This window comes from Caballeronia sp. LZ003 (genome assembly GCF_031451465.1).
Classification (GTDB): Bacteria; Pseudomonadota; Gammaproteobacteria; order Burkholderiales; family Burkholderiaceae; genus Caballeronia.
Genome location: NZ_JARUXJ010000003.1, coordinates 56,282 through 112,530, shown reverse-complemented (window position 1 = coordinate 112,530; position 56,249 = coordinate 56,282). Strand labels below are relative to the sequence as shown.

Sequence of the window (56,249 nt, the reverse complement as noted above, 5' to 3'; positions counted from 1 at the left end):
TCATCGTGTGGGTGCCCACGTTCCTGATGAAGCAAGGCATCGGCATGGCTTCGTCGCTCGGATACACCACGCTGATGTCGCTCGGCGGCCCGGCGGGCGCGCTCGTGGGCGTGCTGATCGCGGACAGGATCGGCCGCAAGAACGGTTTGATCGCGGTGGCCGCGCTCGCCGCGGTCATCGGCTGGTTGTACAGCCATTCGACCAGTGTCGAGATGGCGACGCTTCTCGGCTTCATCCTCTTCACGCTGACGTATCTCATGGTCGCGCTCGGCATTGCCACGTATATCCCAGAACTTTTCGCGACCGAAAATCGCATGCGCGCAAATGGCATAGCCGGATGCGCGGGCCGCATCACCGGCATTTTCGCGCCGCAGCTCGTCGTCGTGATGTACGCGACGGGCGGCATCAAGGACGTGTTGTCGATGATCATCGGCGCGTGCGTGGTGATGGCCGTCGTGCTCGCGGTCTTCGGCATCGAAACGAACAAGCGCTCGCTCGAAGAGATCGCGCCGACGCTCGATACGGACGCCGACGCCGCGCTGGCGTTATCGCGCGAATCGCATCATTGACTCTGCAACGTCGAACTTCACACAAGGACACGCTATGAACACCACCAGTCAGGCCAAACGGCAGGCATTGAAGGCACGTTTCGCGCAGAAGGAAATCGTGACGGCGCCCGGCATCTTCGACATGATCTCCGCGAAGATGGCCGATTCAATGGGCTTCGATTGTCTCTACATGACGGGCTTCGGCACGGTCGCGTCCTATCTGGGCTTGCCCGATGCGGGACTCGCGACCTACACGGACATGGTGAATCGCGTCGCGGCGTTTTGCGGCGGCACGAACACGCCGATGATCTGCGATGGCGACACCGGCTACGGCGGCTTGCTGAACGTCGCGCATACGGTGCGCGGTTACGAACAGGCGGGCGCGGCGGGCATTCAGCTCGAAGATCAGGAATTCCCAAAAAAGTGCGGCCATACGCCGGGACGCCGCGTGATTCCACTTGAAGACATGGTGCGCAAGATCAAGGTGGCCGTCGAGAGCCGTACCGATGACGGGTTTCAGATCGTCGCGCGCACGGATGCGCGTACGTCGCTCGGACTCGACGAAGCGTTGCGCCGTGGTGAAGCCTATGCGAAGGCAGGCGCCGATGTATTGTTCATCGAGTCGCCGGAAAGCGTGGAGGAGCTGGAAAAGATCGGCCGCGCCTTCGATATGCCCTTGCTCGTGAACGTAGTCGAAGGCGGACGCACGCCGCAACTCGCGCCCGATGAATTGCAGAAGCTCGGCTTCTCGCTGGCGATTTATCCGGCGTCCGGCTTCCTTACGGTCGCGAAGGCTCTCAAGGATGTGTACGGCCAGATCCTCGCAAAGAAGAGCACCGAAGGCGCGAAGGACGCGATGTATCCGTTCTCGGACATGTGCGAGTTGATGGGCTTCGCGCAAGTGTGGGCGTTCGATCGCGAGCACGCGGATTGATTCGTCCGCGCACTCGAACGCGTCATGCGCCTCATGCGCGCGGCTTGAAGATGCCGTTGAGCTTGTCGCCGGGCGCGGCATCCGCGAAGCCGTCGAAGCGCCCTTCCACGAGGCCTTCCGCGGCGCGCATGACGCCGCCCCAGGCCGCGCGTGCCAGCGCGCCGCCGACGCTCACGCGCCGTACGCCCAGCGCGGCGACATCGGCGAGCGTGAATTCGGATGCCGAGCCAATCAGCAGATTGACGGGCTTCGGCGCGACGGCCGCAACCACCGCCGCAATCTGCTCGCGCGTCTTGATGCCGGGCGCGTAGAGGCAATCGGCGCCGGCTTCGGCGTAGGCCTTCAGACGCGCGATGGCATCGTCGAGGTCCGGTTTGCCCGCGAAAAAATTCTCGGCGCGGCCAATCAGCAACGTGTCGCCGCCGTTCTCGTCGATGGCGCGGCGTGCGGCCTTCATGCGCTCCACCGCGACATCGATGGCGAACAAGGGCGCGGATTCATCGCCGGTGGAATCTTCGATCGATAGTCCCGCCACGCCGGTCGCTATCGCCAGCTTCACGCTCGCTGCAATCTCTTGCGGCGTCTTGCCAAAGCCGCTTTCGAAGTCCGCGTTGACGGGAAGGTCGGTGGCATCGACCAGTTCCTTCAGATGCGCGAGAACGGCGTCGCGCTCGACCGTGTTGTCGGCGTGACCCTTGGACCAGGCGAAGCCGGAACTCGTCGTTGCGATAGCCTTGAAGCCCAGTGTTTCGAGGTATCGCGCGCTGCCGATGTCCCATGGATTGGGCGAGACGAAGCAGCCGGAATCATGAAGTGCGCGGAAGGCCGAGCGTTTTTCGGCGACGGTGCGAGGCATGAGCGTGTCTCCCTGGGTTGGTCGCCCATGATCTTGCGGTTGGGGATGAAGCGCAAGGGCAAGGCCCAAGCAATGCGCTCGCTTCTTGCGCAACCGCTACGCGATCTGGCCTTCGGCCGAACCGCCCGCGGCTCTGACGGCGAGCGCGTCGCCGACATCTTCCATATCGGCCAGCGAATCGCTCGCATCCGCCAGGCCGAGATTGCGCCGCCAACTCGCCGGCGGCGTGCCGAACTCGCGCTTGAACGCGCGATTGAACGCCGCCTCGGATTCATAACCCACTTGCTCGGCGACGGCCGCAAGCGAGCTGGTCCCGTTGCGCAATTCCTGCGCGGCAATCTGCAGACGCCAGCGCGCAAGATATTGCATAGGCGGCTGGCCGAGCAGTTGCGTGAAGCGCTGCGCCAGCGCGGAACGCGAGAGGCCTGCCTTGCGCGCGAGTTCATCGACGGTCCAGCCGTGTGCCGGCTGCGCGTGCAGCAACGCGAGCGCGCGTCCCACGAAACGATCGCTCACGCCCGCGAGCCAGCCTTTGCGATCGTCCGGCAATGCGTCGATGCAGCGCCGCACCGCTTCCACGAAACGCAGTTCCGACAATCGCGCCAGCACGATCGCGCTGCCGACGCGACATTCGGCGGCCTCGACAGCCGCGAGTTTGAGCGATGTTTCGAGCCACGCCGATTGCGGGTCGTTGCGCATGTCGACTTTGAACAGGCGCGGCAGTGCCGCGAGCACGGGATTGGTCAGGGTATCGTCGCAAGCGAGAAAGCCGCAGATCAGGCGCGTGTGCGCGCCGCCTCCGCCATAACTCAGCTTCATCACTTCGCCCGGCGACGTTTCCAGATACTTCGAAAGCATGGCGCTTGCCGACGCGGGCGTGAGTTCGAGCGAACTGCCCATCAGATGCGCTTCGCCTTGAGGCACGACAAGCAATTCACCCGCGCTCACGTGAATGGCGGAAGCGGGGTCGCCTGTAAGCGAGGCCCAGCAACTGCCTTCCGTGATGAGGTGATACGAGACGATGCGCTCGGTGCGCGGCAAAAACGTCGCGCACAAGTCGGGCGTGGCGTGGCCGAAGACGCACCAGGGCGCTGTGAATTCGCCATTTAGATAAACCGCCCCGCCGAGACGCACGAGGCGAAGCACGTCGGAAAGCGCATCCATGTAGGCGCCCATCAGTTTCGGCGTCCTGCGCAAAATATCTGGACGCGTGGTCATTCCATAAGCCGGCTCGCGTGCTGATACTAGCACTCATGCGACCTTGCAACAACGAACGCGAAACGGTTCGTCGGACGAGACGCGCATCCACGAAACAGGAGGACGGCATGAGTCAGGCAGAGGAATATCGCGGTCAATGTTTTTGCGGTGCAGTGCAATTCACGGTACATGGAAAACCAGAAGGCATGGGCTACTGCCATTGCGCGTCGTGCCGAAGCTGGTCGGCAAGCCCGCTCAACGCCTTCACGCTCTGGCAGCCCGAGGCATTGGAAGTGACGCGCGGCGCGGATGATATCGGCACTTACAACAAGACCGAGAACAGCTATCGCAAATGGTGCAGGAACTGCGGCGGTCATCTCTTCACGGAACATCCGGGGCTCGGGCTCGTCGATGTCTTCGCCGCCAACCTGACGTACTTTCCCTACGAAGCCGGTGTGCACGTCAATTACGCCGAAACGGTGTTGCGCATGAAAGACGGCTTGCCCAAACTGAAGGACTTCCCAGCCGAATTGGGCGGCTCGGGCGTGAGCGTGGCCGAATGATCGCTAGATTGCCCGTTGCCGCGCGGGCAGTCTCGATTGCGATATCGCGGCGCCATCGGAACAGCAGCACATCATGCATGTCGCATCGCTGCCCTTGCCTTTTTAGGAGTTCGTCATGACCGCAGCCGATCCCGCTTTCTCGCCCGCCGCCGACCTCGCCGCCGTCAAGGTTCGTCAACAAGCCGCCTGGTCGACGGGCAACTACGCCGTCGTCGGCACCACGCTGCAGATCGTCGGCGAGAATCTTTGCGAAGCGCTCGACTTGCGCGCGGGCAGCCGCGTGCTCGACGTCGCCGCCGGCAACGGCAACGCGACCCTCGCCGCCGCGCGCCGCTGGTGCGATGTCACGTCGACCGATTACGTCGCCGCGTTGCTCGATGCAGGCCGCGCCCGCGCCACGGCTGAAGGGCTCGCCGTGCAGTTTCAGGAAGCGGACGCGGAAGCGCTACCCTACGCCGACGCATCGTTCGATATCGTGATGTCCACGTTCGGCGTAATGTTCACGCCCGATCAAGCCAAGGCGGCCCGCGAACTTGCGCGCGTGTGCAAACCAGGCGGCAAGATCGGGCTCGCGAACTGGACGCCGGAGAGTTTCATCGGACAAGTGTTCAAGACGATCGGCAAATACATTGCGCCGCCAGCCGGCGTGATGTCGCCTGCACTCTGGGGCACGAAGGCGCGGCTCGACGCGCTGTTCGACGGCAGCGCGCAGGAAATCGTCGCGACGAGTCGTGATTTCACGTTTAGGTATCGCTCGGCCGCGCATTTCATGGACGTGTTCCGCACGTATTACGGGCCGATGAACAAGGCTATCGGCGCACTCGAAGGCGAGCGTCAGGCGGCGTTTCTAGGTGAGATGATGGCGCTGATCGAGAGCCGCAATCGTTCGGGCGACGCGACGCTCGTGCTGCCAAGCGAGTATCTCGAAGTCGTGGTGACGCGGCTGTGAAAGGCTCGAAACGCCGCCGGCTTTTCGACTGCGGCTCGCGCCTGTGGTCGTCCGTCTGCCTGTTCGGCCTTCGATACGGCCCCGTGCTTCTGGCGCTGCCGCTCTGCTCGTCGGTATGTTTCTTCGGATGGCGGTTCGCGTTGTCGACTTTAGGGCTGGGTGTTTAGGCCGGTTTCGCCACGCTCGCGTGCGCGGCGAAACCGGTGCGGTCATCGTGTGTTATTCCGTCAGGTGCTACCCTGCGAGGCGCGAATGCCGCAAAGGGCCCGATATCCATGAGACAGGCGATCACCATCAGAACCGTTGCGAGCGCGCTCTTGCTGCTGCTCGCTTCGCTTCACGCGTTCGCTCAATCCTCGCGTCCGTCCGATGCGCAGATGCTCGGCATTCTGCTCGTTGCGAATCAGGCCGAGATTGCGACCGGTCAGCTTGCGTTGCGCCGGACGCAATCGCGCAGCGTGCAGAGCTTCGCGAGCCGGATGGTCTCGGAACACGGACAGGTCTATCAGGAAGGCTTGGCGCTGTTGCAAAGACTCGGCGCAGAGGCGCAGCCAAGCGGCGTAAGCGACGACCTGACACGACAAACGCGCGATGACCTGCAAACCCTCGACAACGCCGATGCCCGCGATTTCGACCTTACATATCTGAACCGCGAAGTCTTCTTCCTGCAACAGCTCGTGAAGTCCGTGGATGGCTTCATCCGTTCGACTGCAAGCGCCGATCTCAAGACGTTGCTCGTGCGCTCGCGTCCGTCCTTCATTCTGCAACTGGATCAGGCGCACAGGCTGCAACTGGCGCTCGATCGTCCGGGCTTTTCGCATTGACAAAAAAACGCGGCGGCCCGGAAAGGCCACCGCGTTCGTCGAACAACGCTTTGCAGCGATTACTTCAGGTCGAAGCGGTCTGCATTCATCACCTTCGTCCACGCCGCCACGAAGTCGCGCACGAACTTCTCCTTGCCGTCTTCGCTTGCATAGACTTCGGCGAGCGCGCGCAGTTGCGCATGCGAACCGAAGATCAGGTCGACGCGCGTTCCCGTCCACTTCACCGCGCCGGTCTTGCGATCGGCGCCTTCGAACGCGTCACGCGCTTCCGTGATCGGCGTCCACTCCGTTTCCATATCGAGCAAGTTGCGGAAGAAGTCGTTGGTCAGCGTCTCCGGCTTGTCCGTGAACACGCCGTGCGTCTCGGTCCCGGCGCGCACGTTCAAGACGCGCAAGCCACCGACGAGCGCGGTCATTTCAGGCGCGGTCAGGTTCAGCAACTGCGCCTTGTCGATCAGCAACGCTTCCGCCGGCACGCCGTACTTCTGCTTGAGATAATTGCGAAAGCCATCGGCGGCGGGTTCGAGCATGCCGACCGATTCCGGGTCCGTCTGATCCTGCGACGCATCCATGCGGCCCGGCTTGAACGGCACGCTCAGCTTGTGCCCCGCCTTGTCCGCGGCCTGCTCGATACCCACGCCGCCCGCAAGCACGATCAGATCGGCAATCGACACTTTCTTGCCGCCCGACTGCGCGCCGTTGAACTCGCCCTGAATGCCTTCGAGCGCCTTCAGCACCTTCGCCAGTTGCGCCGGCTGATTGACTGCCCAGTCTTTTTGCGGCGCGAGACGAATACGCGCACCGTTCGCGCCGCCGCGCTTGTCCGAGCCACGGAACGTCGAAGCCGATGCCCACGCGGTCGTCACCAGTTCCCCGACCGATAACCCTGCCGACGCGATTTTCTGCTTCAACGCGGCCACATCCTGCTCGTCGATCACGGGATGATCGAGCGCGGGAATCGGGTCCTGCCAGACGAACTCTTCCTGCGGCACTTCCGGCCCGAGATAGCGCGCACGCGGTCCCATGTCGCGGTGCGTGAGCTTGAACCACGCCTGCGCGAAGGCATCGGCGAACTCTTGCGGGTTGTCCTTGAAGCGGCGCGAGATCTTCTCGTAAGCCGGATCGAAGCGCAGCGACAAGTCCGTGGTCAGCATGGTCGGCCGCAGCTTCTTCGACGCATCGTGCGCGTGCGGAATGGTCTCCGCCGAATCTTTGGCGATCCACTGATTCGCGCCCGCCGGGCTCTTGGTAAGTTCCCATTCGTGGCCGAAAAGGTTCTCGAAGAAGCCGTTGCCCCATTGCGTCGGCGTCGAGGTCCAGGTGACTTCGAGACCGCTCGTGATGGTGTCCGCGCCACGGCCCGTGCCGAACGTGCTGTTCCAGCCGAGGCCCATGGTTTCAAGTTCCGCGCCTTCCGGCTCCGCGCCCACGTTATCCGACGGACCCGCGCCGTGCGTCTTGCCGAAGGTGTGGCCACCCGCGATCAGCGCGACGGTTTCTTCGTCGTTCATGGCCATGCGGCCGAAGGTATCGCGAATATCGTGCGCTGCCGCAAGTGGATCGGGGTTGCCATCCGGGCCTTCCGGGTTGACGTAGATCAGGCCCATCTGCACCGCGCCAAGCGGATTTTGCAGGTCGCGCCCGCCATCCGTGCGGCTTTGTTCGATGCCGTGCATTTGCGCATCGGCGGTGATCACGCCTTCATCGTCGTCCTTGCCGGCCGCGCCCTTGCCGTAGCGGACATCGCCGCCGAGCCAGGTTTTTTCATTGCCCCAGTAGACGTCCTGGTCCGGCTCCCACGTATCTTCGCGACCGCCCGCGAAACCGAGCGTCTTGAAGCCCATGGTTTCGAGCGCGACGTTGCCGGTGAGAATCAGCAGGTCAGCCCACGAGATTTTCTGACCGTATTTCTGCTTGATCGGCCAAAGAAGGCGTCGTGCCTTGTCGAGACTGACATTGTCCGGCCAGCTATTGAGCGGCGCGAAACGTTGCTGACCGCGCCCGCCGCCTCCGCGTCCATCGCCGGTGCGATACGTGCCCGCGCTATGCCATGCCATGCGGATGAAAAGCGGACCGTAGTGGCCGAAGTCGGCGGGCCACCACTCCTGCGAGTCGGTCATGAGCGCGGCGAGATCTTGCTTGACTGCCGCGAGATCGAGACTCTTGAAAGCTTCCGCGTAATTGAAGTTGCTGTCGAGCGGATTGGACTTGTTCGAATGCTGACTGAGCAGGTCCACGCGCAACTGTTTTGGCCACCAGTCACGGTTCGTCGTGCCACCGCCAGCGGTGTGATTGAACGGACACTTCGATTCGTTTGACATGCGTTACCTCCTTGGGGGACTTGCCTCTGCTTGCTTGTTTTACATGGCGCCGACGCGTGGTCCCGTGTGGACGAAGAAAGCGCCGGCTGTGTCGATGGGTCCGACCTTGGATTCAGGTTGCCGCCGATCATTCGTTGGCGTCGCGCGTCTGACATGGTGCGGCGCACAAGCATCGTGTCGATGACAGCCGGCGGCATCCAACAATATATGTGAGAGCCGTCGGCAGATGAAATGCATTTGTGGCAATGCCGCCGATAGAACGCCCCTATAAGAATAGCGAGGCTCGCGAGAATTTGCAGGTGGAGTGTGAGCGACGGTCCGACGCCCTGGCGTTACGTCAAGTCGTCCATTCGGGAAATAGGCAGCAAGTCGGCGATGTTGGACCATTTGACAACACACTGAGGCGTTGTCAAAATGTCCAACACCAAAGCGGTTTTGATTGAGGATGAGCGACTCGAATTCGCGGGATCGGGGTTCGCGGAAATCGTCTTGTGGCACGTTCCCGTGCGCGTGCAAGGGTGTACTCATCTCTATAAATATCGGTTCGCTTATGTGGCGGCAAGCACATGCGTTCTTCGCTATGACAACGAACGCGGCAAGGGCGATCATCGGCACTTTGCCGGCGTCGAGTCGCCCTACGAATTTTCTACGCCTCAGCAGTTGTACGCAGACTTCTGGGCCGATGTAGCAGTCTGGAACAGATGGAGGGCAAGATGAAGAAAACCGCAACTATCCGCATTTCTTCACTCGAAGAACTCACCGAGCGCTTCAATGCGGCAGTAGAGAATGGCAAACCCCTCCACGGCCGCAACTTCTCCTACGCCACGCCCGAGCTCCTCTTTCGCACCTTCACCACGCCGCGCTGGCGCATCATTCGCGTGATGACGGGCGCGGGGCCGATGTCCATCCGCGAGCTCGCCCGCCGGCTCGAGCGCGATGTGAAGGGCGTGCATCGCGATGTGCAAGCGCTTTTGCAAGCCGGCCTCATGGAAAACGATGCGAACGGCGCGATTATCTTTCCCTACGACACCGTGCACGTGAATTTCAAACTGAAGGCGGCCGACTTATCGCCGTTGGCGAGCGAGCGCGAGTCGGCAGCCGCGCCTGTTGTCGAAGATCGCGCGGCCTTGCCTCAACGTGCGCCGAGTACGCCACGCACATCACCCGCACCACGCGTATCACGCAAGCGCGCCGCAAGCGCACGACCGGCGGGTAATCGCTAGCCACCTAACTCCAGTCGTCCATGTCGTGCTTGATGCTGTGCCGATTTGCAATGAGCGTCTCAACGCTGGGCTCGTTATTCATCGCACGCTGAATGGCGAGCTTGGTCGCTTCGTAGTTCGTGCGATACATGTCTTTCTTGTCGAGGTTCGCGTCGGTGGCGCAGCGCGGGTCGATCCACACGAGGCTGATGATGCACAGATCGTTGGCCTGATCCTTCGGCAAGATGCCTTCGATCAAGCAATCGACCACTGCGTCCGCCGTCGCGGATTGCACCACGCCGCCGAACAGGTCGATATTCGCCATGTCCTTGAGCGTGACCTTCGGGACGATGATCGTCGCCGGACGCACCGACTGGTTGCACGCGCGGATGGCGAACATGGCGGTATGCCCTTTCGACTGCGCCATCATGTTGGCGAAGGCGTGACCGACCGGCCCATCCACGCGGCCGATCAGGATTTCGGGCATTGCATCGGTGGCTTGTCCGGGGGCGGCAAAAACGGTGGCCTCGCCGGCGCGAAACGTCAGGTCCAGACTCATGGTGTCTCCTTGCAGGGCTCGAAGTGGTCTAAGGAGAACAGCCAATGCAAGGACGATGCCAGAACAGATCCGGAGCCCGAGGCGCTTTATCGATCGACGATCACGCGCTGGCGGTACCAAAACAGTAACCGCTCAGCGTGACACTTTGTCCATCTCGCGACAAGCGCGACCTGCTCAGAACGTCGACAACGTCAACGTGTTCTGCACGGACTTCACGCCCGGCACGCCTTCCGCGATATGCGTCGCCAGGTCGACCTGCGACGTCTCCGGCACCCATCCTTCCAGCACTACGGCGCCGTTATTCGCTCGCACGGTGATGCCGCTCGCGCGCAAGCCTTTCGCTTTCTCGAGCGCGTTGAGCACTCGCCGCACGAGCGCGCGGTCCGCAGCTTTCGACGATGACGCCGCCGCGCCCGTTACCGCCGAAGCCACTGTCACGCTTGCGGGCGACGCAAATTTCGCGGCGCCGCCCTGCGCGAACGCACACACCGATGCCATGCCGACACATGCAAGCGCCGCTGCGGTCGCGCGCACTCCAATTCGAATCAGAACCATAACCACCTCTCATGTGAAAACCAGCGCTTACTCAGAACCGATGCGTCATGCCCGCCGCGACCAGCGTTTCCGTTGCATTGAGCCCGTTCGGCGAGATGCCCGGCCAGCCCGCCGTCGACGTGCCGTTGTTCTTGAGAAAGCCCGCGCGCCCATAGAACGCCGTGCGCTTGGAAATGCTGTGATCGAAGCCCGCTTGCACGAGCCACGCGTTGTCGTGCACGCCACGCGCGACGCGCTGCATGGCCGCGATCTCGATGGTGTCGGCGGGCGTTGCCTGGATCGTCGCGCCTGCTTCCATCGTGCTGAACGGATGCCCGGCGTTCAGACGCGCGGCAAGCGAACCCGCGGGCGTATCCTTCGGGCGGTGATAGGCGTAGTTGAACTGGAAGTTCACCGGCCCGACGCGATAGGCAAGCGCGCCCGTGAAGTGCTCCGTGCCGAGCGTCGGCAGCGTGGCGGGCAGGCCCGGCATGGTCTTCGAACCCGGATGCTGATTCTGATAAGCGACGCCCGCGTAGAGGCCGTGCCCCGTGTAACTCGCGGCGATGTCGAGCATGTTGCCGGTAGTCAGCGGGTACGGCTGCGCGACACTCGCCGCGAGCGCGTACATGCCCCGCAGCTCGACACCTCCCATGTTCTGGGTCTTGTAGACGATGGCGTTGCTCGAACGCCCGCCAGCCGTTTGCGTGGCGAGCGTATTGCGATCGACAGTCGTCGAGGCGGCGGCGAGCGGCGAGAGCGCTTCGTTGGCACGGAACGGGTCCGACGGATAGAGCAGCCAGAAGGTCGGCTGGTACTGACGCCCGACTTGCAGCGAACCGTACTTTTCGTGCGTCAGGGCAACCCAGGCCTGTCGATAAAACATGGCGGACGAGTCCACCTGCGACGTGCCGTTGTTGACGTTGAAGCCGCCTTCGAGCGTGAATACCGCCTTCAATCCGCCGCCCAGATCTTCGCTGCCTTTGAAGCCGAGCAGCGAGGCGCTATTGCCGCCGCTTCTGAGCGACCACGATTGCTGCCCGCCATTGGCGAGAAACTGGAAAAACGTGTCCGCCACGCCATACAACGTGACGCTGGACTGCGCGGCCGCGCTTCCTGCTGTCAGCCCAAGTATGGCGGCGCATAGCCCTTTGCTGCTGAAGCGCATGCATGTCTCCTGGTTATATCCTGCCGATTCGCGGCGAAACATCGCGATCGGGCGATGACCGCCATTGCAGCCACGTCATCGCCCTTCGCAGCCAGTGTTGCAGCGGCGCGCGGCAAGGCGACCCCCCTTGCAGGGTGGGGGATGGGATAACCCCGATTGTTCAGCATGTCTTATTATCGAGATGCATCGCGATTTGAGCGCAACGCGCGATTCCGCTATCCTGTTGCAACCGATACCAAAACGCCCCGCCGATGCTCACCCTCGACTCCCGCGACACCGCCATGCTGCAGGGCGCTTTCGGCGCTGGCCCCGCGCTTGCCATGCGCATCGTCGCTGCGACGGCGCGTGTCATGAACGCCAGCGCGCTCATCGACGTCACCTGCGCGCATATCGACGGCTGTCTGTATCACGGCGCGGCGAGTCTCGACTTCGTGGAACGTTTCGTCGCGAGCGGCGCGAAGATCGCGGTGCCGACCACGCTCAATGTCGGCTCGCTCGATCTGATTCACCCGGAGCTATATCGCGGAGATTCGGCAACGGCCAACGCGGCGAAGCGCCTGATGAACGCGCATCTCGAACTCGGCTGCGAGGCGAGCTTCACGTGCGCGCCGTATCAGTTGAAGCATCGGCCGCGGCTCGGCGATCAGATCGCGTGGGCGGAATCGAATGCCATCGTGTTCGCCAATTCCGTGCTCGGCGCGCGCACCAGCCGTTACGGCGACTTTCTGGATCTCGCGGCGGCCATTACCGGCCGCGTGCCGCATGCGGGCTTGCATGTCACGGAGAATCGCGCGGCGCGGGTGGTGATCGAAGCGCCGGACTTGAACGCGTCGTCACATCGCGACGCCGACTTCGCCGCGCTCGGTTTTCTGCTGGGCGGCGAAGCGGGCGCCACGGTCGCGGCCATCACCGGTTTGCCCGGCGACACCAGCGAAGACGAACTCAAGGCGCTCGGCGCGGCGGCGGCATCGAGCGGTTCGGTGGCGCTTTTCCATGCGGTCGGCATCACGCCCGAAGCGCCGACGCTCGATGCCGCGCTGCAAGGCCGCAGGCCCGAACGGACCATCCGCGTGAGCGCCGCCGATCTCGCCGCCATCCGCCGCCGCTGGAATCAGGCCCGACCCGGCGCTCCGCTCGCCGCCGTGAGCCTCGGCACGCCGCATTTTTCCGTCGATGAATTCCGCGCGCTCTCGTCGCTCTTCGACCGCTACAAAGGTGCCATGCGTTGCGGCTTCTACGTCAATACGAGCCGCTACGTGCTCTGGCAACTGGAAGACGACGGCACGGCGGAGCGGCTGGCCGCGCGTGGCGTGCAGATCGTCGTGGACACCTGCACGTACATCACGCCGGTAATGAAGCAGATCACCGGTCTCGTCATGACCAATTCGGGCAAGTGGGCGCATTACGCGCCCGCGAATATCGGCGTGACGGTGGCCTTTGGCAGCATGAACGAATGCGTACGCTCGGCGTTCGAAGGAAAGGTGTGTATCGATGAAGCCTACTGATTCCTTGAGCGCCACCGTGCTCGTTCCGGGCCGGGCGCGTGGCCTTTCCATAGCCCTTGCGCCGCTCAGTTTCTGGGGCGGCTACGACGCAGAGCGCGGCGTCATCGTCGACAAGACGCATGCGGGTTGCGGCCGAAGTCTCGCCGCGCGCGTGCTGGTCATGCCGCGTGCGCGCGGGTCGAGTTCGAGCAGCAGCGTGCTTGCCGAGGCCTTGCGCAATGGCATGGGGCCGTGCGGCATCGTGCTTGGCGAGCGCGATCTGATTCTGTCCATTGGTGCAATCACGGCCAACGAACTGTACGGGCTGAACGTGCCCGTCGTCATGGTCGGTGAAACCGTGCTCGCCACGCTAGGCAAAGGCGAATTCATGCTCGAAATCGACGCACCGGATCACGAAGACCCAACGCGCGAGGCATGCATTCGCGTCACCGCGCCATGATCGCCTCGACCACCGCGACAATCTGCTGCGCCGCGATCTTCACATGCTGTTCGAGCAGCTTCGCGCCGAGTTTCGCATCGCGCTTGCGGCATGCGGCAACCATTGCCATGTGCTCGTCGTGCGACTGCTGACGGATCGGCACCTGCTTCACCTGAAACCGGAAATAGCGGTCGCTGCGGTCGTGCAGCACGCGCAACATCTGCAGCGTGATATCGCGGTGCGCAGGCACGTAGAGCGTTTCGTGAAAGCGCCAGTTGAGTTGTCCCCACATGCCGGATTCCGCGCCGTCCATCTCCGTGACGAGATTTTCGGCCCGGGCAATTTCGCCTTCGGTGATATGCGGAATGGCTTGCGAAAACAGCCACGGCTCCAGACGCAAGCGAATCTCGAACGTCTCCTGCACTTCCTCGATCGACAACTCCGCCACGTACGCGCCTTTGTGCGGCACGTTCGTCAAAAGGCCCTCACCCGTCAGACGCGTGATCGCTTCGCGAATCGGCACGCGGCTCACGCCGAGCTCATCCGCGAGCGCTTCCTGCCGCAGCGCTTCTCCGGGCGCGAGATCGCCGCTCAGAATACGCTGCCGGATAGCGGTCGTGACGAGTTCGACCGTGGTCGTGCGCACGATCTTGCGGGTGGCGTCGCTCGCGGCGGCGGGTCTTGATTTCGGCGCGGCCAATGGCATGGCGTGGGTCTTCTTGGTTTCTGCTGCGGACATTCGGCGCGGGAATCGTAGCACGCGGCCTAGAGCAGCTTCTCGCGCACCCACGCGCCGTTTTTCATCACGCCGGAGATGCGCTCGCCTTGCCCCGTCAAGACGCGAATGTCCTTGAGCGGATCGCCGTCGACGACGAGCAAATCCGCATACGCGCCCGCCGCGATCACGCCGAGCTTGCCCTGCATGTTGAGGATGTCCGCGCCCACGGCAGTGGCCTGGCGAATGGCTTCGAACGAGCCGACGATATCCGCGCGTATCGACAGTTCGTCGCTCTGATACTCGTGCATCTCGCCCAACAGATCCGTGCCGAGGCCCATTTTCACGCCGCGCTCGTGCAGCAGTTCGAGCGCCTTCAACCCTTGCACGCGCACCGCTTCGTTCTTTTCGAGCGACAAGGCCGAAATGCCGATCTGCGCGCCGACGCGGTTCATCGCGTCATAGACGACGAGCGTCGGCACCGCGAACGCGCCGTGTTCGGCCATGACATCGGCGGCTTCTTCATCGATGAGATTGCCGTGCTCGATGGTCCGCACTCCGAGCTTCACCACGCGCGCGATGGCTTTCGGCGTGTACGCATGCGCCATCACGTAGGTCTGATGCGACGCGGCTTCCTCGACGGCGGCCTTCACTTCATCGACGGAGAATTGCAGATTGCCGATAGGGTCCGTCGGCGACGCCACGCCACCCGACGCCATGATCTTGATGTGATGCGCCCCGGCGCGCATCTCTTCGCGCACGGCCTTGCGCATGGCATCGACGCCATCGACCACGCGGCCGATCGCGCCCATGTTGCGGCTGCAGCCGCACGGGTCCGGGTCGGAGTTGTCGAAGCGCTCGCGGAAGTCTCCATGACCGCCGGTTTGCGACAGCGCCTTGCCCGCGACGAACAAGCGCGGTCCCGCGATCACGTCTTCCTCGATTGCACGCGACAACGCGTAATCCGCGCCGCCCGCGTCGCGCACGGAGGTGAAGCCGCGATTCAACATGCCCGCGAGAATGGGCACGGCGCGCAGCACGGCGAACGTGTTCGGCAAACGGCTGTTGTTGCCGAGATGCGCGACCGATGCAATGACATGCACATGGCAATCGATCAGGCCGGGCATCACCGTCTTGCCGCCGACATCGATCACTTGCGCGCCGCTCGCCTCTACCGGCTCGCGCGTGACTTCGCGGATGGTGTCGCCATCGATCACGACGGAATAGCGGCCGTCGTCGCGTTCGTGCTCGGCGTCCAGCACGCGTGCGTTCTTAAGAATCAGCATGACGTTATGCTCCTTTTCACTTCAGCAGGAATCCGTGGGCCAGGGGATCGCGGTCATCGACGAAGAGAGTGTTGTGGCCCGTGATGCGCGCCCAGCCTTCGATGGTCGGCACGATCGCGTCGTACTCGCCGACTCGCGCGGCCGATACCGGCACGCCTTCGAACAGCGTCCCGATGATGCTTTCATGCACGAAACGCTCGCCTATCTTCAAGCGCCCTTTCGCGACAAGTTGCGCCATGCGCGCCGAGGTTCCGGTGCCGCACGGCGAACGGTCGATGGCCTTGTCGCCATAGAACACCGCGTTGCGCGCGCTCGCGCCTTCGACTGTCGGCGCACCGGTCCACATGACGTGGCTGAGGCCGCGAATCTGCTCGCTTTCCGGGTGCACGAAGCTGTACTTCTCGTTGGCCTTCTGCCGCAGCAGCGGGCTCAGGCGCTGAATGTCCGATGGCTTGAGCGCGTGCAGACCTTCGAAGTTGCGCTGCGGCTCGACGATCGCATAAAAATTGCCGCCATAAGCGACATCGAAACGAATCTCGCCTAAGCCTTCCACTTCGACGGAAAGGTCCTGCGAATGCAGATACGAAGGCACGTTGACGAGTTGCACCGAATCCACGTGTTCGCCGTTGACGCGATAACGCGCGATGACTACGCCCGCTGGCGTATCGAGCCGCAAAACGCCCGGCTCGCGCGGCCGCACGAGACCGTTTTCGATCGCCGTCGTCACCGTGCCGATGGTGCCGTGTCCGCACATCGGCAGACAGCCGCTGACTTCGATGAAGAGAATCGCGAGATCGCAGTCGTCGCGCGTCGGCGGATAGAGAATGCTGCCGGACATGACTTCGTGGCCGCGCGGCTCGAACATGAGCGCGGTGCGAATCCAGTCGAACTCGCGCAGAAAATGCGCGCGCCGCTCGATCATGTTCGCGCCGGCAAGCGGCGGCGCGCCGCCCGCGACGACGCGCACGGGGTTGCCGCACGTATGACCGTCGATACAGAAGAACGTGGACTTCACATTAGTGCTCCGTTCATTGAGCGAGCGCACGCACGTTGGCGAGCGCCTTCTCGACGATCGCGATGGTGCGCTGCCGCTCCTCGCCTTCGAGCACGAGACGCGGCGCCTTCACGTATTCCGGATAACCCGCCGTGATGTTTTCGGCGAGCTTGATGTACTGCACGAGTTTCACGTGCGTGTCCAGATGGAACAGGTCGATCAATGCCCGATACAGCGCACGCGCCTTGTCGTATTCGCCATTCACGGCGAGCTTGAGCAGTTCGACGGATTCGCGCGGCACCGCGTTGGCCATGCCCGATACCCAGCCCTTGACGCCGAGCGCGACCGATTCCAGCACGAGATCGTCCACGCCGCAGAACACGGTGAAGCGGTCGCCGAAGCGCGCATAGAGATCGGTGACGCGAGTCGTATCGTAGGTTTCTTCCTTGATCGCGACGACGTTGGCTTCGTCCTTCAGTTGTTCGAGCAAGTCGGGCCGCATGTCCACGCCATAACCGCGCGGATTGTTGTAGATCATGAGGCCGAGCTTCGTCGAGCGCGCAATCGACCGATAGTATTCGACGGTTTCTCTATCGTCCGAGCGATAAGTGAGGCCCGGAAACACCATCAGCCCTTGCACGCCGATGGCTTCCGCATCCCTCGCGAACTGCATGGCGTTGGCCGTGTTCAGTTCGGCGAGACCGGAGATCACGGGCACGCGGCCGTTCACCGTTTCGACCGCGAGCTTGAGCACCGTGCGCTTTTCCTCGGGCGTGAGTTGCGCGTTCTCGCCGACCATGCCCATCATCACGACGCCGCCCACGCCGTTGTCGAGCAGACGATTCAGCCCGCTCACGATGGCGTCCTGATCGAGCGCGCCGGTAGCGGTGAGTTTGGTCGTGACCGCGGGGAAAACGCCTTGCCAGTTGACTTGCATCTCTTCTCTCCTGTCGTTTGGTCAGTGCTGAAAACGTGCGATGGAATAAGGTTCGAGGGGCACGCGCGGCATGCGCTCGCCGAGCACATCGGCGACGAGCGCGGCCGTGGTCGCCGATTGCGTCAGGCCGAGATGGCCGTGTCCGAACGCATAGACCACGGACGGCGCGCGTGGCGAGACGCCGATTACCGGCAGCGAATCCGGCGTGGACGGGCGATGCCCCATCCAGTTGACCGCGTCCGTTTCGTCGATGTCGGGCAGAAAGCGCCGGCCGAGCGCGAGCAACGCCTCGCTGCGCCGATAGTTCGGCGGCGCGGCGAGCCCCGCGAATTCCGCCGCCCCGCCGATGCGCAAACCGATATCCAGCGGCGTCGCGACGAACTTGCGTTCCGCGAAGATCACTTCGCGCGACAACGCAATGCCGTGCCTGGGCAGCGTCGCGTTATAGCCACGTTCGCTGTCGAGCAACACGCGGTCGCCGACAGACTTCGCAAGCGTCGCCGACCACGCGCCCGCCGCCACGACGATGCGGCGGCCGAAGACGCGGGAGCCGTCGTCGAGCAGAACGCCGTCGGCGGGTTCGAGCGCGCGCGCGACGCCGGTCACGAAGCGCGCCCCCAACGCCATCACGCGTTCGCGCAGCAAGGTCACGAGCCGGCGCGGATCGCCGATATGCGACCAGTCGTCGAGAAACACGCCATGCCGGAACACCGGCGCAAGCGCTGGCTCGGCGGCGCGTACTTCGTCCTGATTCAGCGTATGCCAGCGCACGCCAAGTTCGCGCTTGAGCGCCCATTCGGGCTGATCGGCGGCGAAGGCTGCATCGGTCTCATAGACGGTAAGCGCGCCGCGTCGATACAGCATCGCGGTGGCGCCGATATCGTCGAACATCGGCAAGATGTCTTCGTATACGCGATTGTTGAGCCGCGAAAGCGCACGCGAGATGGCGTCGAACCGCGCGGGTTCCGCCGCGCGCCGAAACGCCATGAACCACGGCAACGCGCTTGGCACGTGTTTCCAGTCGAGCGCGAGGGGCCCGAGCGGGTCCATCAGCCACTTGGCCGCTTGCGTGAACATGCCGTGCACGGCAATCGGCGTGTTCTCCGACACGGCGATACCGCCCGCGTTGCCGTGCGACGTGCGGTCGCCTTCGAAGTCGCGATCGATCAACGTCACGCTCGCGCCTTCGCAGAGCAGCGCCCACGCGCACGACAAACCAACGACGCCCGCGCCGACCACGATCACATCCGCTATTTCCTGCCGCGGCTGGCTCATGGCTTCGCGCGCGATTTGATGAGCTTGTCGTCGACGGCTTCGAGCCACGTGTCTGACAACGTGAAGCCCGTCTGATAGCGGTCGGTCGGATCCACGCCCACTTGCGAGATCGCGCTGATCCACGCCTGTCCCGCGACCACGGGCACGACTGCGGGCACATCGCCGAGTTGCGTCAGCGAATCGATACGGCTTTCGAAGCGCGAGCCGATGATCGATTCATGCACGAAGCGCTCGCCCGCTTCGATCAGCCCTTTCGCGTGCATCACCGCGAGCCGCGCCGATGTGCCGGTGCCACATGGCGAGCGGTCGCAGCGTCCGGGAGAGACGATCACGGTATTGCGCGAGGTCAGGACGCCGTTTTCGCGCCGCAAGGGCATGACGAATTCGGTCTGCGTGATGCCCTTGATGTTCGGGTTCAGCGGATGCGGCGACGGCAATTGCTCGGCCGCGGCGGCCTTGATCGTTTGCCCGAGCTCGCATAGTTGGCGCGCTTCGTCGGGCGTGATGGCAAAGCCGAGCTTTTGCGCATCGACGATGACATAGGTCATGCCGCCGTAGCCGACATCGACTGTCAGCGTGCCGACGCCTTCGACCTCGATCGTCTTGTCCAGATGGTTCGCGAAGGCCGGTTGATTGGTGAACTCGACTTGCGTCACCTTGCCGTTTTCGCAGCGGCAGCGCACGTGAATGAGACCGGCGGGCGCTTCGAGCACGAGTTCGGTGACGGGCTCGGTCATCGGCAGGATGCCGGTTTCGAGCAGCACGGTGGCCACGCAGATCGTGTTGGAACCGGACATCGCCGGATATTCGGTCGATTCCGCGATCACGTAGCCCATCTGCGCGCGCGGATCGGTCGGCGGCAATAGGAAGTTCACGCTCTGGTTGGCCGAACCGCGCGGCTCGAAAATGCAGATGCGGCGCAGGTCGTCGCGCACTTCTTCGAGATGCATCATCTTGTCGAACATGGTGGCGCCGGGCACGTCGAAGACGCCGCCCGTCACCACGTTGCCCACTTCGCCTTCGGCGTGGCAATTGACTACCGTGAGAGTTCTGCTCCAGCGCATGCGAAAGTCCTCATTGCAACGGTTGATGCGCCGTTTCCCGGATCGTCGCGACCGTGATCGTCGAGAGCATGACGAAGTACGCAGGCGAGACGGGCGAACCGGTGGCTTTGATGAGCGAGATCGAAATGACCGGCGCGAAGCCGCCGAACACCGCATTGGCGATGCCGTAGCCGATCGACATCCACGTCGTGCGGATCTTCGTCGGAAAGAGTTCGGAGAGCACGGCGGGGCCGACGCCCGAGAAGATGCCGATCAACACGCCGCCCAGCACCTGCACGAGACCGACGACCAGCGCGGACTTGTATTCGAGCATCAAGTGAAAAATCGGATAAGGCAGGATCAGGAACGCGACGCAGCCGATAGCGTAGATCGGTTTGCGTCCGACGCGGTCCGACAACGCGCCCCAAAACGGAATGGATGCCGTCATCGCGAAGAGCCCCGCCGTATTGAGCCAGAGCGCCGCCGACGAACTCATGCCCGCGTACTTCTGCGTGAACGACGGCAGATAGTTGAGCAACGTGTAGAGCGAGACCGTCCAAACGATCACGAGCCCGCAAGCTTGCAAGCCGAGCAGCGCGGGCGCGCGATGCGGCGGCGGCGCGACATCGCTTGCCTGCGCGAAAGCGGGCGTCTCTTCGCTGCGTTTGCGGATGATCCAGCCGATCGGCCCGATCACCACCGCGCCGATGATGAACGGCACGCGCCAGCCCCAGTCGAGCATGGCTTGCGAGGACAGCGTCGAGGTCATCAACGCGGCCGCGCCGGAGCCGAGCAGCGTGCCGCCTAGCGTGCTGCATTGCTGGAAGCTGCCGTAGAAGCCGCGGCGGTTTTGCGGCGCCCATTCGACCAGAAACGCGACCGCGTTACCAAGCTCGCCGCCGACCGAAAGGCCTTGCAGCATGCGCGCGGCGATGAGCAGGATCGGCGCGTAGATGCCGATCGACGCATACGAAGGGATCAGCGCCATGAAGAGCGTGGCGGCGGCCATGAGCGGCATGACGAAGGTGAGCGTCCACCTGCGGCCTTTTTTGTCGCCGAGCCATCCGAAGATGAGCGCGCCGAGCGGACGCGCCGCGAAGCCGAGACCAAACGCGCCGAAGGTGCCGAGCATGGCGGCGAACTCGTCGCCAGCCGGAAACATGACCTTGGCGATGACGGTGGCGAGAAACGCGTATGTCCCGAAGTCGAACCATTCGAGCACGTTGCCGACGACCGCGGCGGTGACGGCGCGACTGGTTTGCGTTCTGGATGGTGCTCGGGCGGTGTCGCTTGTGGCGTATGCGCCGGCGACGGTCTGCGCTTGGTCGGTCATGGTGGCTCCCGGGGCGGTCGGTTCGAAGGCGAAACGGGATGCGGCTGAGGGGCATTCTGAACCAGAAAGTTTTATGAATCAAGGATTTTGGATCCAATATAAAAGAACGATCAATCCTTTAACGCCAGCGCGCTCGCCCATTCCACAGGCATATCTGATTCAAAGTGTTGTTGCGGCTTGCGGAAGCTTTACTTCGCGCGTCCAATGCCCGGGGTTGCCGGGGGGTTCATCGACAAACCATAGCTTGGCATTACTTAGAATAACGAGATAGAGAAAAATGAAGCCCATTTTTGGGGATGGCAACGCGAAGCCTTTTCACCTCGCGACAGACGACACGCGCGGCGATGCATCGCCGTCATCGACGCCGGTCCTGCGTGACGCGGCCAAAACGGTTCGCGAAGCCTCGGCCGAACTACTCACGGACGATCAGATCGACCAGCTTGGCGCCACGGCTGGCGAGCGCGTCGCCAGCCTTTCGCAGCGTCTTCTGTCCGAGGCGCGTGCCTCCGACGCCGACCACTTTGGCGAGTTGCTCAACAACCTGATCGTGACCGCCAAGGGCCTCGACCCTGCTTCCATCCAAAAACGCGGCCTGGCCGGGAAACTAGTGTCGATGTTCAGATCGACCCGGGAACAGTTGCTCGCCCAGTTCGATTCAGTGGAGAAGCGCATCGGTACGCTCGTCGTCGAACTGGAGGCCACGGCGAGCCGGCAGAACCGAGATATCGCGGAACTGGATCAGATGTACGCGGACAACTACGAAACGTTCCGCCAGTTCGAAGCGGCCAAGGCGCATGGCGAGGCTTCGCTCGAGTCGTACCGCGTGGCGCTTGCGCAAGAGCCTCAAGCCGGCGACGCGTTCGCCGCGCAACGCATGATGGACACGCGTCGCCGCGCAAACGCACTGGCGCAAAAAATCGACGACTTGAGCCGCGCCATGCTGATGGCCGAACAACTCGCGCCGCAGATCCGCATGGAGCAGGATCACAAGCGAACGCTCATCTCCAAGTTCGGCACGGCGAAAACCGTGTTGATTCCCGCGTGGACCAACGCGTTCTCGCTCTACATCAAGCAACTGAGTTCGAAGAAGGCGGCCGACCTCGCGAACGCCACGTTCGATGCCGCCGACATGGCGCTACGCGCGCAGGCCGACCAACTGCACGCCAACGCCGGCGCGGTGACGAGACTGGCGGAGCGTCCCGTCATCGCGACCGAAACCTTCGAATACACGCAGCAGAAGTTGTTCGCCGCGCTCGACGAAATGGCAAAGATCATCGACGAAGGCCAACGCAAACGCAAAGCCGACGAACCGCGGCTGCGCAAGCTCGAGCAGGATCTCATCGCCCGGTTCAACGACCGTAACCACTAAAAGAAAAATCTCGCATGTCCATCATCAACCTCAATAAACCGGCCCTCGCTGCGCGCGCCGACAGCGTTGCGATCATCCTGAGCAAGCGTAGCCTGCCGCGTCCGCCCATCGTGCGAGTAGCGGCGGCGCTGGACATCTCGGGTTCAGCGAAGGGTCTGTACGAATCCGGGATCATCCAGGAAACGCATGACCGCATGCTTGGCATCGCCATGAAGTTCGATGACAACGGCGAAATCGATACCTGGACCTTCACTGACACCTTCGACCGCCTGCCCACGGCGACGCCCGAAAACTATGGCGCCTATATCACCGAAGAGGTGATGAAGAATGCGTCGGTGCGCAAGTGGGGCGCGACGGAATACGCGCCTGTGATGACGGATATCGTCAATTTCTTCTTCGCGGCGGCAGCGCCCGATGCGAACGACAAGCCTGGCTTTTTCCGCCGGCTTTTCGGCGCGCCGCAGAACGACGTCACCGTCGCCAATGCCGCACCCGCCAACAACATGCCCGTGTGGGTCCTGTTCGTGACGGATGGACAGAACCCTGCTTTCGACCGCGCGCGCGTCTGGAAGCTGCTGCGCGAGACGCAGAAGTTCCCGATCTACTGGTCGCTCATCGGCGTGGGTAATCCCGACGAATTCGCCTTCCTCGAAGAAGTCGCCGAGCAATTGCCGAATGCAGGCTTCCTGCATCTCGAATCGCTCGACATCTCCGATCAGGCGATCTACGAGCAACTCATTACCGAGGAATTCTGTGACTGGGTGCGCGGTAAGTAAGCGATTCATCCCGGCCATTTTTTCTCTCGAGCAATACATGATCAAGCAATTCAAAATCCCGTTCGCGTTGACGTTCATCGCGCTCGTGCTCGCATTCCTGATCGGCGGCGTGAAGGACATGATCCTCGTGGCCGTGCTGTGCGTGCTCGAAGTCTCCCTCTCACTCGATAACGCCGTGGCCAACGCGGCCGTCCTGCGCAACTGGTCGGACAAGTGGCGCGACCGTTTCATGACGTTCGGCCTGCCGGTCGCCGTGATCGGCATGCGGCTGCTGTTTCCGCTGCTGATCGTCGCGGTGGCGGGCGGCATTGGCTTGTGGCAGGCCGCCAGGCTCGCGCTCGAAGCGCCGGATCAGTACGCCGCCATTCTGACTTCGGCGCATCACGAAGTCTCGGCATTCGGCGGCGCGTTTCTCTTGATGGTGTTCTTCGGCTTCATGTTCAACGCCGACAAGGAAGAACATTGGATCGAGGTCATCGAGAAGCCCTTCGCGCGACTGGGCCGCCTCTCTGCGATTGAAGTGGCGCTGACGCTCGGCATCATCGCGCTCGTTTCCACCCAGTTGCCGGACGGCGAGCGCGCATCGTTTCTGCTGGCGGGCGGCGGCGGCGTCATCGCCTTCATCGTCGCGCATGGCGTCGGCGATCTGGTCGGCGGCGACGCGACCGGCGAACGGATCGTGCGCGAAGGCGTCGCGGGTTTCATGTACCTCGAAGTACTCGATTCGTCGTTCAGCTTCGACGGCGTGATCGGCGCATTCGCCCTGACCAACAACATTTTCCTGATTGCGCTCGGACTCGGCGTAGGCGCGGCTTATATCCGTCAGATGACGCTGATCCTGCTCAAGAAAGGAACGCTTGCGCAATATCGCTTTCTGGAACACGGCGCGTTCTGGGCGATCGGCGCGCTTGCGGCAATCATGCTGTGCGTCAACGTCGACGTTCCGGAAGTAGTCACGGGGCTAATCGGCGCATGCACGATCGGCGTTGCGGTCGTCAGTTCGATCATCGTGCAACGTCGCGAAGTCACGCGCGACGCGACTTCCGACAACCCTGCTTCCTGATCCAGACGCGCCGCCCAGAGTCGCGGCGCGATCCAAAACCTTCAAACGAGAGCAAGTAATCCATGTCAATGATCAATCTGTCCAAAGGCGGCCGGATCAATCTGTCGAAAGAAGCGCCGCACGCAAGCAAGTTCCGCATCGGCCTGGGGTGGGACGCCAATGCCACCGATACCGGCGACAACTTCGACCTCGACGTCTCCGTGTTCCTGTGCAAATACGACGAACAGAGCAATCCGAAGCTCTTGTCGCAGAAGCACTTCATCTTCTACAACACGGAAATTCGCACGCTCGACCGCGAAACCACGTTTTTCCAGCCCGGCGACGAATGGCCACGAAAGGGCATGTCGTCGTCCGAGTGTCTCGGCGTCGTGCACAGCGGCGACAATCAAACCGGTAGCGGCGGTGGCGACGACGAAGTCATCTTCATCGACAGCAAGAAACTCGAGGCTGCGGTGGACGAAATTTCGGTCGTCGTGACGATCGATCGCGCAGCAGAGCGCAAGCAGAACTTCGGACAGGTTCGCAACAGCTACATCGAAATCTCCGAGGAAGATACCGGCAAGGTGCTCGCCCGTTATCCGCTCGAAGAAGATTTCTCGCTGGAAACCGCCGTGCAGGTGGGAAGCTTCTATCGTCGCGACGGACAGTTCATGTTCAAGGCGGTCGGCATGGGCTACAACCGTGGGCTCGCGGATTTCGTCGCCGCTTATGGCGGCCGCGTCGACCGCGCCTGAAACGGAGATCTGTCATGGCGTGGCGTTACCGGCAAGAGTATGCGAATGTCCAGTGAACCCGGACCGCTGAGCTTCCCGGACACACCGGGCACGTTGCAAGTCGACGATTCCCGAGCCGACCGCAGTTCCAATGCGCGCAGCAACGTCGTCCGTGAGCCATCCGTGCGCCCGCTTTTTGTGTCGCGCGAGGAGCGCGCCGCGAGCGCACCGCAAAGCTTGGGCGAGCCGGGAAAGACGCTCTTCGGAGAAGCTGGCCATCCGTTGCTGAACCAGTGTTTCGAGTGCGCGCGCCAACAGTTTCCCGGCCTGTATCCTCGACAGCAGGCACGTATCGAACGCGCGATTCGCCGGCTCGTACCGCCACGGCTCGAACACATCGTCGTCATGGCCGAAGCGCCGTTGCATGCATGCGGCGAGGCTGTCGAAACGTTCACCCGCATGATGCGCGACTTCGCCGAACTGGATGGTGCCGGCCTGATGCGCGACCTGCTCGAGCGTGCTGCACATAAGCCCGGTCTGATCGACCGCCTGACAGGCCGATACCTGGGCACGGAAACGCCGGAACTGGATTTTCGCGGCCTCCTGACCACGCTCAAGACTTCGTTGCACTCGTTTCCGGCGCGCGTGAAGTCGTCGCGGCAACACATCGCGGAAGCGCACGACGGTCTGGCTATCGGTCTTGCCGCCTTGAGCGCCGTCGCCGATTTGCCGGAGCCCTGGGACACCGCGAGCGCCGCGCGCGCATTGCTCGATCGCCGCGCGATGGTGCGTCAGGCGTTTCAGCAACTCGAACTGTTGTCCCTGCAAGTCGATGCGTTCGAAACCGATATTGTCGATCTGCTTGCGCGCGCCGATCAACTGATGAACGTGACCCTCCCCGCCGCCCTGGCTGCGCGGTCGTAGCCCAAGCGCTGAGAAACGAGCGTTTTACATGGAGCCTTCGATGTCCAAGCAACACCGCACCGTCGCCGCATTCGATTTCGACGGCACCATTACCACCGGCGACAGCCTCAAGGCTTTCGTGCTGCACACCGTCGGGCCGATTCGTTTCGCCACATCGGCCATATGGGCGGCGCCGGCGCTGGCAGGCATGGCAATAGGCCGATGCGACCGCGGAACCGCGAAAGCCGAATATTTGAAGTACGCTCTGAAACACGTTTCGCGCGATGCGCTACAACTCGCTGCCCAAAGCTTTTGTGCCACGCGCCTGCCGGCCATGATCCGGCCGGAGATGATCGAACGCGTGCGGCAACATCAGGCGCTTGGGCACGAGGTGGTGATCGTGAGCGCGTCGCCTTCTCTGTATCTTCGTCTCTGGGCGCAGACCATCGGAATCGGCACGGTGCTGTCGACCGAACTGGAATTGACGGAATCGGGATACGCGGGCCGGTTCATCGGCGCCAATTGCTGGGGGCCGGAGAAAGTCGAGCGTCTGAAGGCATGGTGGGGCGCATATCGCCCAATGACCTTGTATGCCTATGGCGACAGCGCGGGCGACAAGGAGATGGCCGAAGCCGCCGACGTTCCATGGATTCGCGGATGCGGCGCCTTGCCGACCTTGCCAGCCCTGAGCGATACTCATTATTAAGACAGCGCGGGAATCGGCAGGCGATCTCCGACCGCTATACTTCGTCCCGCTTTTTCGTCCCGCTTTTTCGTCTCGCTTTTTCGTTCCGCTTATTCGTTCCGCTTTCCGCACCACCTGTTCGCATCGAAGGACCCCGCATGACCGCCCTGCCCCCGTGCCCCCAATGCCATTCCGAATTCACCTACGAAGACGGCAAGCTCTTCATTTGCCCCGAATGCGCGCATGAATGGTCGGCCGATGAATCTCCCGCCGCCGAAGCCGAAACGAAGGTTTATCGCGATTCGGCGGGCAACATTCTGCAAGACGGCGACACCGTCACCATCATCAAGGATCTCAAGCTGAAGGGCTCGTCCGGCGTACTCAAGATGGGTACGAAGGTCAAGAACATCCGCCTTGTCGATAGCGATCACGATATCGATTGCAAGATCGACGGCTTCGGCGCCATGAGTCTCAAGTCCGAATTCGTCAAGAAGATCTGAGCGCGCACGTCGTGGACGAGGTGCGCCTTACCTCGTCCGCATGCCGCTAGCCGGCACGCGGCGCGCCAACTCCGCCAGGCCGATACAAAACGCGAGCCACGCGCCGCCCGAGGCGAATCCGCCCGCGACATCCGTCAGAAAATGCACGCCGATCACCACGCGGCTCGTGCCGATCAGCAGCACTAGAAGACAGGTCGAAGCGACGATGAGGGCATCGCCGCCGCGCGAGGCGACGCGCATCAACACATAGGCGCACATGCCGTAGCAGACCATCGATCCGAACGAATGGCCGCTCGGAAACGAATAGCTCTCGGGCAGCGGCACGAGCGCGCCGATGGGCCGCTCGCGATGCATCGACAGCTTGAGCACGCGATTGAGCAGACCGCCCAGGCTCGTCGTCGCGATCAGAAAGAGCGCCAGTCCGAAGTGCCGCTTCCACGCCAGCGCCACGCAGACGAGCGCGCACAACAACGCCAGGAACAGCGGATCGCCAAGATGCGTCAAGCGCGCGAAGCTCTGCGCGGCCAGCGGCGGCACGCGTTTGCGGATGCTATCGAGCAGAAGCTGATCGGCGCTCGAAAACGCCTCGCCGCGCTCGATGCGCGTCGCGATTGCCGCGAACACCATTACGCCGCACGCAAGCGGAACCAGCGCCGCGAACACGACGAGCGTCCTCTGCGTGGGCGGTTCGCGCGTGTCGAGCACGCGCACGAACGCGCTCCAGGCGAGCGCCGCGCCAAGCGGCGCCGCCACGAGCACGAACGCGATGACCCACGACGCGTGAGCTTCTGCTAAGCCTGCATAGTCCATCGATCGACAACCTCCGTTTGATTCGACTTGGCTAGACGTTTCTACCATGCCTGCCGCCGATGGAAATTAGGACGGACTAAGTCGAGCTTCGGATTCGCCCTACGGGTACTCCCGGAGTTGATTGAATCTCACACCCACGCTGACAAATCGTCGATTCCTCATCGCGCGACGCCCGCCGCAAAATCGCTTCATCCTCAACGTAACGCAAAGGATTGGAGTCCATGCGAAAGAATTTGTATATCGGCGAAGGCTTCGAGGGACCGGGCGTGAATCTCGCCCATATCAACGTGCTGGTCGGTCCGCGCGACGGTCCCGCCGGTCAGGCCTTCGCCACCGCGCTCGCGACGCCATCGGCCGGGCACGCGCCCTTCGTCGTGATCGCACGGCCCGGCGTGCCGACCAAGCCGCTCACGCTCTACGTGAACAAGGCGCCGATCGACGGCGACTTCCACGGCAACGCGACCTGGGGCGCATCGCAGGCCGGCATAGCGAAAGCCGTGGCCGAAGCGCTCGAACAAGGCACGCTGCCGCCCGAGGCGGAGAACGAGTGGGTGGTCGTATCGGCGAACTGGGTGAATCCCAAGACCGACGATCTCGACGCCGTCTTCGAGAACAACTATCGCGCGTGCAGGAACGCAATCGTCGCGGCCATGGAAGGCTTGCCGTATCGACATTCCGTGTTCGAGGCGGCGCGCGATGTCTCGAATCCGTTCTACACGCCGAAGAAGCGCTGAGGAGACGACCATGGAATACGTACGTCTCGGCCAGTCCGGACTCAAGGTTTCGCGCTTGTGTCTCGGCACCATGAACATGGGCACGCCGCAATGGAAGCCCTGGATTTTCGATGAAGCGCAAAGCGAGCCGATCGTGCGCCATGCGCTCGATGCCGGCGTGAACTTCATCGATCTCGCCGATTTTTATTCGACCGGCGTCGGCGAGGAAGTGGTCGGCCGAATCCTGAAGCGGCTCGTGCGGCGCGAGGATATCGTCGTCACCACGAAGGTGGGCTACGACATGGCGAGCACGCCGAACGCGGGCGGCCATTCGCGCAAGCATGTGATGGACGGCATCGACGCGTCGCTCAAGCGTCTCGACATGGACTACGTCGACATTTACATGCTGCATTTTTTCGACGTGAACACGCCCGTCGAAGAAACCCTGGCCGCGCTCGACGATATCGTGCGCGCGGGCAAGGCGCGCTATATCGGCGTCTCGACGATGTACACCTGGCAGTTCGCCAAGATCGTGCAGGCGTGCGAACGCCACGGCTGGCACAAGCCGATCAACATGCAATTGCAGTTGAACGCCGCGTATCGCGAGGAAGAGCGCGAGATGATTCCGTATTGCATCGATCAGGGCGTCGGCGTGTCGGTGTTCAGTCCGCTCGCGCGCGGCCTGCTGACGAACGACGCCGGCTCGAATCGCAATCAGACCGACTTCTTCACCGCGCAAATGTATGGCGATGCCGCTTCGCGCAGCGTCGCGGCATCGGTGGCGCGAGTGGCGGCGCGACGCGGCGTGACGTCCGCGCAGATTGCCCAGGCATGGGTGCTGAACCGTCCGGGTGTGTCGAGCATGCTGGTTGGCGCGGATTCGGCCGCGCAGTTCGACAGCGCGCTCGCCGCGCTCGACACGCGTCTCAGCGACGACGAAATGCACGAACTCGACCGCAACTACACACCGTGCGATCTCATCAACGATTACACGGCGGGACGGCGTATCGCCCGCGAAGCGCGTGAGGCGCGCGGCGCATTCGACGAACTCATGGAGCGCGCGGCATGAGCGACCTTTTACGATCCGGCCATTACATCGACGGCGCGTGGCGCGAAAGCGCAAGCACGTATGCCGTGCGCAATCCAGCGACGGGCGAAGTCATCGCGAACGTGGCGCGCGGCGGCAGCGCGGAGACATCGCTTGCAATCGATGCCGCGAGCAACGCGCTGCCCGTGTGGCGCGCGCTCACGGCGAAGGAACGCGCCGCCCGCGTCAAGCGTTGGGGCGAACTCATGCTCGCCAACCGCGAGGCGCTCGCCGCCCTGCTCACGCGCGAGCAAGGCAAACCGCTTGCCGAAGCGCTCGGCGAAGTGGCCTACGCCGCGAGCTTCCTCGAATGGTTCGCGGAAGAAGCGAAGCGCAGCTACGGCGACGTGATCCCGAGCCCGAAGCCGCATTCGCGGATCATCGTCACGCGCGAGCCAGTCGGCGTGGTCGCGGCCATCACGCCGTGGAACTTCCCGCTCGCGATGATCACGCGCAAAGCCGGCCCCGCCATTGCGGTCGGTTGCACGATGGTGCTGAAGCCATCGGAGGAGACGCCGTTATCGGCCTTCGCGCTGGCGGTGCTGGCGGAAGAGGCGGGCATTCCGGCCGGCGTGTTCAACATCGTATCGGGCGATGCGGTGGCTATCGGCGAGACGCTCACGGCGTCGCCGCACGTGCGCAAGCTCTCGTTCACCGGCTCGACGCGCGTCGGCAAACTGCTCGCGAAGCAATCCGCGGATACGCTCAAGAAGCTTTCGCTGGAACTCGGCGGCAACGCGCCCTTCATCGTGTTCGACGACGCCGATATCGACGCCGCCGTGCAAGGCGCGATGGCATCGAAGTTCCGCAACACGGGACAGACGTGCGTGTGCGTGAATCGCTTCTACGTGCAGGACGGCGTCTACGATGCCTTCACGCAAGCCCTGACGCGCGCCGTGCACGCCTTGCGAGCGGGCAACGGTCTCGAAGGCGCGTTCGATCAAGGTCCGCTCATCAACGAGGCGGCGCTCGATAAAGTGAAGGCCCATGTCGCGGATGCCGTGCAAAAAGGCGCCAAGGTGCTGACAGGCGGCAAAGCGCATGCATTGGCCGGAACGTTCTACGAGCCGACCGTGCTCGCCGATGCCAGGCCTTCGATGCTGATCGCGGAGGAGGAAACCTTCGGCCCGGTCGCGGCGTGTTTCCGCTTCGCGACCGAGGAAGAAGTCGTCGCGCTTGCGAACGACACGCCCTACGGCCTGTCGGCCTATTTCTACACGCGCGATCTGGGCCGCGCGTGGCGTGTCGCTCAGGCGCTGGAAAGCGGCATGGTCGGCATCAACGAGGGAATCATCTCGACGGAAGTCGCGCCGTTCGGCGGCGTGAAGCAGTCGGGGCTCGGCCGTGAAGGTTCGAAGTACGGGCTCGATGAATACGTCGAACTCAAATACATGATGATGGCGGGGCTTGGCCGCTGAATCATCTTCTGTCGGCGCCGCGCGCACGCCATAACCACAAGCACGCACCAGCACGCGCGCGGCAATTCATGCAGTGGAGGAGACACCCTTGGATACTCGAATCGTCATTCCCGATGCGCTCGATGCGCATCTCGCCCCGTCGCCTGGCGCGGGCCGCGTCACGCTCGACGACGTTCCGCTCAACCGCTTTCATATCAAGATCGCGGGGCTGACTTTCGGCGCGCATTTCACGGAAGGTTATGCGCTTGGCACCATCGGTTACGCGCTGGCGTCGATGAACCGGCAGATTCCGCTCGATGCGTTCTGGATGGGCATGCTCGGCTCGTCCGCGCTGATCGGCATCTTCTTCGGCAGCCTCGTATTCGGCTGGCTGTCCGACCGGCTCGGGCGGCAGAAGATTTTTCTGCTGAGTTTCATCATCATCACGGCGGCGGCGTTCGCGCAGTTTTACGCGACCACGCCAGCGATGCTTGTTGCGTTGCGCGTGTTGATCGGCTTCGGCATGGGCGGCGACTTCGCGGTCGGTCACGCGATTCTCGCGGAGTTTTCGCCGCGCAAGCATCGCGGCACCCTGCTCGGCTCGTTCAGCGTGATCTGGACCATCGGCTACGTGATTGCGAACGTGCTCGGCATGCATTACGCCAATGCCTCGCCGGACGCCTGGCGCTGGCTGCTCGCCTCGGCCGGCATTCCGGCGTTTCTCGTACTCGTGTTGCGTATCGGCACGCCGGAGTCGCCGCGCTGGCTGCTCGGCCGCGGTCGTGGCGATGAAGCGCGGCGTATCGTGCGCAAGCACTTCGGCCCGAACGTGACGCTCGACGCCGACGCCGGCGAACACTTCGCTCCGCCCGGCGGCTTCGCGCGGCTCTTCAAGCCGGATCTGATCCGCCGCACCATCTTCAATTGCGCGTTCTTCGTGTGCCTCGTGATCCCGTATTTCGCGATCTACACATTCCTGCCGAGCATCCTCAAGGCGATCGATCTGAACGAGGGCTCGGGCGCGGATCTGCTGCTCAACGGCGTGCTCGTGATAGGCGCGTTGCTCGGCATCTGGCTGACGATCAAGCTCTCGCGGCGCGCGTTCCTGATCGGCTCGTTCGCGGTGACGTGCGTGTCGCTGCTGGCGCTTGCGGTGCTGCCATCGTCGGCGTCGCTCTGGATGATCGCGGCGTTCGCGCTTTTCACACTGACCATGTCCGCGTTTTCAAACCTGGTCGGCGTGTTTCCGCCCGAGTGCTTTCCGACCGAGGCGCGCGCGTGCGGCGTCGGACTGGCGATTGCATGCAGCCGCCTTGGCTCGGCTATCGGCACGTTTCTGTTGCCACTGGGCATTGCGGGCGTCGGCGTCAAGGTAACGATGCTCGCGCTCGCCGCGGTGCTGTTCATCGGGATGCTGGTTTCGATTGCATGGGCGCCGGAAACGAAGCATCTGACGTTGAACGAGGCGAGTGGCAACTGAACTGCTTCAAGGCTGCGCTGCGTTCGCGTTTGTCACCCCTTCGCCGCGCAGCCACTCCGCGAACGCCTGCACATGATCCTGCGCGGCAGCCGACGGCCCAATGTCCAGCCAGTATCCATAAGGCCCCGTGGATTCCACCGGCGACAGTTGCGCAAGCGTGCCGTCGTGCAACTCGTCGGCGATCATGTTGCGGTCCACCACCGCGAGGCCGGTTCCGGCTAGCGCGGCGCGAATCGCCTGATCGAGCGTCGAGAACTCGATGCCGTTTTCCGCGAAACCGCGCGACAGGCTCGCGGCATCGAGCCAGTTCGGCCAAAGCGTGAGGCGCGCGTCGTTGTGCAGAACGTGCAGCGCGGGCAGGCGTTCCAGCAGCGCCACGACGTCCTGGCCCGCATACTTCGACGCGCCGACGAGCACATGCCGCTCGATGAACAGCAACGCCGACCGATGATCCGCCCGCGCCTCGTGCCCGAAGCGGATCGTGCATTGAAACTCGCCCGTGGCGTCGGTGCGCACCGAGAGGTCGATGTCGGGCACCGCGTCCATCAGCGAACCGAGACGTGGCGACAGCCAGCGCGATGCGAACGTCGGCGGCGCGCTCACCGTGAGCCGCTTGCGTTCGCTCTTCGGAGAAATCGAGAGCTTGCGGGTCGTGCGTTCAATGGAATCGAACGCCTCGGAGACGCACGCGAGCAACTCCGTCCCTTGCGCGGTCAGGCGTATGCCTTTGTGATCGCGGTCGAAAAGCCGCGCGCCGAGCGCGTCTTCGAGCAGACGAATCTGGCGGCTGACCGCGCCTGGCGTCACGCACAACGCGGCGGCGGATTTGTTGAAGCTCATGTGGCGCGCGCTTTCTTCGAAGAAGCGTAGCGCGGTGAGTGAGGGCAGGCGGCGCATGGTGTCTCGCTAGATTGGTTTTTTTCCTATGGTAACGAGTCGACAGGCGGTTGCGTCCGGCCTTCGCGGCTCAAACCTAAAGGTCGCCGCAGCCTGAGCGCTACAAAAATCCGCATGAGCCTGTTTTGTAGCCTTCAGGCCGCGAGTCGTGCGCAACGCCGACCGCCACTCGAAGGGCATCGCGCTGTTCTGGTTCACATTCGGCGATGCGGCAATCACGCCCGCCTACGACATCTGACGATGCAGGCTTACAACCCGCCGGGGTTACCCGTGGACGGACGCAAGAGCTCGGCGCCCGGCAACTCGTGACTCATCTTGCCGCCCGCATCCGCGCAAAGCATCGCTGCTGCTCGTCGACCTGTCCGCGCAGCCACTCGCGAAACATCGCGACATGCGGCGCATCGTCCTGTCCCGCGCGCGTCACGAGCCAGTACGACTGATGCCCGTCCACTTCGACATCCAGTAGCGGCACGAGCGCGCCGCGCGCAAGCTCCGGCGCGATCATGTGACGATCCGCGATGGTGACGCCAATGCCATCCACCGCCGCATGGATCGAATGATCGAGCAGGTCGAATTCGTAGCCGTCGTGGGTATCGACATCGTCGATGCCCGCCGCGTTCAGCCAGTGTTGCCAGGTGAGATAGCGCTGATCGTTGCTTGCAAGCACATGCAGCAAGGTGAACGCATTCAGGTCCACCGAGGTCGTCGCGCGCTCGCCCAGCAATTCGGGCGAGCACACGGCGATATGCCGCTCGTTCATCAGCAATTGATTGTCGAGCCCGGCCCATTCGCCGTTGCCGAAGCGAATGGCGCAATCGAGCGCGCCGGATTCGACGAGCTCGTCGGTGCGGCGCGTGGTCAGGGTGACTTCGACTTCAGGCGCGGCGGCACGAAGGGATGGCAGGCGCGGCATGAGCCAGCGGCTCGCGAAGGTCGGCGGCACGTTGATGCGCAAGCGCTTGAGATGCGTCTTCTCCTGAATGCTGCGCACCGTCAGCTCGATGCGATCGAACGACATCTTGAGCGCCTGCAGCAGCAGGCGCCCCGTGGCCGACAACTCCAGATGATGATGACGGCGCAGCAGCAAGGCTTCGCCGAGTTGCGTTTCGAGTTGGCGAACCTGACGGCTCACCGCGCTTTGCGTGACGTGCAGCACTTCCGCCGCACGCGTGAAACTACCGGTGTGGCCAGCCACTTCGAAAGCCCTGAGCGCGTTCAGGGCGGGCATCTTCCGCTTCAAAACTGTCTCCTGTCTCGTCTGACGTGCGCGCATTTAACACGCGCTTCACGCCAGTCGTGCCGCTCTTTGGCAGCATTTTACGAATCGAGTCAAATTATGCCGGTTATCCGACCGGCGGCGGCGCGCAACCTAGACCCGCTTCGTTCATGCGGCGACGGGAAGTTCGAGCGGCTTCAACGCCTCGACCACCCCACGACGCGAATCTTCGAGAATCATGTCCGCGCCCTTCTCGGCGACCATCATCGTCGGCGCGTTGAGGTTGCCGGAGGTGATGTTCGGGAACACCGATGCATCGACGATGCGCAAACCATCGATGCCATGCACGCGCAGACGCTCGTCGACCACGGAGGTGCGCGCGTCCGGACCCATCGCGCAGGAACCGCACAGGTGATAGATCGAGCCGGACTGGTCGCGGAAATACGCGAGCATGTCTTCGTCGCTCTTCACGCCCGGTCCCGGCGAGATTTCCTCGGCCGTGACCTGGCGCAGCGCCTTCGTGCCCATGATGCGGCGAATGAGCTTGCTGCCCTGAATGACTTCGCGGATATCCTTCGCCGTCGTCAGCGCGTTGATGCGGATCTTCGCCGCATCCTCGACCTTCGCCGACGCAATTTCCACCGAACCGCGGCTCGTCGGGCGACACGGATTGAAGCACAGCAAAAAGCCCGAGTACGGTTCCGGTTCGAGTTGCGCCTTGCTGCTCTTCGGAATGCGGTACGACAGCGGGTTGAAGTAGAGCTGCAGGTTTGGCTCCAGCTCGTCGTCGGCGCCCTTGAAGAAGCCGCCCGCCTGGTTCACGCTCATGGCGAGCGGTCCCTTGCGCGTCATCAGATATTGCAGCGCCACCTTCGCCTTGCCGATGAGCGAACCCAACTGGTCGTTCAGCGTCTTTACCGTCGCGCGATAGTAAAAGCTCACGCACAGATGGTCCTGCAGATTCTTGCCGACCGCCGGCAGCTCATGCACGAGCGTCACGCCATGCTTTGCGAGTAACTCCGCTTCGCCGATACCGGAGAGTTGCATGAGCTTCGGTGTATCGACGGCACCCGCCGAGAGAATCACTTCGCGCTTCGCCCGGAACTGCAAGTCCTGGCCATTACGCGAGGCGAGCACGCCCATGGCGCGCGCGCCGTCGAACAACACGCGGCGCACCGTCACGTTGCGCTCGATCTTCAGATTGCCGCGCTCCATCACCGGATGCAGATACTCGAAGCTGCTCGACGAACGCTGACCGTCGCGCGTGTTGACATCGTAGATGCCCGCGCCTTCGTACTTCGGGCCGTTGAAGTCGTCGGTGCGCGGAAAGCCCGCTTCTTCGGCGGCTTGCAGAAAGTCCTGGCAGATCGGATGCGCGTCGTCCTTCATCGGCGAAACGCGGATCTTGCCGTTCGCGCCGTGATACTCCGTGTTGCCAAGCGGATGCGATTCCACGCGACGGAAATACGGCAGCACGTCCTTGAAGCTCCAGCCGCGATTGCCCGCTTTCGCCCAATCGTCGAAATCGTGCGGCTGGCCGCGCACGTAGATCATCGCGTTGATGGAGCCGGAGCCGCCCTGCACCTTGCCGCGCGGGCAATACAGCTTGCGGTCGTTCAGCTGCGCTTCCGGCTCGCTGTAGTACATCCAGTTGTATTCGGGGTTGTAGTAGGTCTTGGTGAAGCCGACCGGGACCTTGAACCAGAACGACGCGTCCTCGCCGCCCGCTTCGAGCAGCAGGACCGAATACTGTCCCGACTCCGTCAGACGGTTGGCGAGAATGCAGCCCGCCGAACCCGCGCCCACGATGATGTAATCGAATTCCATGCTTGAGTATTCCGGTGAGTGTCAGCCTTTGGCAGGCGCGAGGTCTTTCACGTCGAAAGGCCGGGGCGTCATCTGCAGATGCAGACGGTCGCCGGTATAAGGCGTATGCGCGCGCACCACGTCCATGTTCAGTTCGACGCCAAGACCCGGCTCGTTCGACGGAATGATGTAGCCGTCTTCCCAGCGAATCGGCGTCTTCAGCACTTCGGCGTGAAAGCCGTCCCACGTGCCGATGCTTTCCTGAATCAGGAAGTTCGGCGAGCACGCCGCGATCTGCACGCTGGCCGCCGCGCCGACAGGCCCGTTGTACAGATGCGGCGCGATCTGCGCGTAATGCACTTCGGCGAGACTCGCGATCTTCTTCGCTTCGAGTAGCCCGCCCACGCGTCCGACGTTGAATTGCAGAATCGATGCGGCGCGCGCTTCGAGCAGCTTGAAGAACTCGTACTTCGTCGTCAGACGCTCGCCCGCCGCAATCGGAATGCTCGTCTTCGCGGCGACTTGCGCCATCGCGTCTTCCTGTCCCGGCGGAACGGGCTCCTCGAACCACAGCGGATCGAACTTTTCGAGGCGTTGCGCGAGGCGGATCGCCGACGATGGCACCATCTGGCCGTGCGTGCCGAACAGCAGATCGGCCTTGCTGCCAACCGCTTCACGCACCTTGCGGCAGAAGGTTTCGCAGCGGTCCATGACTTCGAGCGAAATCTGGTGGCCGGAATACGCCGTGTACGGGCCTGCCGGATCGAACTTCACCGCCGTGAAACCGAGTTCGACGTTGTGCGCGGCACATTCCGCCGCGAGGTCCGGGTCGTCGTAGTCGTATTCGCCACGACTGTTCTTCGGATAAAGATACGTGTAGGAACGCAGACGCTCGTGCACGCGGCCGCCGAGCAGTTCGTACACGGGCTTGCCCGCCGCCTTGCCGATGATGTCCCAGCACGCCATTTCGAGGCCGCTTACGACGCCCATCATGGTGAGGTCGGGGCGTTGCGTAAAGCCGCTCGAAAAGGCTTCGCGATAGAAGCGCTCGACATGATGCGGATCGTGGCCGAGCAGATAGCGTTCGAATACATCTTCGATGATCGGCGTCATCGCCTTCGGATGAAACGTGGCCGAGTAAATCTCGCCGACGCCCTCTATGCCGCAATCCGTGCGCAGCTTCACGAAGATCCAGTACATGCCACCGACATGCGGCGGCGGCACGGCGACGATATGAGTTTCCAGTGCGGCGATTTTCATTGCTGCGATTCCTTGCGTTCCATGCGTTTGAGCCGATGCTTGAAGACGAGCGCGGCGACACCGCCGAGCGCGGCCATCACGGCGACATAGCCGAAGTACATTTGATAGCCGAGCACGCCGGGATAGTTCTGCGTCAGATGCCCGTTAACGAGCGGCAGGAATGCGTCCGGCGAGTAGCCAATCACCGAGATGAGGCCGATGGCGAGACCGCTCGTCTCGGCCGGCACCTTGCAGTCGTCGAGCAGGGACCAGTAGAGACCGCGAATGGCATAGGTCATCACGCCGATGAACAGCACGACCACGGCGATCAGCACGTGACTCGAAATGCCCGGCGCGACGATCAGCACGACGAGCGAGAGCGCGGCTGCGAAGAGCGCGAACACGAGCACGGAAGACTTCGAGAAGCGGTCGCCGAGAAAGCCGCCGCCGATGCCGCCGATAGGACGCATCCACAGCTTGAGCGTGGTGATGAAACCCGCCGCGACCACGGAAAGGCCGATCTCCTTCTCATGCAGATACGCCGAGAAGCTGTACGTCGCCCAGAACACCTGATAGCCGCAGAACACGATGGCCGCGAGCAGCCACAATTGCGGATTCTTCAGCAGCACGGCGAGATCGCGCAGCACGTTGCTCTTGCGCTTCGCCACGGCGGTGGCGCCCGCGTCGGGATCGCGAACCAGCCCGAGCACCACGCCAAGCAGGATGCACAGAAGCGCGTACATATAGACCACGAGCTTGAAACCCGCCGCGGTGGAGTCGCCGCGCGTGTGCGTCACGTAGGCGAAGACCGAAATCGCGATGGTTGCGAGCAGCGCTTCGATCAAGCCGCGACCGCCATCGAGAAAGCCGAAGAAGCGGCCTTGCTCGTCGGCGGCGGCGATCATCTGCACGCGCTTGATGATGGCGGCCCAGAACGTGAGGCCGGTCGTCAAACCCCAGCAGCCGAAGATCACGATCAGCGAGGCGAACGAAGGCGCCGTCGAATACCACAGCCCGAGCGCGCCGGTCGCGATCAACGAAAAACAGATGAGCACGCGCGGCGCGACGCGGTCCGCAAGCCAGCCGCTTGGCAAATAGCAGATCAGGAAGATCGTGCCGAGCGCGGAGTAGAGATAGCCGAGTTGCTCTTCGGTGATGCGGAAGACTTCGAGCATCGTCGGCTGATAAACCTGCCGCAGATACAGAATCGGATAGATCGCGCCGGCGGCGACCACGAGCAGCGCGAGTTGCAGATAGCGGTCGGCGCGCGCGCTTTTGAGCGGCAGCGCAGCCGCGCCCTGGCTGGTTTGAGCAGGATTCGATGACACGGGAGGCTCCTCGATGAACCGCGGGCGCAAAGCCCGCAGCCTTCGTATATTTTTGTGTGAGTTGGAAAAGGAAAACGGCGGCGTCCTCGCGAGAAGACACGGCCTGGGTCAGTACTTCATGACGACGAGACGCGTCTGCGTGAATTCCAGCATGCCGTGCTTGCCGTCGTCACCGCCGATGCCGGAGCGTTTCCAGCCCGCGTGGAAGCCTTGATACGGATCGGCCGGCGTGCGGTTGATATAAAGCTCGCCCGCTTCGATGGAGTTGGCGACCTTCATCGCCGTGCGATAGTTTTCGGTGTAAAGCACGGACGAAAGACCGAATTGATGATCGTTCGCCATCGCGATGGCTTCATCGAGCGTGCCGTAGCGCACGACGGCGAGCACCGGCCCGAAGGTTTCTTCCTGCACGATCTCCATGTCCTGACGGCAGTTGGACAAAAGCGTCGGCGGATAGAAAAAGCCCTTGCGCTTCGGCACTTCGCCGCCGGTTTCGAGCACAGCGCCTGCCTCGACCGCGCGCATCACCATGGCGTGAATGCCTTTGCGCGATGCCTCGTTGACGAGCGGCCCCATGAAGCTCGCGTCTTCGAAACGGTCGCCGATCTGCTTGGCCAGCATCTGCTCCTTGAGCAGGCGAACGAATTCATCATGGATGCTCGCGTGCGCATAAACGCGCTCGATGGCCGTGCAAAGCTGACCGCCATGCGTGAGCTTCGAGGCGACGAGTTCGCGCGCGGCCTTCTGCAAGTCGGCATCCGGCTCGATGATCGCGGGCGTCTTGCCGCCCAGTTCCAGCGAAGGCTTCGCAATATTCGCCTTGCAGTAATCGAGCACCTTGCGGCCCGCGGAAACGCTGCCCGTTAGCGTGATCATGCCGACTGCCGGATGCGTGCAGACGGCTTCGGCGGTGGCGTGATCCATCGCCAGGATATTGACGACGCCCGGCGGCAATGCAGCGCGTTCGACGGCGCGCGCCAATTCGAACGCGGACAGCGGCGTGTTGTTGCTCGGGCGCACGACCACCGTATTGCCCGCGATCAACGCCGGCGCAACCTTGCGCAGCAGCGTGTAGATGGGGAAATTGAAGGGAATCAGGCAGGCGACGACGCCTATCGGCTCGCGATGCAGCACGAGGTTTTCGTCGGGCGTATCGCTCGGAATGACTTCGCCTTCGATGCGCCGCGCCCATTCGCTGTGATAGCGCGTGATCTGCGCGGCGTAGATGGCTTCGCTGGTGGCGTCCGTCAGGCTCTTGCCCGACTCGGAGGCGAGCGCCGCGCCGATATCGGCGGAGGCTTCGACGATGGCGTCCGCGAGACGCTGCATGTGCACCGCGCGCTCGGCGGCGGGCATCACGCGCCAGCGCTTTTGCGCGGTAGCGGCAAATTCAACGGCTTGCAACGCCTCTTCGCGCGTTGCGTTGTGCACGTGGCCGAGCACTTCTTCGGTAGCCGGATTGACGACGGCGGTGCGTTGATCGCTTGCGGGCGCGATGAAACATCCGTTCACGAAATTGCGTTCTGACTTCATGTTTCTCGATGATTCCTGGTTCGATGACGGGCGACGGCGGCCGCAGCGGAAAAACCAGCGCCGCTGATGTCGCGGCTGCCTCTTACGACTTTCGGCCCATTTTTCCGCGCTTCGCGCTGCAGCGACAAGCGAAGAATTTGCTGGCAGAACATTCAAAAAACTCACGTTCGATGTTCGGCGAAATCCCTTTGCAAGCGCGCGTCGATCACGCACAATCCGTCGCTCATCGTTAGCCATCCTTGGCGTTTTCGCGTGAGCGATGCCGACGTCATCGGATAAAACAAGAAAACTTGAGACTTTCATGAGAATTAAAGCCATTCTGTTCGCAGCGGTCTGCTGCCTGTCTTCCTCCGTCTTTGCAGCGAGCAGCGTCACGCTATACGGCGTGCTCGACGAAGGCCTCGACTACACGAGCAACGTCGGCGGAAATCACGCCTATGAATTGACGAGCGGTTATGCGTCGGGCAGCCGCTGGGGCTTGCGCGGGGTCGAAGATCTCGGCGGCGCGACTCAGGCCGTGTATCAACTGGAAAGCGGTTTGAACCTGAGCAACGGCGCGGCGGGTCAGGGTGGCCGCATGTTCGGCCGTCAGGCTTTCGTGGGCGTGCAGAACGAACGCTTCGGTTCGGTGACGCTTGGGCGTCAGTACGATTCCGTCGTCGATTACCTTGCGCCGACCACCGCCAACGGCAACTTCGCGGGCTATCTGTTCGCGCATCCGTTCGACAACGACAACACGGACAACTCGTTTCGCGTGAACAACGCGGTGAAGTATGCGAGTCCGTCGTTCGGCGGCTTCAAGTTCGGCGGCTTGTATGGCTTCAGCAACGGCACGGGTTTCGCGGACAACCGCTTGTATAGCGTCGGCGCTTCGTATGCGAATGGCGGCTTGCTGGCCGGCGCGGCATATATGCGCGCGGACGGCGTCGGCGCGGGTGGCATCGGCGCCATTGCGGCCAACGATGCGAGCTTCGTCGCGAGACGCATGCAGGTCTACGGCGCGGGCGTAAACTACTCGTTCGGCCCCGCAACGGCAGGCTTCGCCTATACGAATTCGAGTTATCGCGATCCGTCGACCAATGGATATATAGGCGGCACGCTCGTGGCAGCAGGCAACACGCTCAACGCCGTCAAGTATCAGAACTTCGAAGTGAACGGCAAGTACCAGTTCACGCCGGCGTTCTTCATCGGCGCGCAGTATGTGTATTCCATCGAGACGTACGACGCGGCTTCAGGCACGGTCAAGCCGAAGATTCACTCGTTCGGCTTGATGGCGGATTACTTCCTGTCCAAGCGCACGGACGTCTATGTGCAAGGCGCCTATCAGAAAATCCACGGGCCTTCGACGGATTCGGTGCTGGACAACGCGTATATTCCGGGCGCGCAGCAAGTGTCGTCGAATTCGAATCAGTTTGTCGCGCGAGTGGCTTTGCGGCACGCGTTCTGATCTAGCTGACATTGAGTTCGTGATGCGGAAGGCCGGACGCTCGTTCGGCCTTTTTCTTGGGCGTGACGCTCAACTCCCGATCACCACCGATATCTCTCCCAACGGCGCCTTCGAGCCATTCGGCACGACTGCCCTGAGTGGAAACCCGAGCGTTCCCCTGAACGTGACGAAGCGGCTCATCTGAAAACGCACACCGCCGCCGATGCTCGCAAGCGATGCATTGTTGACCTCGCCCGCTTCGGGGATGCGGTTCCACACATGCCCTGCATCGAAAAACACAAACGGCTGCATCGCCGCGAAGCCGAACGTGATGGCCGGCGAGCGCAACTCCGTCTGCACGTTCCAGCCGCGATCGCCTTGCGCCGCGTACGGGTCGTAGCCGCGCACGGTCGAGTCGCCGCCAATCCCGAGTTCCTCGCTCGGCAAAAGCGTGTTGTTGGTCCACTGCACGAGCCCGCGCGCGGATACCGAAAAGCCCGTCGCACCCAGCGGCGTATCGCGTTGCGCGGACAGTTGCAGATACTGATAGCGCGGCTTCGCGCCGAGACGCGCGGTATCGAAGGCGTCGCTGTTGTTGCTGCCGTCGAGATAGCCGGGGCTCGCGTAGAGCGATGCATTCAGATGCGTGTCGCCGGATGCGTCGCTCTTCGTCAGATCGTAGGCAAGCACGAACTGATGGACGTGCGTATTGGCATTGAACACCTGAAAGCCGCCGAATTCGAGGTCGTTGTTCGAGCGCTTGAAGTCGTAGCCGAGTTGCAGTTGCTGCTGCCACGCACCCGCCTTGTCGAGCGGCGGAAGGCGCCAGTCGTAGCGAAAACTGAGCTGCGCGCTCGTGCCCGTCTGTCCGTAACTGTCCGGCAAGCGTGGCGTACTTTGCGCATACACCCCGAACAGTTCGATACGGTCGAGCCACGGCAGCGGCGCAATCAGGTTGAACGAATGCGCGACGAAGCGCGCCCGGTTGGGCCGCCCTTCGATATCCGGATTACCCGAAATGAGGTCGTTGCTCGCCGTCGCCTGATAGCCGATGCGCGCATCCGTGCCGAACAGATTGCCATAGTCGAAACCCGCAAGCAGGCGGTCGCGGCCCAGGTCCGGCACGCCGTCGTTGTTGTAGCCGCCGTAGACGCGCAACGGCAGCCGGTCTTCGGTCTGCAGGACGACATCGGTGGTATTCGCGGCAGCGCCCGGCGCATAGATCACGTCGACACGGCGATACGGGTTCGAATTCAGGAGCGCGAGGCCCGCGGCGACATCGGCTTCGCGGATCGGCTCGCCGGTGGGCAGCGGCATCTCGCGGGCGAGGAGCGCATCGGAGAAATAGCGATTGCCTTGAGGGAGCACGCGCCCCGCGCGAAACTCGGCAATCGCAATGCGCACCACGCCGTCGCTCACATCCTGCTCGGGCACGTAGACATCGACGAGCGGCAGGCCCGCCTCGCGATAACGCTGCACGACGGCGCGGCGAATTTCGGCCAGACGCGCGAAGGTGAGCGGATGGGCGAGATCGGCCGCAAAGGTATCGAGGAAGTTGGAATCGAGCAGCGGCGCGCCACTGGCCGTGATCGCAGCGCTCTGCGTGCCTTGCGTGCTGGCGGAACCGGCCGCGCCGTCCGAGCGCACGAAAGCGATGCCGCGTAAATCCGCGATCGCTACGGCCTGCGACGCATCGCCGGATTCGGCGGGCGGCTGCGGTGCACGCGGACGCTCGGCGGCGGGCGGGACAATCGGCGCGACGTCTTTATATGATTGCGCGTGCGCTGCATCGGTATAAGCGGCGGCATAAACAGCGGCATGAGCGGCGGCAATGCAGCACGCGAGCCGCGTGAACCGCACGCTCCCCTTCGATGCCCGCGTCATGCGCTACCGGCGCGCCGATGCGCGGGCCAACCACGGCGAATATCGAACGTCTGTCGCAAAGGCGCTCCTCGTCTCAATGTCCGCATCGTCACGCGGCGGCCTGACATCGTACTCGCTAATGGCATGACCGTGAGCGCGCGAGGCGAAGCTCGAAAGCGCCACGATGTCGGTGTCGATCACGAATTGGTCGCACACGTGCTCAGGCGCCGTTCCGGTTTCAGGTAGCATCGGGTGCGAACGCGCCTCGACCAAGGGCCGTTCCGAACGCAAACGAGTGTCATGACAAAAATAGCAGACGAAACGCCGCAGTTTTCCGATCAGACACAGAGCGAGACAACGCCGGAGTCCTCATCCATCGCACGGACCGGACCGCTCACCGAAGCCAAGCTCTTCGGCCGTCAGACACCGCCTTCGGGCGGCGACCCGCTTCCGCCGCCACCGCCCGGCGGCGCGGGCAGCAGTTATCGCGCGCTCGCGGGCCTGTTGTGCGGCTATGCGCTGCTCGTCGCGGGAAACGGCCTCTTCCAGACGCTGATACCGCTGCGCATCCTGCAGGCGGGTTATCCGACGCTCGTGATCGGCCTCATTCAGTCGTGCTATTACCTGGGCTTCATTCTCGGCGCGGTGGTGAACCGGCGGCTCATCGACCGGATCGGGCAGCATCGGACATTCGTGGCTTTTTCAGCGGCCGCGTCGATTCTCGCGCTGGCGTTCGGCGCGAGCGAGTCGCCGTGGCTCCTCGCGCTCGTGCGTATTCTCACGGGCGTCGCGTTCATGGGGCTTTATACGTCCATCGAGAGCTGGCTCAACGGCACGGTGGAGAACGAGCGGCGCGGCCAGGTCTTCGGCTCGTATGCAGCCATCAACTATCTCGCGGTCGGCACCGGGCAGTTCTTGCTCAATGTCGGCGCGGGCACGGGTGCGCAGCAATTCTCCATCGCCGCCGCGCTGTTCGCCGCCGCCGTGCTGCCCGTGACCTTGCTGGAAGGCTGGCCCGTCAAGGTCGCCGATGAAAACCTCGACCGCGTGCCCGCCCGAACTTGGCGCGAGAGCCTGCGCGAGATGATGGCCGCGACGCCGCTCGCGGTTCCGGGCTGCATTCTCGCGGGCTTTCTCTACAGCGCGTTCTATTCGATGACGCCGGTCTATCTTCAACGCTCCGGCTTCTCGACGAGCGAACTCGCGACCTTCATGGGCGTGGCGCTGATCGGCGCACTCCTGCCGCAATGGCCGATGGGCCGTCTCTCCGACAAAGTGGACAGGCGGCGTCTCGTGTTCTACACGGCATCGATTTCGGCGACCTTGAGCTTCGTGCTGCTGTGCTTCGATTTTCGCGCGGTGGTGTGGTGCGGCACGCTGGCGTATGTCGCGGTGACGTTCACGCAATACGGGCTCATCGTTTCGCACGTGCATGATAGAACGGAGGCGCATTTGCGCGTCGCCATCTCGGCGACCTTGCTCGTGCTGTTCTCGCTCGGCGGCATGACCGGTCCGGCGCTGGCTTCGCTATTGATGACCGTCTTCGGTCCGCGCGGACTCTTTCTCTTCAACGGGCTGTCGTGCGTGTTGCTCGCGCTTTGCGCACGCCGGGCGCTTCATGCCGGTTCCGGCAGCGTCGCCGCGAGAACGGCCGGCTGACCCAAGCACTCAATGAGCGCGCCGGATCGCCGCCGAAAAGTCTTCGTCGATCAGCGCGCCTTCCGGCCGCACAATGAGACTGCGCCGCTTGAGTTCATCGAACGTCGAGGTGTTGTCGAGCAGGCCCATGCGATAGGTGTAGTCGTCGGCGTGGCCGCTTAGCAGCACCTTCCAGCTATAACGAAGATGCGGCGCGACCGTTCGCGCGTGATGCAGGATATTGCTCGTGCAGTTGTTGAAGAGCGTGTGATAGAACTCGGGGCGTTCGTTCAGGTCGTTCACGCGCCGCATGTAGTCTTTGAACAGCGCGCGCACGGTGGCGGCCGTGACCTGCGCGCGATACAGCGACACGCGTTCGCGCCGTATATCGGTACGCACGCCGATCAGATCGCGCTCGTCGGCCACGACATAGATCAGATCGTAATGCTTGAAGAAGCCGCGCCACGTCGAATAATGCTGCCCTTGCCGACGGCGCGTTTCGATGGAGATGGAGAGATAACGGCCATCGTCGAAACCGAAGCTTACGAACACATGTGCAATGGATTCATGCGTCCAGCGCGACACCACGAGATCGACCGTCTGTAGTCGCGAGATCTCATAGATGGCGTCGAAATAGGCGGGCGTGGCTTCGTCCCGCGTTCGGTAGACAAAGTTGCGGACATTGCGAATACGCACTTGGTCGCCGCACCACATGGCGGACGCGGTCCGTGCATATTCCTCCACCCAAGGCGCGCTCTTTTCCGTGCCGGATTTCACGGTCGGACTCCATGAAAGGCTCGTGACCAACCGCCACTGTACCGCGAGACTTCGTGCGACTCGAAGCGCGGAACGATTCATGCGAAAGCGCCGGTATGCCCGAATATCCGCATGAACGCGCCGGTCTGAAAACAAGGATTGCGATGCCCGCTTACAATTGCTTCATCAGCCAGGATGCGCCGCCCGGAGTAGAAATGACCGGCCGTGCCGCATCGACATGCAGAAAAAAATCCGGTTCAAAGACCGGCGTGCGAACCGTAAATCGTCTTCGACCATCGTGTCAGGGCCGCACGAAGCCCGCGACCCGATCGTCGTCTTAATGCGTCTGCTGCCTGGAAGCTTGCGGCCATTGGACAAACCGGCGCGCCTTTGCGCCGCCGAAACGCCTTATCGAGACAATGACGGACAACTCCTCCACCGCACACAGCAGTGAATTCAATGCGCCCGATGCATCGGCGTATGCCGAATGCGCGCGCGAGCCCATTCACGTTCCCGGCAGCATCCAGCCGCACGGTCTTCTCTTGAGCATCGACGCACAAGACACGATCTTGCAAGTGAGTGGCAATGTCGCGCAACTCACGTCGATCGCGCCCGAGCGTTGCCTCGGCGAGCCGCTGTCGTTCGTCATCGGCGATGAGGCCAGCCGCCGCGCCGTCGCCGAATTGGGAAGGCTTACGCGCGATGGCGCGACGATCCACACGGGCAATGTCGTCATCGATCATTGGAGCCAAAGCGGCCCGTTCGCGCTCGTCGTGCATCGGCATGAAGGCTTGCTCTTCGTTGAACTGGAACCCGCGCAACATACCGCCGAAGTGTTTTCGAGCATGTATCCGCTCGTGCGCTCCTTCGTCACCGAAGTGCAGTCCATGCGCACGGTCGAGCAGCTTTGCCAGTTCGCGGCGACGGAGATTGCGCGCATTACCGGTTTCGGGCGCACGCTCGTCTATCAATTCGACGAAGCCGGCAACGGCCACGTGCTCGCCGAAGCCATCGAGCCGGGCTATCAGTCATACCTGAACCAGTATTTCCCCGCGTCCGATATTCCCGCCCAGGCGCGCGAGCTCTACAAGCGCAATCGCATCCGCCTGATTTCGAACGCCGATTACGAAGCCGCGCCGCTCGTGCCCGCGTTGCATCCGCAAACTGGCCGGCCGACCGATCTCACTTACGCGTCCTTGCGCAGCGTCTCGCCCGTGCATCTGCAATATATGCGCAACATGGGCACGCTTGCCTCGATGTCGATGTCCATCGTCGTCGACGACACGCTCTGGGGATTGATCTCCTGTCATCACGCGACGCCGCGCCTGCCGCCCTTCGAAGTACGCACGGCTTGCGAGCATGTCGCGCAGATCGTCTCGCTGCAGATCGAGGCGCGTGAAACACAAAACGAAGCGCATTACCGGCTCGAACTGCGCCGCATGCTTTCGGAGCTGCTTTCGTCGATGGCCAATACCGACAGCTTCGTCGAAGCCCTGGTCAACGACTCGAACGACCTGCTCGGCTTGACGCGCGCATCGGGCGCGGCGGTGATCTTCGAGGGGCGCACGTCGCTCATCGGCGTGACGCCGAGCGAGCACGACGTGACAGCGCTTGTCGACTGGCTCGATCAGCAAAGCGAGGACGTGGTGCTGTCGGATCGCGCATCGGCGCATTGTCCCGTGCTGCCAGATTCGCCGAATGTCGCGGGTTTTCTCGCGGTATCGATCTCGAAGATCTATCGCAATTACGTGATCTGGTTTCGCCGCGAGGTGGTGCAGACCATCGAATGGGCGGGCGATCCGCGCGCGAAGCTAACGGGGCTTTCCTCTTCGCTCTCGCCGCGCGTGAGCTTCGAAACGTGGACCGATGAGGTGCGCAATCGCTCCTTGCCGTGGCGCACCGCCGAGCGCGAGATTGCGCTGGAGTTCCGCGCGGCCGTGCTCGGCATCGTGCTGCGGCGTGCGGAAGAGATCGCGCAACTGGCGACCGAACTCGGCCGCGCAAATCACGAACTGGAAGGCTTTTCGTACACGGTGTCGCACGATCTGCGAGCGCCGTTGCGGCATATCGTGGGCTTTGCGGATCTGCTCAAGCAAATGGACGGCCAGAAACTGTCGGAGCGTGGGCGCGGCTATCTGGAGCGTATCGTGACATCGGCACGCTTCGGCGGGCGTCTCGTCGACGACCTGCTTTCCTTCGCGCAACTCGGCCGCGCGGCGTTGCGGCCGCATAAGGTCGATATGCATGCGCTCGTGCATACGGTCATCCAGACCGACATCGACGAGGAAACGTCAGCGCGTGTGCACTGGAAGGTGGATGCGCTGCCGCCCACCGAAGCGGATCACGTCTTTTTGCATGTGGCGTTGAACAACATCATCGCCAATGCGGTCAAGTTCAGCGGCGCGCGCGAGCAACCGGTCATCGAAATCGGCTCGCGGGAAGGCACGGGCGAACTCGCGGGCTACACGGTGTACTTCGTGCGCGACAACGGCGTGGGCTTCGACATGCGCTACGTGGACAAGCTCTTCGGCGTGTTCCAACGGCTGCACGTCGATGAAAAATTCGATGGCACGGGAATCGGACTTGCGAACGTGCGGCGGATCATCGAGCGTCATGGGGGCAAGGTCTGGGGCGAAGGCCAGCCGGATCACGGCGCGACGTTCTTCATTGCGTTGCCTAAGCAGTATCGGCCGGAAAGCGGCGTGCGGCGCGATACGGCGGCTTCGGCGCTGGCGCGGCTGGCAGCGGGAACGGGCGGCGCGGCGCAGGATTTCGAACAGCTCGTCAAGCGCTCGGAAGAGAAGAAATAAGCGCTTCGTTGTTTAAGCAAAAGGGGCTGCGATCATGAGATCGCAGCCCCTTTTTATCGCGTGATGCTAGGGCAACAACGAAGCACGCACGCTTAGAAGCGGTGACGCAAGCCGACCGCCGCCGCCACCTGATTCTGCGTCGTCGAAGGCGACAGCGTGTTGATCATCGCGACATTGGCGCCTGCATTGCCAAGCTCGCCCGAAGCATGCTGATACACGCCTTCGACGTACACATCCGTGCGACGCGAGAGCGAGTAATCCGCCTTGAGCGACACCGTATGCCACTTCGGATCGCCCGAGCCGTTTGCGCCGTTGATCTTGCCGTCGGTGTACGCGTAGGACGCGTCGAGATCGAGCGCAGGCGTCAACGCATAGCGGCCGTTCAGTTCGAAGTTGTTCATATGCAGGTTCGTGCCGCCCGGCAGCGCGAACGTGGAGCCGCCTTGCGACGCCGCGATCAGGTTGTCGTAATGCGTATTCGTCCACACGAAGCCGACGGTCGCCGGGCCATAAGCGTAATTCAAGCCTGCGCCGAATGTGCGTTGCTGATCGGCGGTCAGATTGTTGTTGCTGCCTTGACCCGCCGCTACCGCGCCGCCCGTATTGCCCGTGCGCGAGTTATTGATTTGCAGGTAAGACGCCGCAAAGTTCAACGGACCCGTGCTGTACGAAGCACCCGCGCTCCATGCGCGATTGTTCGAGAACTGGCCGGCGTCATTGCTAAAGCCATACAAGCCGCCGAACTTGAAGCCGCCATAGTTGGCGCTTTGATACTTCACTGCATTCTTGATCGAAAACGAGTTGTCGAGGTTGTCGTTATCAAACGGATGCGCCGTCAGGTTATTGCCATAGCCGCCGCCCGGTTCCGACAAGGGCGCGAGGTAGTCGACCATGGAGTCGTATTGGCGACCGAGCGTGATCGTGCCGTACTGGTCATGTTGCAAGCCGACATACGCCTGACGACTGAACATGGAGTTGCTTTCGCTATAGCTGCCGTTGTTGAGGTTGAAGCCGCTTTCCAACTTGAAAAGGGCGTGCATTCCGCCGCCCAGATCTTCAGACCCGCGCAAACCGAAATACGTGTCCGATACCGAACCACTGCCTTGCTGCCAGTTACTGTGTCCCGCGGAGTTGTTGGTGTAGACGAGGCCCGCGTCGAGCGTGCCGTACAAGGTGACGCTGCTTTGCGCCTGAGCCGTTGCGGCGAATGTGCCAAGAACGCCTGCGATGAGAAGAGTTTTTTTCATGGTTCTCTAAGTGCCCTGCTAAGTGTTCATGTTCAAGACCAGGCTTCTTCAAGATCAGGCTACCGCGCAAGCAGAAGCGCGCTCCTCAAGAAACTTGAGGGACACTATATGCGAGCACTTTGCTTATTCCGCTGCGGTCGCCAGGAAACAATATTTTGCTAAAACCGCACTAAGCTAAGTGGACGCTTCATATCCCTTTAAGCTCAGACGCTTAGGTCTCTTGGCGAGTAATACAGACGAGGTTTCGTGTTGTGCATGAACGACGGCATTTCACCGATCCACGCAAGAGCCATTTGCGAGCCATGCGGTTTGTTGTTGGCGATCGGGTTGTTACGCTTCGTCATGTCCTGAAGAACTCCGAATTGCAGTCCAGGGACAGGGGCGGCTTCGCGAGAGGAAGCCGCCCTTTTTACGCTTCGATTGCGCTTAATTGTCAAGCGTCGCTAAACGCGCTTTCATGACTTAAAGCGCTTAAGCCGCGCGCTTGGGAAATGCTAAGAAAACGCTAAAGAAAACTTAAGAAGCGCGCTTGACGAATTGCGCGACGAACGTGCGCGTCGAGTCATCGGCGAAGCGGACGGCAACGCTTTCACCGCTCATCATTTCCACCGTGCCCACGCCGTAGCGACGCACGCGAACGCGATCGCCCGCTTCGAAAGTCTTTAGTTTGCCCAGCGGCTTCGACGCTTCATCGACGCGTGCGTGCTCACGTTCTTCACGCGCGCTTACGCTGATCTCCGGCGGATGCAGGCAATTATCGCAAGCGCCGCATGTCTTGCCGCCAAGCTCGTCCTCCGGCGATCGATAATTCATCTCCGCCTGACGCAGAAGCTCATGCGACTTTGCATCGTCGATATCGGCAGCGAAATAGTCGAGCACGATGCGCCAGCGGCATTGCGCGCTCTGCACGTACGTGATCATTCGTTCCAGCACCGCGCGGTCACGCTCCGCTCTCGCGGTGTACGCGCCCGCTGCTTGATCGAGATGCGCGAAGGCCGCGCCATCGTCGATGAGTTTCATGCCGCCGCGCTGCGTGCGCCGCGTCATGCCGAGTTCGTTCAACAATGTTGCCGCCACGCGCAATTTGTTCGCACCGATATTCGGCATCGCTTCCTGCAAGCGTTCAAGCGGCTTCTGCAGCGTGTGGCCAGCATCTTCCTTGGCGAGCTTGCATACGGTTTCGGCCACGAGTCGAATAGTCTCCGCACTCGGATAGCGGCCACCGAGAAAGAACTGCTGAACCTGCTTGTCCTTCATCTCGAAGAGCAGAATGCAATCCGCAGGCTCGCCGTCACGGCCCGCGCGGCCTGCTTCCTGATAGTACGCGTCGAGGCTGCCGGGCATCTGCGCATGCAGCACGAAGCGAATGTCCGGCTTGTCGATCCCCATGCCGAATGCATTGGTCGCCACCATCACGCGCACACGATCTTCCATGAATGCGTCCTGCGCTTCCGAACGTACACTCGCCGCAAGCTTACCGTGATAACGCTCGGCCTCCACGCCGGCATCGACGAGCGCGGCATGCAGCGCCTCGCACTCGGCCACCGTCGAGCAATACACAATGCCGCTGCCTTGCATTGCGCTCACGCGTTCGATTGCACGCGCGCGTTTTTCCTCGGGATTCGTCAGCTGCTCGACGGAGAAATGCAGGTTCTCGCGATACACGCCCGTATGGATCACGTTTGCATGGCGCATTTGCAATTCGCGCACGATGTCCGTGACGACCGCGGGCGTCGCGGTTGCCGTCAGCGCGAGCACGGGCGGTCGGCCCAGCGTCTTGACCGCATGAATGAGTTCGACGTACGCGGGACGGAAGTCGTGTCCCCACTGCGAAATGCAATGCGCTTCGTCGATCACCACCAGCGGAACTTCGGGCATGCCATCGGCAAGAAGTGTTGCGTTGAACTCGGCATCGACGAGACGCTCGGGCGTGACGAACAGTATGCGAACCGCATGATCGGCGATGGCCTGCATTGCTTCGCGCGCTTCGCTTGCCTTGAGCGTGCTATTCAGAACCCTCGTCGCCACGCCCGCTTCCGCGAGCTTGGCAGCCTGATCGCGCATCAACGATATGAGCGGCGATACCACGATCGTCATGCCTTCGAATTGCAGCGCCGGCAGTTGATAGCAAAGCGATTTGCCGGCGCCTGTCGGCATGACGGCGAGCGTATCGGCGCCGTCGAGCACGCTTCGAATGACCTCTTCCTGACCCGGCCGCAGATGCGGAAATCCGAATACCTTGAGTAGTGCCTTTTCCAGTTCGGCGTCGAGCGGTCGCGACGAACGGCTCTTGCGTGTGCGGCTATCGTTCATAAGTCGGAGATGGCGAGGGCTTAGTCTTTCCAGTCTTTTCTTTTCGAATCGGCCTTGCCAGAGCCACTGCTCTTGGCGTTCTTCTGTTTCACGCGTTCCTCTTCGGTACGCGCGAGCGTCGTGGGATCGGTGCCCGCCTTGCCTGCGGCGCCCGCGCCGCCTGCCGTTCCAGCCGACTTGCCGGATGCGCCAGAGCCCGATTGCGTGTTGCCCGGCACGGTGCTCTCTTCAGCATGCGCCGCGATCGAGCCGATGAGTCCGGTCAACGCAACGGCGCAGCACAGGATGGAAGACGCTGTCTTTTTCATTGTCGATACCTCGATGGAGGCTAGCGCTTATGCAGGAGTTGCCGCGCTGCCTTCGAACAGCATCAAAGCAATCAGCAGACCCAGCACCGCTTGCTTGAAGAAAGCGCCAAGGCAATGAAGAAATGTCCCGTTGATTCTTCCGTGCTTTGAATGCGTTCCATGCCTCGAACGGTCGTTCGGAGAAAGAATGAGGGAAACCCGCTCGATGCCAAAAGGTGCGGAAACGAGACCAGATAAGCCTCACCGCAAGCTGGTTTTCAATTGGAAACAATTTCGAAGAAGGTAAAGCGAACCATCGGAACGTCAATTGCTCAGATGTTTACTTTACGAATCGAGCAGGAAAAGGACTATGAAGAAAGGCATCGATGCCGCCATCCCCGAGTTTCGACAGCGCCGAACCGCGCAACTCGCGGAAAGCGAACTCAGACATCTGGAATTGATTCTCGCAAGCTATGCCGGGCCGCCCGACGTGGCGCCGGGACGTTTTCCGACCGGATATTGGGACAAACGCATCGCCCAGCTCGATGCCGACTACGATCTCGTCCCGTCGCAGTGCCATCGCGTCGCCTCGCTGCAACGCAAGCTTGCTCTTTTGGATAACGCGCTCGACTCTGCGTACCCCGAGTCGCATGAGGACGCTCAGAACCGGCGTGCAGCCGCCTGAGTTTGGTCCGTTCCAGGCCCAAAGACTACCTCGCTCGCCGGATGGCCATACGCGCCGCATCCGCCGCGAGATCCGCGCAAAGCTCGGCCCACTTGCCGAGCAGCGATGAATCGTTAGTCAGGAAATACGGCGAGCCGGCCCAGACCGGGCCGTTTTCATCGTCGTAAGCCACTTCGAAGATTCGCAGGTCTTCGTCATCGCCTTTGCCCATTGCGACGAGTTCGGCAAACGAGTGAACGTGTTTGAGCGCGACATCGTACACGCCGATGCCGCGCAAGACCGCCATCACCGTCTTGCCGATTCGCCATGCCGCTTCGCGGCTGTCCGCCATGACGAAGGCCACGCCTTCTGCCGGCGTTTCAAGTGTGATCCGGAAAAGCCGGGTCCTGCATTCGTTGCTGAGTTGGGTATTCATGGTCCGCAAGCTGGCGCGCTTTGGCTCAGCTCCAATCGAAAAAAGAGCCGCCGCGAGGCACGCGTGTGTCGTGGACGCGATCGGCACCTGAAGCACTGTCGCGTGTTTGTCGACCCCTTAGAGCCACACAATAAGCCGTTGTTCCCGAGTGAAAGCCATTCGTCTGCGCGTAGTGTGCACCACGCGCCAGCGGACCGCGTGAAGCGGTTTGTAATTGCGCCGGTGCACTTCGTGGAAGCATCTAGAATGAGGAACGATCCATCCCGCGTGCCCACCGAAAAAGGCGCCATCCATGACCGATCATCCCCACGCAGCCGACACACAGCGCCAGTTGCAAACCTGCATCTCGGTACGCGACATCGGCAGCTTCTTCGTCGGCGGCGAGATGCTTACGCTAAGCGGCATGCCGCATCGCGACCGCGTCAGCACGAACCAGGGCGCGGTGCATCCTGTCGATCAGAATGGCGAGATCATCGCGGGACAGATGTACGTGCAATACATCAGGCTCGAACGTCCCACCGGACGATGGCCGCTCTTGCTCTGGCATGGCGGCGGCATGAGCGGCGTCAACTGGGAGACCACGCCCGACGGCCGTCCCGGCTGGCAGATGTTCTTCCTGCGCTCGGGTCTGGATGTGTATGTCTCCGATGCGGTCGAACGCGGACGCGCGTCGTGGGCGCCGTATCCCGAGGTATTCGCCGAAGCGCCCTACTTTCGCACGGCGCGCGAGGCGTGGGAAGAAACCTTCCGCTTCGGCCCGGCGGGCTCGTGGCATCCGGATGAAGCGGCAAGACGCTCGCACGAAGGCGTGCGCTTTCCTGTCGGGCGGATGGAAACCTTCATGCATCAGTTCGTGCCGCGCTGGGCGACCAACAATGCCCGCACGCAACATGCTTACGACGCGCTCATCGCGAGCCTCGACACCAGCATCATCCTCACGCATAGTCAGGGGGGCAACTTCGGGCTGACGGCCGCGCTCAATGCGCCGGAACGCGTGAAGGCGGTGATCTCGCTGGAGCCATCCGGCGCGCCGTCCCCTGACGATCACGACGCCGCTCTTCTGCGCGATGTGCCGCATCTCTTCCTTTGGGGCGACTATCTCGATCAGCATTCGTTTTGGGTCGATTCGGTGCCGAACGTCCGGCGCTGGCATGACGCGCTGGCTGCGGCGGGCACGGATGTCGAATGGATCGATCTGCCCGCGCGCGGCATTACCGGCAACTCTCACGCGCTCATGGCCGACGACAACAGCGACGCCATCGCTGCGATCGTGCTCGAATGGCTGCGCAAGCACAGCCTCGCGGCCTGAGCATATGCGTCCTTACGATCCCGTTATGCCGTTCGCCGGGTTCGCATGTCCCATGATCGCCGCGATATTGCCGATGGCCGGTTGCACATAAACGGGCGGCGGTGCATCGAGCGGCAGCGGCGCGGGGCCGGAGTACATTGCGTGCGGGTAGACCGGCAGCGGCGGCGCGCTCTGCGCATTGGAAGCCACGGGAAACACGGGCCCGCCCACGATACCCACGCCAATGAACGGATGTGCCTCTGCCGCCGTCATGCAAGCGGCGCTCAAGGCCAGTGCCAGCGTGATGTTTCTGATCGTCTTCATGTTCGTCTCCTGTTGTTTCCGGTTCGTCGATGAAGCCATTCTGCGAGCCGAAAATGAGAGAAGAATGAGGACGTAGTGCAAGTCAGAAGAGTTCGGTATCCATCGGCAGCAGGTTGATCCACTTGACGGCGGTGCGCCGCTCGACGCCATCGTCGTGAATGGAGCGAATCATGACGCGTTCGCCGCGAGCCTCTCCCAACACTTCGACGATACGGTTACGATAGCGCGCGAGCGTGCCTCTGAGTGGCTTGCGTCTCTTGCGCCTGCGGGTTAAAACAGCGTGCATGGGCGTGACAGCGATTTATGACGGCATCATCATAACCATCGCCGCGCACAGGCTCAAACAAATCTCCCGTCTTCGCGCGAATTCAAGCAAACCCAAGCGAGCCGCCACACCATGCGACGAATCACAGTACGAACTTCTCCCGTCCATGGCCGGGGCGTTTTCGCCCTCGCCGATCTACCCACCGGCGCGCTGCTGCTCGAATACAAGGGGCAGCGGCTGACGTGGAAGCAGGCGC

54 protein-coding genes (2 of these 54 running past the window's edge) are annotated in these 56,249 nt (G+C 62.5%); 27 read left to right on the top strand and 27 right to left on the bottom strand.

Annotation, left to right across the window (positions count from 1 at the left end; genetic code table 11):
- Positions 1 to 569, top strand: the end of a protein-coding gene (locus tag QCE79_RS18590; RefSeq protein WP_250494440.1) for an MFS transporter. The gene continues 823 nt to the left of window position 1, outside the view; 569 of the gene's 1,392 nt are visible here — the last part of the coding sequence; its start codon lies off the left edge, out of view; the stop codon is at positions 567 to 569.
- A gap of 34 nt (positions 570 to 603) precedes the next feature.
- Complete coding sequence (locus QCE79_RS18585) at positions 604 to 1,482, top strand: oxaloacetate decarboxylase (protein WP_250469133.1); 879 nt, start codon at positions 604 to 606, stop codon at positions 1,480 to 1,482.
- A gap of 31 nt (positions 1,483 to 1,513) precedes the next feature.
- Here QCE79_RS18585 and QCE79_RS18580 read toward each other — a convergent pair whose 3' ends face one another.
- Positions 1,514 to 2,338: an isocitrate lyase/phosphoenolpyruvate mutase family protein gene (locus QCE79_RS18580; protein ID WP_309846763.1), complete on the bottom strand. Its 825-nt coding sequence runs from the start codon at positions 2,336 to 2,338 to the stop codon at positions 1,514 to 1,516.
- A gap of 96 nt (positions 2,339 to 2,434) precedes the next feature.
- Entirely contained in the window at positions 2,435 to 3,502 is a 1,068-nt protein-coding gene (locus tag QCE79_RS18575; RefSeq protein ID WP_309848245.1) for an AraC family transcriptional regulator, read from the bottom strand.
- A 161-nt stretch (positions 3,503 to 3,663) separates the two neighbouring features.
- Between QCE79_RS18575 and QCE79_RS18570 the strand changes: the two genes are divergently transcribed.
- From QCE79_RS18570 to QCE79_RS18560, 3 genes are all read left to right on the top strand, one after another.
- Positions 3,664 to 4,098, top strand: coding sequence for a GFA family protein (locus tag QCE79_RS18570; protein ID WP_309846759.1), 435 nt, complete (start codon positions 3,664 to 3,666; stop codon positions 4,096 to 4,098).
- Positions 4,099 to 4,213: 115 nt separating this feature from the next.
- Positions 4,214 to 5,047: a class I SAM-dependent methyltransferase gene (locus QCE79_RS18565; protein ID WP_250510928.1), complete on the top strand. Its 834-nt coding sequence runs from the start codon at positions 4,214 to 4,216 to the stop codon at positions 5,045 to 5,047.
- A gap of 275 nt (positions 5,048 to 5,322) precedes the next feature.
- A complete protein-coding gene (locus QCE79_RS18560) occupies positions 5,323 to 5,871 on the top strand; it encodes a DUF4142 domain-containing protein (protein WP_250510927.1) in 549 nt (182 codons plus the stop codon).
- Positions 5,872 to 5,930: 59 nt separating this feature from the next.
- Here QCE79_RS18560 and katG read toward each other — a convergent pair whose 3' ends face one another.
- Positions 5,931 to 8,192, bottom strand: coding sequence for a catalase/peroxidase HPI (gene katG, locus QCE79_RS18555; protein WP_309846753.1), 2,262 nt, complete (start codon positions 8,190 to 8,192; stop codon positions 5,931 to 5,933).
- Between the two features lie 414 nt (positions 8,193 to 8,606).
- On the opposite strand from katG, the gene QCE79_RS18550 reads away from it, so the two are divergent.
- Together QCE79_RS18550 and QCE79_RS18545 are read left to right on the top strand one after the other, a co-directional pair.
- Entirely contained in the window at positions 8,607 to 8,909 is a 303-nt protein-coding gene (locus tag QCE79_RS18550; RefSeq protein WP_309846752.1) for a DUF6516 family protein, read from the top strand.
- Entirely contained in the window at positions 8,906 to 9,415 is a 510-nt protein-coding gene (locus tag QCE79_RS18545) for a transcriptional regulator (RefSeq protein ID WP_309846751.1), read from the top strand. The genes QCE79_RS18550 and QCE79_RS18545 overlap by 4 nt, the downstream gene beginning before the upstream one ends.
- 4 nt (positions 9,416 to 9,419) lie before the next feature.
- Here the strand turns inward: QCE79_RS18545 and fae (QCE79_RS18540) are convergent, their stop codons facing one another.
- The 3 genes from fae (QCE79_RS18540) to QCE79_RS18530 all read right to left on the bottom strand — a co-directional run bounded on the left by fae (QCE79_RS18540) (position 9,420) and on the right by QCE79_RS18530 (position 11,655).
- Positions 9,420 to 9,953: a formaldehyde-activating enzyme gene (fae, locus tag QCE79_RS18540; RefSeq protein ID WP_309846749.1), complete on the bottom strand. Its 534-nt coding sequence runs from the start codon at positions 9,951 to 9,953 to the stop codon at positions 9,420 to 9,422.
- A gap of 174 nt (positions 9,954 to 10,127) precedes the next feature.
- The gene (locus tag QCE79_RS18535) at positions 10,128 to 10,508 is read right to left on the bottom strand and encodes a BON domain-containing protein (protein ID WP_309846746.1); all 381 of its coding nucleotides are present in this window, start codon (positions 10,506 to 10,508) and stop codon (positions 10,128 to 10,130) included.
- A 31-nt stretch (positions 10,509 to 10,539) separates the two neighbouring features.
- Positions 10,540 to 11,655 carry a porin gene (locus QCE79_RS18530; protein ID WP_250469118.1) on the bottom strand — a complete coding sequence of 372 codons (1,116 nt, stop codon included), beginning with the start codon at positions 11,653 to 11,655 and terminating at the stop codon, positions 10,540 to 10,542.
- A 251-nt stretch (positions 11,656 to 11,906) separates the two neighbouring features.
- Here QCE79_RS18530 and QCE79_RS18525 point away from each other — a divergent pair, with 251 nt between their 5' ends.
- Positions 11,907 to 13,160: an aconitase X catalytic domain-containing protein gene (locus QCE79_RS18525; RefSeq protein WP_309846743.1), complete on the top strand. Its 1,254-nt coding sequence runs from the start codon at positions 11,907 to 11,909 to the stop codon at positions 13,158 to 13,160.
- A complete protein-coding gene (locus QCE79_RS18520; protein WP_309846740.1) occupies positions 13,147 to 13,599 on the top strand; it encodes an aconitase X swivel domain-containing protein in 453 nt (150 codons plus the stop codon). The genes QCE79_RS18525 and QCE79_RS18520 overlap by 14 nt, the downstream gene beginning before the upstream one ends.
- On the opposite strand, the gene QCE79_RS18515 is transcribed toward QCE79_RS18520, so the two are convergent.
- From QCE79_RS18515 to QCE79_RS18485, 7 genes are read right to left on the bottom strand one after another with little or no spacing between them, the layout of a single operon-like run.
- Positions 13,586 to 14,284: a GntR family transcriptional regulator gene (locus QCE79_RS18515; protein WP_244831019.1), complete on the bottom strand. Its 699-nt coding sequence runs from the start codon at positions 14,282 to 14,284 to the stop codon at positions 13,586 to 13,588. The genes QCE79_RS18520 and QCE79_RS18515 overlap by 14 nt on opposite strands.
- A 59-nt stretch (positions 14,285 to 14,343) precedes the next feature.
- Positions 14,344 to 15,579 carry an amidohydrolase family protein gene (locus QCE79_RS18510; protein ID WP_250469113.1) on the bottom strand — a complete coding sequence of 412 codons (1,236 nt, stop codon included), beginning with the start codon at positions 15,577 to 15,579 and terminating at the stop codon, positions 14,344 to 14,346.
- A 16-nt stretch (positions 15,580 to 15,595) separates the two neighbouring features.
- The gene (locus tag QCE79_RS18505; protein ID WP_250469111.1) at positions 15,596 to 16,594 is read right to left on the bottom strand and encodes a 4-hydroxyproline epimerase; all 999 of its coding nucleotides are present in this window, start codon (positions 16,592 to 16,594) and stop codon (positions 15,596 to 15,598) included.
- A gap of 13 nt (positions 16,595 to 16,607) precedes the next feature.
- Positions 16,608 to 17,510, bottom strand: coding sequence for a dihydrodipicolinate synthase family protein (locus tag QCE79_RS18500; RefSeq protein WP_309846737.1), 903 nt, complete (start codon positions 17,508 to 17,510; stop codon positions 16,608 to 16,610).
- Between the two features lie 21 nt (positions 17,511 to 17,531).
- Positions 17,532 to 18,785 (bottom strand): FAD-binding oxidoreductase, encoded by a 1,254-nt coding sequence (locus tag QCE79_RS18495; protein ID WP_250469107.1) that lies wholly within the window; start codon positions 18,783 to 18,785, stop codon positions 17,532 to 17,534.
- The gene (locus QCE79_RS18490) at positions 18,782 to 19,849 is read right to left on the bottom strand and encodes a proline racemase family protein (protein ID WP_244829787.1); all 1,068 of its coding nucleotides are present in this window, start codon (positions 19,847 to 19,849) and stop codon (positions 18,782 to 18,784) included. The genes QCE79_RS18495 and QCE79_RS18490 overlap by 4 nt, the downstream gene beginning before the upstream one ends.
- 10 nt (positions 19,850 to 19,859) lie before the next feature.
- Positions 19,860 to 21,161 (bottom strand): MFS transporter, encoded by a 1,302-nt coding sequence (locus tag QCE79_RS18485; protein ID WP_309846732.1) that lies wholly within the window; start codon positions 21,159 to 21,161, stop codon positions 19,860 to 19,862.
- Between the two features lie 277 nt (positions 21,162 to 21,438).
- Between QCE79_RS18485 and QCE79_RS18480 the strand changes: the two genes are divergently transcribed.
- The 7 genes from QCE79_RS18480 (at position 21,439) to QCE79_RS18450 (ending at position 27,170) form a co-directional block, all read left to right on the top strand.
- The gene (locus QCE79_RS18480; protein WP_250494428.1) at positions 21,439 to 22,530 is read left to right on the top strand and encodes a toxic anion resistance protein; all 1,092 of its coding nucleotides are present in this window, start codon (positions 21,439 to 21,441) and stop codon (positions 22,528 to 22,530) included.
- Between the two features lie 14 nt (positions 22,531 to 22,544).
- Complete coding sequence (locus QCE79_RS18475) at positions 22,545 to 23,306, top strand: VWA domain-containing protein (RefSeq protein WP_309846728.1); 762 nt, start codon at positions 22,545 to 22,547, stop codon at positions 23,304 to 23,306.
- A gap of 37 nt (positions 23,307 to 23,343) precedes the next feature.
- Positions 23,344 to 24,369, top strand: a complete 1,026-nt coding sequence (locus tag QCE79_RS18470; protein ID WP_250469101.1) for a DUF475 domain-containing protein — start codon at positions 23,344 to 23,346, stop codon at positions 24,367 to 24,369.
- A 68-nt stretch (positions 24,370 to 24,437) separates the two neighbouring features.
- A complete protein-coding gene (locus tag QCE79_RS18465; protein ID WP_250511101.1) occupies positions 24,438 to 25,103 on the top strand; it encodes a TerD family protein in 666 nt (221 codons plus the stop codon).
- A 45-nt stretch (positions 25,104 to 25,148) separates the two neighbouring features.
- Entirely contained in the window at positions 25,149 to 26,006 is an 858-nt protein-coding gene (locus QCE79_RS18460) for a hypothetical protein (protein WP_309846725.1), read from the top strand.
- A gap of 40 nt (positions 26,007 to 26,046) precedes the next feature.
- Positions 26,047 to 26,691, top strand: coding sequence for an HAD-IB family hydrolase (locus QCE79_RS18455; RefSeq protein WP_309846722.1), 645 nt, complete (start codon positions 26,047 to 26,049; stop codon positions 26,689 to 26,691).
- 137 nt (positions 26,692 to 26,828) lie between these two features.
- Positions 26,829 to 27,170, top strand: a complete 342-nt coding sequence (locus tag QCE79_RS18450) for a zinc ribbon domain-containing protein YjdM (protein ID WP_244829803.1) — start codon at positions 26,829 to 26,831, stop codon at positions 27,168 to 27,170.
- A gap of 27 nt (positions 27,171 to 27,197) precedes the next feature.
- On the opposite strand, the gene QCE79_RS18445 is transcribed toward QCE79_RS18450, so the two are convergent.
- Entirely contained in the window at positions 27,198 to 27,980 is a 783-nt protein-coding gene (locus QCE79_RS18445) for a phosphatase PAP2 family protein (protein WP_309846719.1), read from the bottom strand.
- A gap of 221 nt (positions 27,981 to 28,201) precedes the next feature.
- Here QCE79_RS18445 and fae (QCE79_RS18440) point away from each other — a divergent pair, with 221 nt between their 5' ends.
- The 4 genes from fae (QCE79_RS18440) (at position 28,202) to QCE79_RS18425 (ending at position 32,657) form a co-directional block, all read left to right on the top strand.
- Positions 28,202 to 28,714, top strand: a complete 513-nt coding sequence (gene fae, locus QCE79_RS18440) for a formaldehyde-activating enzyme (RefSeq protein WP_250494423.1) — start codon at positions 28,202 to 28,204, stop codon at positions 28,712 to 28,714.
- A 10-nt stretch (positions 28,715 to 28,724) separates the two neighbouring features.
- Positions 28,725 to 29,762, top strand: a complete 1,038-nt coding sequence (locus QCE79_RS18435; RefSeq protein ID WP_250494422.1) for an aldo/keto reductase — start codon at positions 28,725 to 28,727, stop codon at positions 29,760 to 29,762.
- Positions 29,759 to 31,198: an NAD-dependent succinate-semialdehyde dehydrogenase gene (locus tag QCE79_RS18430; RefSeq protein ID WP_309846716.1), complete on the top strand. Its 1,440-nt coding sequence runs from the start codon at positions 29,759 to 29,761 to the stop codon at positions 31,196 to 31,198. Before QCE79_RS18435 ends, QCE79_RS18430 begins: the two co-directional genes overlap by 4 nt.
- Positions 31,199 to 31,298: 100 nt before the next feature.
- Complete coding sequence (locus tag QCE79_RS18425) at positions 31,299 to 32,657, top strand: MFS transporter (RefSeq protein WP_370652263.1); 1,359 nt, start codon at positions 31,299 to 31,301, stop codon at positions 32,655 to 32,657.
- Positions 32,658 to 32,663: 6 nt separating this feature from the next.
- Here QCE79_RS18425 and QCE79_RS18420 read toward each other — a convergent pair whose 3' ends face one another.
- The 6 genes from QCE79_RS18420 to aldA form a co-directional block, all read right to left on the bottom strand.
- A complete protein-coding gene (locus QCE79_RS18420) occupies positions 32,664 to 33,554 on the bottom strand; it encodes a LysR substrate-binding domain-containing protein (RefSeq protein ID WP_309846714.1) in 891 nt (296 codons plus the stop codon).
- A gap of 310 nt (positions 33,555 to 33,864) precedes the next feature.
- Positions 33,865 to 34,782 carry a LysR substrate-binding domain-containing protein gene (locus QCE79_RS18415; RefSeq protein ID WP_244829810.1) on the bottom strand — a complete coding sequence of 306 codons (918 nt, stop codon included), beginning with the start codon at positions 34,780 to 34,782 and terminating at the stop codon, positions 33,865 to 33,867.
- A 156-nt stretch (positions 34,783 to 34,938) separates the two neighbouring features.
- Positions 34,939 to 36,597 carry a GMC family oxidoreductase gene (locus QCE79_RS18410; RefSeq protein ID WP_250510911.1) on the bottom strand — a complete coding sequence of 553 codons (1,659 nt, stop codon included), beginning with the start codon at positions 36,595 to 36,597 and terminating at the stop codon, positions 34,939 to 34,941.
- A 21-nt stretch (positions 36,598 to 36,618) separates the two neighbouring features.
- Positions 36,619 to 37,836 (bottom strand): mandelate racemase/muconate lactonizing enzyme family protein, encoded by a 1,218-nt coding sequence (locus QCE79_RS18405; RefSeq protein WP_244829812.1) that lies wholly within the window; start codon positions 37,834 to 37,836, stop codon positions 36,619 to 36,621.
- Positions 37,833 to 39,143 carry an MFS transporter gene (locus QCE79_RS18400; protein WP_309846709.1) on the bottom strand — a complete coding sequence of 437 codons (1,311 nt, stop codon included), beginning with the start codon at positions 39,141 to 39,143 and terminating at the stop codon, positions 37,833 to 37,835. The genes QCE79_RS18405 and QCE79_RS18400 overlap by 4 nt, the downstream gene beginning before the upstream one ends.
- A 108-nt stretch (positions 39,144 to 39,251) precedes the next feature.
- On the bottom strand, positions 39,252 to 40,676 hold the full coding sequence (gene aldA, locus QCE79_RS18395; RefSeq protein WP_309846706.1) for an aldehyde dehydrogenase: 1,425 nt from the start codon (positions 40,674 to 40,676) through the stop codon (positions 39,252 to 39,254).
- Positions 40,677 to 40,684: 8 nt separating this feature from the next.
- Here aldA and QCE79_RS18390 point away from each other — a divergent pair, with 8 nt between their 5' ends.
- Together QCE79_RS18390 and QCE79_RS18385 are read left to right on the top strand one after the other, a co-directional pair.
- Complete coding sequence (locus QCE79_RS18390) at positions 40,685 to 40,909, top strand: hypothetical protein (RefSeq protein WP_250469080.1); 225 nt, start codon at positions 40,685 to 40,687, stop codon at positions 40,907 to 40,909.
- 68 nt (positions 40,910 to 40,977) lie between these two features.
- Complete coding sequence (locus tag QCE79_RS18385) at positions 40,978 to 42,123, top strand: porin (RefSeq protein WP_309846705.1); 1,146 nt, start codon at positions 40,978 to 40,980, stop codon at positions 42,121 to 42,123.
- 69 nt (positions 42,124 to 42,192) lie between these two features.
- Here QCE79_RS18385 and QCE79_RS18380 read toward each other — a convergent pair whose 3' ends face one another.
- Positions 42,193 to 43,986, bottom strand: coding sequence for a ShlB/FhaC/HecB family hemolysin secretion/activation protein (locus QCE79_RS18380; protein ID WP_309846702.1), 1,794 nt, complete (start codon positions 43,984 to 43,986; stop codon positions 42,193 to 42,195).
- Positions 43,987 to 44,265: 279 nt separating this feature from the next.
- On the opposite strand from QCE79_RS18380, the gene QCE79_RS18375 reads away from it, so the two are divergent.
- Complete coding sequence (locus tag QCE79_RS18375) at positions 44,266 to 45,624, top strand: MFS transporter (protein WP_244829817.1); 1,359 nt, start codon at positions 44,266 to 44,268, stop codon at positions 45,622 to 45,624.
- Between the two features lie 9 nt (positions 45,625 to 45,633).
- On the opposite strand, the gene QCE79_RS18370 is transcribed toward QCE79_RS18375, so the two are convergent.
- Positions 45,634 to 46,380, bottom strand: coding sequence for a DUF4105 domain-containing protein (locus QCE79_RS18370; protein WP_250469077.1), 747 nt, complete (start codon positions 46,378 to 46,380; stop codon positions 45,634 to 45,636).
- A 398-nt stretch (positions 46,381 to 46,778) separates the two neighbouring features.
- On the opposite strand from QCE79_RS18370, the gene QCE79_RS18365 reads away from it, so the two are divergent.
- Entirely contained in the window at positions 46,779 to 49,169 is a 2,391-nt protein-coding gene (locus tag QCE79_RS18365) for an ATP-binding protein (protein WP_309846697.1), read from the top strand.
- Between the two features lie 92 nt (positions 49,170 to 49,261).
- Here the strand turns inward: QCE79_RS18365 and QCE79_RS18360 are convergent, their stop codons facing one another.
- The 3 genes from QCE79_RS18360 to QCE79_RS18350 form a co-directional block, all read right to left on the bottom strand.
- Entirely contained in the window at positions 49,262 to 50,416 is a 1,155-nt protein-coding gene (locus QCE79_RS18360; protein WP_250469075.1) for a porin, read from the bottom strand.
- Positions 50,417 to 50,932: 516 nt separating this feature from the next.
- Positions 50,933 to 52,729 (bottom strand): ATP-dependent DNA helicase RecQ, encoded by a 1,797-nt coding sequence (locus tag QCE79_RS18355; RefSeq protein ID WP_250528071.1) that lies wholly within the window; start codon positions 52,727 to 52,729, stop codon positions 50,933 to 50,935.
- Positions 52,730 to 52,749: 20 nt separating this feature from the next.
- A complete protein-coding gene (locus QCE79_RS18350; RefSeq protein WP_250469074.1) occupies positions 52,750 to 53,037 on the bottom strand; it encodes a hypothetical protein in 288 nt (95 codons plus the stop codon).
- 349 nt (positions 53,038 to 53,386) lie between these two features.
- Here QCE79_RS18350 and QCE79_RS18345 point away from each other — a divergent pair, with 349 nt between their 5' ends.
- Positions 53,387 to 53,701 (top strand): hypothetical protein, encoded by a 315-nt coding sequence (locus QCE79_RS18345; RefSeq protein ID WP_244829823.1) that lies wholly within the window; start codon positions 53,387 to 53,389, stop codon positions 53,699 to 53,701.
- Between the two features lie 25 nt (positions 53,702 to 53,726).
- Here QCE79_RS18345 and QCE79_RS18340 read toward each other — a convergent pair whose 3' ends face one another.
- Complete coding sequence (locus tag QCE79_RS18340) at positions 53,727 to 54,116, bottom strand: hypothetical protein (protein ID WP_309846690.1); 390 nt, start codon at positions 54,114 to 54,116, stop codon at positions 53,727 to 53,729.
- Between the two features lie 292 nt (positions 54,117 to 54,408).
- Here QCE79_RS18340 and QCE79_RS18335 point away from each other — a divergent pair, with 292 nt between their 5' ends.
- The gene (locus tag QCE79_RS18335; protein ID WP_309846687.1) at positions 54,409 to 55,425 is read left to right on the top strand and encodes an alpha/beta fold hydrolase; all 1,017 of its coding nucleotides are present in this window, start codon (positions 54,409 to 54,411) and stop codon (positions 55,423 to 55,425) included.
- Between the two features lie 12 nt (positions 55,426 to 55,437).
- Here QCE79_RS18335 and QCE79_RS18330 read toward each other — a convergent pair whose 3' ends face one another.
- Positions 55,438 to 55,728 (bottom strand): hypothetical protein, encoded by a 291-nt coding sequence (locus QCE79_RS18330; RefSeq protein WP_250469068.1) that lies wholly within the window; start codon positions 55,726 to 55,728, stop codon positions 55,438 to 55,440.
- A 397-nt stretch (positions 55,729 to 56,125) separates the two neighbouring features.
- Between QCE79_RS18330 and QCE79_RS18325 the strand changes: the two genes are divergently transcribed.
- A protein-coding gene (locus tag QCE79_RS18325; protein WP_250469065.1) for an SET domain-containing protein crosses the window boundary here: on the top strand, positions 56,126 to 56,249 show its 5' end (the start). The gene runs 320 nt beyond the window's last position; the window shows 124 of its 444 coding nt (coding positions 1-124); its start codon is at positions 56,126 to 56,128; the stop codon falls past the right edge of the window.

Bases quoted from the DNA above. Each gene is read 5' to 3' on its own strand.
- aldA (WP_309846706.1), bottom strand. From the start codon at position 40,676: ATGAAGTCAGAACGCAATTTCGTGAACGGATGTTTCATCGCGCCCGCA.
- QCE79_RS18585 (WP_250469133.1), top strand. From the start codon at position 604: ATGAACACCACCAGTCAGGCCAAACGGCAGGCATTGAAGGCACGTTTC.
- QCE79_RS18550 (WP_309846752.1), top strand. From the start codon at position 8,607: ATGTCCAACACCAAAGCGGTTTTGATTGAGGATGAGCGACTCGAATTC.
- QCE79_RS18455 (WP_309846722.1), top strand. From the start codon at position 26,047: ATGTCCAAGCAACACCGCACCGTCGCCGCATTCGATTTCGACGGCACC.
- QCE79_RS18385 (WP_309846705.1), top strand. From the start codon at position 40,978: ATGAGAATTAAAGCCATTCTGTTCGCAGCGGTCTGCTGCCTGTCTTCC.
- QCE79_RS18475 (WP_309846728.1), top strand. From the start codon at position 22,545: ATGTCCATCATCAACCTCAATAAACCGGCCCTCGCTGCGCGCGCCGAC.
- QCE79_RS18525 (WP_309846743.1), top strand. From the start codon at position 11,907: ATGCTCACCCTCGACTCCCGCGACACCGCCATGCTGCAGGGCGCTTTC.
- QCE79_RS18345 (WP_244829823.1), top strand. From the start codon at position 53,387: ATGAAGAAAGGCATCGATGCCGCCATCCCCGAGTTTCGACAGCGCCGA.
- QCE79_RS18340 (WP_309846690.1), bottom strand. From the start codon at position 54,116: ATGAATACCCAACTCAGCAACGAATGCAGGACCCGGCTTTTCCGGATC.
- QCE79_RS18355 (WP_250528071.1), bottom strand. From the start codon at position 52,729: ATGAACGATAGCCGCACACGCAAGAGCCGTTCGTCGCGACCGCTCGAC.
- QCE79_RS18330 (WP_250469068.1), bottom strand. From the start codon at position 55,728: ATGAAGACGATCAGAAACATCACGCTGGCACTGGCCTTGAGCGCCGCT.
- QCE79_RS18545 (WP_309846751.1), top strand. From the start codon at position 8,906: ATGAAGAAAACCGCAACTATCCGCATTTCTTCACTCGAAGAACTCACC.
- QCE79_RS18380 (WP_309846702.1), bottom strand. From the start codon at position 43,986: ATGACGCGGGCATCGAAGGGGAGCGTGCGGTTCACGCGGCTCGCGTGC.
- QCE79_RS18565 (WP_250510928.1), top strand. From the start codon at position 4,214: ATGACCGCAGCCGATCCCGCTTTCTCGCCCGCCGCCGACCTCGCCGCC.
- QCE79_RS18435 (WP_250494422.1), top strand. From the start codon at position 28,725: ATGGAATACGTACGTCTCGGCCAGTCCGGACTCAAGGTTTCGCGCTTG.
- QCE79_RS18460 (WP_309846725.1), top strand. From the start codon at position 25,149: ATGTCCAGTGAACCCGGACCGCTGAGCTTCCCGGACACACCGGGCACG.
- QCE79_RS18360 (WP_250469075.1), bottom strand. From the start codon at position 50,416: ATGAAAAAAACTCTTCTCATCGCAGGCGTTCTTGGCACATTCGCCGCA.
- QCE79_RS18490 (WP_244829787.1), bottom strand. From the start codon at position 19,849: ATGCGCTGGAGCAGAACTCTCACGGTAGTCAATTGCCACGCCGAAGGC.
- QCE79_RS18560 (WP_250510927.1), top strand. From the start codon at position 5,323: ATGAGACAGGCGATCACCATCAGAACCGTTGCGAGCGCGCTCTTGCTG.
- QCE79_RS18350 (WP_250469074.1), bottom strand. From the start codon at position 53,037: ATGAAAAAGACAGCGTCTTCCATCCTGTGCTGCGCCGTTGCGTTGACC.
- QCE79_RS18515 (WP_244831019.1), bottom strand. From the start codon at position 14,284: ATGCCATTGGCCGCGCCGAAATCAAGACCCGCCGCCGCGAGCGACGCC.
- fae (WP_309846749.1), bottom strand. From the start codon at position 9,953: ATGAGTCTGGACCTGACGTTTCGCGCCGGCGAGGCCACCGTTTTTGCC.
- QCE79_RS18390 (WP_250469080.1), top strand. From the start codon at position 40,685: ATGATTCCTGGTTCGATGACGGGCGACGGCGGCCGCAGCGGAAAAACC.
- QCE79_RS18335 (WP_309846687.1), top strand. From the start codon at position 54,409: ATGACCGATCATCCCCACGCAGCCGACACACAGCGCCAGTTGCAAACC.
- QCE79_RS18500 (WP_309846737.1), bottom strand. From the start codon at position 17,510: ATGCAAGTCAACTGGCAAGGCGTTTTCCCCGCGGTCACGACCAAACTC.
- QCE79_RS18470 (WP_250469101.1), top strand. From the start codon at position 23,344: ATGATCAAGCAATTCAAAATCCCGTTCGCGTTGACGTTCATCGCGCTC.
- QCE79_RS18430 (WP_309846716.1), top strand. From the start codon at position 29,759: ATGAGCGACCTTTTACGATCCGGCCATTACATCGACGGCGCGTGGCGC.
- QCE79_RS18530 (WP_250469118.1), bottom strand. From the start codon at position 11,655: ATGCGCTTCAGCAGCAAAGGGCTATGCGCCGCCATACTTGGGCTGACA.
- QCE79_RS18535 (WP_309846746.1), bottom strand. From the start codon at position 10,508: ATGGTTCTGATTCGAATTGGAGTGCGCGCGACCGCAGCGGCGCTTGCA.
- QCE79_RS18365 (WP_309846697.1), top strand. From the start codon at position 46,779: ATGACGGACAACTCCTCCACCGCACACAGCAGTGAATTCAATGCGCCC.
- QCE79_RS18375 (WP_244829817.1), top strand. From the start codon at position 44,266: ATGACAAAAATAGCAGACGAAACGCCGCAGTTTTCCGATCAGACACAG.
- QCE79_RS18465 (WP_250511101.1), top strand. From the start codon at position 24,438: ATGATCAATCTGTCCAAAGGCGGCCGGATCAATCTGTCGAAAGAAGCG.
- QCE79_RS18580 (WP_309846763.1), bottom strand. From the start codon at position 2,338: ATGCCTCGCACCGTCGCCGAAAAACGCTCGGCCTTCCGCGCACTTCAT.
- fae (WP_250494423.1), top strand. From the start codon at position 28,202: ATGCGAAAGAATTTGTATATCGGCGAAGGCTTCGAGGGACCGGGCGTG.
- QCE79_RS18575 (WP_309848245.1), bottom strand. From the start codon at position 3,502: ATGGATGCGCTTTCCGACGTGCTTCGCCTCGTGCGTCTCGGCGGGGCG.
- QCE79_RS18570 (WP_309846759.1), top strand. From the start codon at position 3,664: ATGAGTCAGGCAGAGGAATATCGCGGTCAATGTTTTTGCGGTGCAGTG.
- QCE79_RS18485 (WP_309846732.1), bottom strand. From the start codon at position 21,161: ATGACCGACCAAGCGCAGACCGTCGCCGGCGCATACGCCACAAGCGAC.
- QCE79_RS18520 (WP_309846740.1), top strand. From the start codon at position 13,147: ATGAAGCCTACTGATTCCTTGAGCGCCACCGTGCTCGTTCCGGGCCGG.
- katG (WP_309846753.1), bottom strand. From the start codon at position 8,192: ATGTCAAACGAATCGAAGTGTCCGTTCAATCACACCGCTGGCGGTGGC.
- QCE79_RS18495 (WP_250469107.1), bottom strand. From the start codon at position 18,785: ATGAGCCAGCCGCGGCAGGAAATAGCGGATGTGATCGTGGTCGGCGCG.
- QCE79_RS18410 (WP_250510911.1), bottom strand. From the start codon at position 36,597: ATGGAATTCGATTACATCATCGTGGGCGCGGGTTCGGCGGGCTGCATT.
- QCE79_RS18510 (WP_250469113.1), bottom strand. From the start codon at position 15,579: ATGCTGATTCTTAAGAACGCACGCGTGCTGGACGCCGAGCACGAACGC.
- QCE79_RS18450 (WP_244829803.1), top strand. From the start codon at position 26,829: ATGACCGCCCTGCCCCCGTGCCCCCAATGCCATTCCGAATTCACCTAC.
- QCE79_RS18420 (WP_309846714.1), bottom strand. From the start codon at position 33,554: ATGCGCCGCCTGCCCTCACTCACCGCGCTACGCTTCTTCGAAGAAAGC.
- QCE79_RS18445 (WP_309846719.1), bottom strand. From the start codon at position 27,980: ATGGACTATGCAGGCTTAGCAGAAGCTCACGCGTCGTGGGTCATCGCG.
- QCE79_RS18405 (WP_244829812.1), bottom strand. From the start codon at position 37,836: ATGAAAATCGCCGCACTGGAAACTCATATCGTCGCCGTGCCGCCGCCG.
- QCE79_RS18480 (WP_250494428.1), top strand. From the start codon at position 21,439: ATGAAGCCCATTTTTGGGGATGGCAACGCGAAGCCTTTTCACCTCGCG.
- QCE79_RS18415 (WP_244829810.1), bottom strand. From the start codon at position 34,782: ATGCCCGCCCTGAACGCGCTCAGGGCTTTCGAAGTGGCTGGCCACACC.